Annotated in this window: 50 protein-coding genes, 4 tRNA genes and 1 riboswitch (1 of these 55 only partly in view); of the genes, 29 read left to right on the forward strand and 25 right to left on the reverse strand. The window is 61.3% G+C overall.

Features of this window, described 5'->3' with window-relative positions; all coding sequences use genetic code 11:
• Positions 1-517: 517 nt before the first annotated feature.
• On the forward strand, positions 518-1009 hold the full coding sequence (locus OKB87_RS19915) for an RNA recognition motif domain-containing protein (protein ID WP_270828346.1): 492 nt from the start codon (positions 518-520) through the stop codon (positions 1007-1009).
• A gap of 18 nt (positions 1010-1027) precedes the next feature.
• Here the strand turns inward: OKB87_RS19915 and murI are convergent, their stop codons facing one another.
• The 3 genes from murI to OKB87_RS19930 all read right to left on the reverse strand — a co-directional run bounded on the left by murI (position 1028) and on the right by OKB87_RS19930 (position 4942).
• Positions 1028-1822: a glutamate racemase gene (gene murI / locus OKB87_RS19920; RefSeq protein WP_060390985.1), complete on the reverse strand. Its 795-nt coding sequence runs from the start codon at positions 1820-1822 to the stop codon at positions 1028-1030.
• Positions 1823-1939: 117 nt separating this feature from the next.
• Positions 1940-3775, reverse strand: coding sequence for a TonB-dependent receptor domain-containing protein (locus tag OKB87_RS19925; RefSeq protein WP_270828347.1), 1836 nt, complete (start codon positions 3773-3775; stop codon positions 1940-1942).
• Between the two features lie 52 nt (positions 3776-3827).
• Positions 3828-4004, reverse strand: a riboswitch (cobalamin riboswitch).
• Positions 4005-4039: 35 nt separating this feature from the next.
• Entirely contained in the window at positions 4040-4942 is a 903-nt protein-coding gene (locus OKB87_RS19930) for a LysR family transcriptional regulator (RefSeq protein ID WP_043168413.1), read from the reverse strand.
• A 111-nt stretch (positions 4943-5053) separates the two neighbouring features.
• Between OKB87_RS19930 and OKB87_RS19935 the strand changes: the two genes are divergently transcribed.
• From OKB87_RS19935 to OKB87_RS19950, 4 genes are all read left to right on the forward strand, one after another.
• Positions 5054-5980, forward strand: a complete 927-nt coding sequence (locus OKB87_RS19935) for a sodium-dependent bicarbonate transport family permease (RefSeq protein WP_270828348.1) — start codon at positions 5054-5056, stop codon at positions 5978-5980.
• Between the two features lie 4 nt (positions 5981-5984).
• Positions 5985-6287 carry a P-II family nitrogen regulator gene (locus tag OKB87_RS19940; RefSeq protein WP_005306985.1) on the forward strand — a complete coding sequence of 101 codons (303 nt, stop codon included), beginning with the start codon at positions 5985-5987 and terminating at the stop codon, positions 6285-6287.
• A 62-nt stretch (positions 6288-6349) separates the two neighbouring features.
• A complete protein-coding gene (purE, locus tag OKB87_RS19945) occupies positions 6350-6859 on the forward strand; it encodes a 5-(carboxyamino)imidazole ribonucleotide mutase (RefSeq protein ID WP_011704108.1) in 510 nt (169 codons plus the stop codon).
• A complete protein-coding gene (locus OKB87_RS19950; protein ID WP_270828349.1) occupies positions 6856-7980 on the forward strand; it encodes a 5-(carboxyamino)imidazole ribonucleotide synthase in 1125 nt (374 codons plus the stop codon). The genes purE and OKB87_RS19950 overlap by 4 nt, the downstream gene beginning before the upstream one ends.
• Before the next feature lie 67 nt (positions 7981-8047).
• Here OKB87_RS19950 and OKB87_RS19955 read toward each other — a convergent pair whose 3' ends face one another.
• From OKB87_RS19955 to OKB87_RS19965, 3 genes are all read right to left on the reverse strand, one after another.
• Entirely contained in the window at positions 8048-9238 is a 1191-nt protein-coding gene (locus OKB87_RS19955; protein WP_016348936.1) for an L-lactate MFS transporter, read from the reverse strand.
• 109 nt (positions 9239-9347) lie between these two features.
• The gene (locus OKB87_RS19960) at positions 9348-10079 is read right to left on the reverse strand and encodes a LytR/AlgR family response regulator transcription factor (protein WP_042064388.1); all 732 of its coding nucleotides are present in this window, start codon (positions 10077-10079) and stop codon (positions 9348-9350) included.
• 129 nt (positions 10080-10208) lie between these two features.
• Positions 10209-11882, reverse strand: a complete 1674-nt coding sequence (locus OKB87_RS19965; protein WP_049046457.1) for a sensor histidine kinase — start codon at positions 11880-11882, stop codon at positions 10209-10211.
• 172 nt (positions 11883-12054) lie between these two features.
• On the opposite strand from OKB87_RS19965, the gene OKB87_RS19970 reads away from it, so the two are divergent.
• Positions 12055-12495 (forward strand): hypothetical protein, encoded by a 441-nt coding sequence (locus tag OKB87_RS19970; RefSeq protein ID WP_270828350.1) that lies wholly within the window; start codon positions 12055-12057, stop codon positions 12493-12495.
• 35 nt (positions 12496-12530) lie between these two features.
• On the opposite strand, the gene OKB87_RS19975 is transcribed toward OKB87_RS19970, so the two are convergent.
• Positions 12531-16118, reverse strand: a complete 3588-nt coding sequence (locus OKB87_RS19975; protein ID WP_270828351.1) for an ATP-binding protein — start codon at positions 16116-16118, stop codon at positions 12531-12533.
• Between the two features lie 2 nt (positions 16119-16120).
• Positions 16121-16744, reverse strand: coding sequence for a response regulator transcription factor (locus OKB87_RS19980; RefSeq protein WP_041216171.1), 624 nt, complete (start codon positions 16742-16744; stop codon positions 16121-16123).
• Positions 16745-17343: 599 nt separating this feature from the next.
• Here OKB87_RS19980 and ecpA point away from each other — a divergent pair.
• The 5 genes from ecpA to OKB87_RS20005 all read left to right on the forward strand — a co-directional run bounded on the left by ecpA (position 17344) and on the right by OKB87_RS20005 (position 23481).
• Entirely contained in the window at positions 17344-17919 is a 576-nt protein-coding gene (ecpA, locus tag OKB87_RS19985; RefSeq protein WP_011704100.1) for a common pilus major fimbrillin subunit EcpA, read from the forward strand.
• Between the two features lie 59 nt (positions 17920-17978).
• Entirely contained in the window at positions 17979-18644 is a 666-nt protein-coding gene (locus tag OKB87_RS19990) for a hypothetical protein (RefSeq protein WP_270828352.1), read from the forward strand.
• A gap of 81 nt (positions 18645-18725) precedes the next feature.
• The gene (locus OKB87_RS19995; protein ID WP_270828353.1) at positions 18726-21173 is read left to right on the forward strand and encodes a fimbrial biogenesis outer membrane usher protein; all 2448 of its coding nucleotides are present in this window, start codon (positions 18726-18728) and stop codon (positions 21171-21173) included.
• 2 nt (positions 21174-21175) lie between these two features.
• Positions 21176-22792 carry a hypothetical protein gene (locus OKB87_RS20000; protein ID WP_270828376.1) on the forward strand — a complete coding sequence of 539 codons (1617 nt, stop codon included), beginning with the start codon at positions 21176-21178 and terminating at the stop codon, positions 22790-22792.
• Positions 22793-22794: 2 nt separating this feature from the next.
• Entirely contained in the window at positions 22795-23481 is a 687-nt protein-coding gene (locus tag OKB87_RS20005; protein WP_270828354.1) for a fimbria/pilus periplasmic chaperone, read from the forward strand.
• A 43-nt stretch (positions 23482-23524) separates the two neighbouring features.
• Here the strand turns inward: OKB87_RS20005 and leuE are convergent, their stop codons facing one another.
• On the reverse strand, positions 23525-24163 hold the full coding sequence (leuE, locus tag OKB87_RS20010; protein ID WP_270828355.1) for a leucine efflux protein LeuE: 639 nt from the start codon (positions 24161-24163) through the stop codon (positions 23525-23527).
• A gap of 199 nt (positions 24164-24362) precedes the next feature.
• On the opposite strand from leuE, the gene OKB87_RS20015 reads away from it, so the two are divergent.
• Positions 24363-25583: an MFS transporter gene (locus tag OKB87_RS20015; protein ID WP_202012358.1), complete on the forward strand. Its 1221-nt coding sequence runs from the start codon at positions 24363-24365 to the stop codon at positions 25581-25583.
• Positions 25584-25770: 187 nt separating this feature from the next.
• Here OKB87_RS20015 and OKB87_RS20020 read toward each other — a convergent pair whose 3' ends face one another.
• Together OKB87_RS20020 and ftnA are read right to left on the reverse strand one after the other, a co-directional pair.
• Entirely contained in the window at positions 25771-26955 is a 1185-nt protein-coding gene (locus OKB87_RS20020) for an NAD(P)/FAD-dependent oxidoreductase (protein WP_162498773.1), read from the reverse strand.
• A 160-nt stretch (positions 26956-27115) separates the two neighbouring features.
• Positions 27116-27640 carry a non-heme ferritin gene (gene ftnA, locus OKB87_RS20025; protein WP_016348910.1) on the reverse strand — a complete coding sequence of 175 codons (525 nt, stop codon included), beginning with the start codon at positions 27638-27640 and terminating at the stop codon, positions 27116-27118.
• Between the two features lie 209 nt (positions 27641-27849).
• On the opposite strand from ftnA, the gene OKB87_RS20030 reads away from it, so the two are divergent.
• Positions 27850-29640, forward strand: a complete 1791-nt coding sequence (locus OKB87_RS20030) for a GGDEF domain-containing protein (protein ID WP_257689826.1) — start codon at positions 27850-27852, stop codon at positions 29638-29640.
• Between the two features lie 15 nt (positions 29641-29655).
• On the opposite strand, the gene fabV is transcribed toward OKB87_RS20030, so the two are convergent.
• Positions 29656-30843 (reverse strand): enoyl-ACP reductase FabV, encoded by a 1188-nt coding sequence (fabV, locus tag OKB87_RS20035; protein ID WP_270828356.1) that lies wholly within the window; start codon positions 30841-30843, stop codon positions 29656-29658.
• Positions 30844-31309: 466 nt separating this feature from the next.
• Between fabV and OKB87_RS20040 the strand changes: the two genes are divergently transcribed.
• Together OKB87_RS20040 and trpS are read left to right on the forward strand one after the other, a co-directional pair.
• On the forward strand, positions 31310-31744 hold the full coding sequence (locus OKB87_RS20040) for a universal stress protein (RefSeq protein WP_010635648.1): 435 nt from the start codon (positions 31310-31312) through the stop codon (positions 31742-31744).
• A gap of 191 nt (positions 31745-31935) precedes the next feature.
• On the forward strand, positions 31936-32949 hold the full coding sequence (gene trpS / locus OKB87_RS20045; protein WP_252376139.1) for a tryptophan--tRNA ligase: 1014 nt from the start codon (positions 31936-31938) through the stop codon (positions 32947-32949).
• On the opposite strand, the gene OKB87_RS20050 is transcribed toward trpS, so the two are convergent.
• Entirely contained in the window at positions 32928-33902 is a 975-nt protein-coding gene (locus OKB87_RS20050; RefSeq protein ID WP_252376140.1) for a LysR family transcriptional regulator, read from the reverse strand. The genes trpS and OKB87_RS20050 overlap by 22 nt on opposite strands.
• Before the next feature lie 91 nt (positions 33903-33993).
• On the opposite strand from OKB87_RS20050, the gene OKB87_RS20055 reads away from it, so the two are divergent.
• Both OKB87_RS20055 and OKB87_RS20060 read left to right on the forward strand, forming a co-directional pair.
• Positions 33994-34893, forward strand: coding sequence for a DMT family transporter (locus OKB87_RS20055; RefSeq protein WP_016348905.1), 900 nt, complete (start codon positions 33994-33996; stop codon positions 34891-34893).
• Entirely contained in the window at positions 34878-35039 is a 162-nt protein-coding gene (locus tag OKB87_RS20060) for a hypothetical protein (protein ID WP_016348904.1), read from the forward strand. The genes OKB87_RS20055 and OKB87_RS20060 overlap by 16 nt, the downstream gene beginning before the upstream one ends.
• A gap of 138 nt (positions 35040-35177) precedes the next feature.
• Here the strand turns inward: OKB87_RS20060 and OKB87_RS20065 are convergent, their stop codons facing one another.
• Positions 35178-35636, reverse strand: coding sequence for a DUF6314 family protein (locus OKB87_RS20065; RefSeq protein WP_029302526.1), 459 nt, complete (start codon positions 35634-35636; stop codon positions 35178-35180).
• A 43-nt stretch (positions 35637-35679) separates the two neighbouring features.
• Here OKB87_RS20065 and OKB87_RS20070 point away from each other — a divergent pair, with 43 nt between their 5' ends.
• On the forward strand, positions 35680-36534 hold the full coding sequence (locus OKB87_RS20070; protein ID WP_270828357.1) for a carboxylate/amino acid/amine transporter: 855 nt from the start codon (positions 35680-35682) through the stop codon (positions 36532-36534).
• 7 nt (positions 36535-36541) lie between these two features.
• On the opposite strand, the gene OKB87_RS20075 is transcribed toward OKB87_RS20070, so the two are convergent.
• Positions 36542-37405 (reverse strand): GGDEF domain-containing protein, encoded by an 864-nt coding sequence (locus OKB87_RS20075; protein WP_270828358.1) that lies wholly within the window; start codon positions 37403-37405, stop codon positions 36542-36544.
• Positions 37406-37475: 70 nt separating this feature from the next.
• Positions 37476-38189: a 3-deoxy-D-manno-octulosonic acid kinase gene (locus OKB87_RS20080; RefSeq protein WP_113995630.1), complete on the reverse strand. Its 714-nt coding sequence runs from the start codon at positions 38187-38189 to the stop codon at positions 37476-37478.
• A gap of 164 nt (positions 38190-38353) precedes the next feature.
• On the opposite strand from OKB87_RS20080, the gene OKB87_RS20085 reads away from it, so the two are divergent.
• The 8 genes from OKB87_RS20085 to OKB87_RS20120 all read left to right on the forward strand — a co-directional run bounded on the left by OKB87_RS20085 (position 38354) and on the right by OKB87_RS20120 (position 46508).
• Positions 38354-39436: a glycosyltransferase family 9 protein gene (locus OKB87_RS20085; protein WP_270828359.1), complete on the forward strand. Its 1083-nt coding sequence runs from the start codon at positions 38354-38356 to the stop codon at positions 39434-39436.
• Between the two features lie 271 nt (positions 39437-39707).
• Positions 39708-40334 carry a guanylate kinase gene (gmk, locus tag OKB87_RS20090; RefSeq protein ID WP_162498770.1) on the forward strand — a complete coding sequence of 209 codons (627 nt, stop codon included), beginning with the start codon at positions 39708-39710 and terminating at the stop codon, positions 40332-40334.
• Between the two features lie 79 nt (positions 40335-40413).
• Positions 40414-40689 carry a DNA-directed RNA polymerase subunit omega gene (gene rpoZ / locus OKB87_RS20095; RefSeq protein WP_005307060.1) on the forward strand — a complete coding sequence of 92 codons (276 nt, stop codon included), beginning with the start codon at positions 40414-40416 and terminating at the stop codon, positions 40687-40689.
• 137 nt (positions 40690-40826) lie between these two features.
• Entirely contained in the window at positions 40827-42944 is a 2118-nt protein-coding gene (gene spoT, locus OKB87_RS20100) for a bifunctional GTP diphosphokinase/guanosine-3',5'-bis pyrophosphate 3'-pyrophosphohydrolase (protein WP_011704079.1), read from the forward strand.
• 224 nt (positions 42945-43168) lie between these two features.
• A complete protein-coding gene (trmH, locus tag OKB87_RS20105; RefSeq protein ID WP_270828360.1) occupies positions 43169-43888 on the forward strand; it encodes a tRNA (guanosine(18)-2'-O)-methyltransferase TrmH in 720 nt (239 codons plus the stop codon).
• Between the two features lie 11 nt (positions 43889-43899).
• Positions 43900-44562 (forward strand): CatB-related O-acetyltransferase, encoded by a 663-nt coding sequence (locus tag OKB87_RS20110; protein ID WP_270828361.1) that lies wholly within the window; start codon positions 43900-43902, stop codon positions 44560-44562.
• Positions 44562-45602: an alpha/beta fold hydrolase gene (locus OKB87_RS20115; RefSeq protein ID WP_270828362.1), complete on the forward strand. Its 1041-nt coding sequence runs from the start codon at positions 44562-44564 to the stop codon at positions 45600-45602. Before OKB87_RS20110 ends, OKB87_RS20115 begins: the two co-directional genes overlap by 1 nt.
• A gap of 93 nt (positions 45603-45695) precedes the next feature.
• A complete protein-coding gene (locus OKB87_RS20120) occupies positions 45696-46508 on the forward strand; it encodes a Cof-type HAD-IIB family hydrolase (RefSeq protein ID WP_029305093.1) in 813 nt (270 codons plus the stop codon).
• A 47-nt stretch (positions 46509-46555) separates the two neighbouring features.
• Here OKB87_RS20120 and OKB87_RS20125 read toward each other — a convergent pair whose 3' ends face one another.
• From OKB87_RS20125 to OKB87_RS20140, 4 genes are read right to left on the reverse strand one after another with little or no spacing between them, the layout of a single operon-like run.
• A complete protein-coding gene (locus tag OKB87_RS20125) occupies positions 46556-46870 on the reverse strand; it encodes a hypothetical protein (RefSeq protein WP_270828363.1) in 315 nt (104 codons plus the stop codon).
• A gap of 51 nt (positions 46871-46921) precedes the next feature.
• Positions 46922-48199, reverse strand: a complete 1278-nt coding sequence (locus OKB87_RS20130) for a sigma-54-dependent transcriptional regulator (RefSeq protein WP_270828364.1) — start codon at positions 48197-48199, stop codon at positions 46922-46924.
• The gene (locus tag OKB87_RS20135; RefSeq protein ID WP_270828365.1) at positions 48183-50615 is read right to left on the reverse strand and encodes an ATP-binding protein; all 2433 of its coding nucleotides are present in this window, start codon (positions 50613-50615) and stop codon (positions 48183-48185) included. Before OKB87_RS20135 ends, OKB87_RS20130 begins: the two co-directional genes overlap by 17 nt.
• On the reverse strand, positions 50612-51871 hold the full coding sequence (locus OKB87_RS20140; RefSeq protein WP_270828366.1) for an ABC transporter substrate-binding protein: 1260 nt from the start codon (positions 51869-51871) through the stop codon (positions 50612-50614). Before OKB87_RS20140 ends, OKB87_RS20135 begins: the two co-directional genes overlap by 4 nt.
• A 313-nt stretch (positions 51872-52184) precedes the next feature.
• Here OKB87_RS20140 and OKB87_RS20145 point away from each other — a divergent pair, with 313 nt between their 5' ends.
• Both OKB87_RS20145 and pyk read left to right on the forward strand, forming a co-directional pair.
• A complete protein-coding gene (locus tag OKB87_RS20145; protein ID WP_024945907.1) occupies positions 52185-53522 on the forward strand; it encodes an MFS transporter in 1338 nt (445 codons plus the stop codon).
• A 67-nt stretch (positions 53523-53589) separates the two neighbouring features.
• Positions 53590-54669 (forward strand): pyruvate kinase, encoded by a 1080-nt coding sequence (gene pyk, locus OKB87_RS20150; RefSeq protein ID WP_270828367.1) that lies wholly within the window; start codon positions 53590-53592, stop codon positions 54667-54669.
• 4 nt (positions 54670-54673) lie between these two features.
• Here the strand turns inward: pyk and OKB87_RS20155 are convergent, their stop codons facing one another.
• The 5 genes from OKB87_RS20155 to OKB87_RS20175 all read right to left on the reverse strand — a co-directional run bounded on the left by OKB87_RS20155 (position 54674) and on the right by OKB87_RS20175 (position 55827).
• A complete protein-coding gene (locus tag OKB87_RS20155; protein WP_270828368.1) occupies positions 54674-55183 on the reverse strand; it encodes an RICIN domain-containing protein in 510 nt (169 codons plus the stop codon).
• Between the two features lie 185 nt (positions 55184-55368).
• Positions 55369-55445, reverse strand: a tRNA-Pro gene (locus OKB87_RS20160).
• Between the two features lie 73 nt (positions 55446-55518).
• Positions 55519-55604: transfer RNA gene (locus tag OKB87_RS20165), tRNA-Leu, on the reverse strand.
• Between the two features lie 20 nt (positions 55605-55624).
• Positions 55625-55700, reverse strand: a tRNA-His gene (locus OKB87_RS20170).
• Between the two features lie 50 nt (positions 55701-55750).
• Positions 55751-55827: transfer RNA gene (locus OKB87_RS20175), tRNA-Arg, on the reverse strand.
• 260 nt (positions 55828-56087) lie between these two features.
• Between OKB87_RS20175 and OKB87_RS20180 the strand changes: the two genes are divergently transcribed.
• Positions 56088-56550, forward strand: partial view of a TetR/AcrR family transcriptional regulator gene (locus tag OKB87_RS20180; RefSeq protein WP_016348886.1) — the 5' portion only. It continues 101 nt past the right edge of the window; 463 of the gene's 564 nt are visible here — the first part of the coding sequence; the start codon lies at positions 56088-56090; its stop codon lies beyond the right edge, outside the window.

The following is a 56550-nucleotide window of genomic DNA, read 5'->3' on the forward strand; positions in this document are numbered from 1 at the left end:
TGATATCAAAAATTGTTTTTGATGCTCGATGCTGTGAGTGCCCACACAGATTGCTTGATTCAAATTGTTAAAGAGCGTCACGCTTGTCGCGTTGAGGAGGCGCATATTACGCTTCTCACTTCGAAAGTCAAGCGATTGTTTTCGCTTTTCTTTCGGCGCCCACTTCGCAAGGAAGCTGGCTCATCAGGTTGGCGTGTTCCGCCGTGCTGGTAGGGGCGCATTATAGGGAGCCGCGCCGCGATGACAAGGCTTTTTTTGAAGAAAGTCACGGAAACTTCAAATTATCCAATTAGAAACAGCTTACTCAGTGTATATATACAATGTTATCCACAAACCGATGATTTCAGACCGGTTTTATCATCATTTAGGTGGATCTTCCCCTCTCAAGGGATGCCATACTGGAACGGATAATATGTCCCAAGTGGTCCATGGTAGCGCCCGGCTGGAAAGCTGGTTACCATGGAGGTGAATAGAGTGTTGCACCTTTTTTGCTTTCATTTACAAAAGGTCTTTAAAGATGAATTTATCCAAGTTTCCCGTTTATGTGCAGGCGGCCATCCTTGCTCTGGTGTTGGCGCTGGTTGGTTATCTGGTTGCCCAGGCCCTGCAATTTTCTTTGAAAGCCGAAGTGATTTTTGCTGTGGGCTTGGCCATCGGCGGTTTCGTGGTACCGCTGTTCCTGAACCGTGCACCGGCTGGCGTGACTGAACTGGCTTCCAGTCAGGAGACCTGCACCTTATATGTAGGCAATCTGCCATACCGTGCCAATGAGATAGCCGTGCGCGAATTGTTTGCCGAGCAGGGCCAGGTGATCTCGGTTCGCCTGATGAAGGACAAGGCCACCGGCAAGCGCAGAGGATTCGGTTTCGTGGAGATGCCCGCTGCCGATGCCGCCAAGGCGATCGCCGCACTCAACGACAAGGAGTATCAACAGCGTACCCTTAAAGTACGTGAAGCCAATGACAAGCGGGACAAAGATGAGCGAGAAGGCAGTGAAGTGGATGCCTGACCGCTGGCCGGTAATCCGTTAGAACCTGACCTCTTCGAGTGATGACAGCCCCCAAGCTTGCAAGGGGGCTGTCAGTTTCTGGGTCTGGGCATCCAGCCGGGTGCAATAGGCCTTACCCCCAACATCTTCCAGCCGTGTCGGTGTTGTAACCAAACCGGCCAGCAGGTGAGCCACCCGCTTGGCAACCGCACTGCCGGAATCCACCAGCTGGCACGCAGGCATCAGCTGCCGTATCTCTTCATCCAGCAAGGGGAAATGGGTACAGCCCAGCACCAGGGTATCCGGATGCTCTTCCCCTTCCAACCAATCCGCCAGCACCTCCCGCAACAGCGCCATATTGACCGGCAGACCCGCCAGCTTGTGCTCGGCCTCGACGACCAGCTCGGTCGCCCCCTTGAGCAGCACCCGCTTGCCCGGCGCAAACTGGGCGATGAGCTCGTGGGTATATTCACGGCTGACGGTACCCGGGGTTGCCAGCAAGCCGATGCAACCATTGCGGGTAAGTGCGGCTGCGGGCTTGATGGCGGGTACCACGCCGACGACTGGTACTGTCATGGCCGCACGCAGGGACGGCAGCGCTATGGTGCTGGCCGTGTTGCAGGCAATCACCACCAGATCGATAGCATGCTCGACCACCATGTGGCTGACCAACCTGGTGCAGACTTCGGTGAGGGCGGCCTCGCTCAGCTCACCATAGGGGAAGTTGGCGTTGTCGAAGCAATAGATATAGTTGTGTGCCGGCAATGCGCGGCGGATCTCGCGGTAGATGGTCAGGCCACCCATACCGGAGTCGAACACGAGAATATTGGCCACTTGAGCTCCCCTTTGGTGCAAGTCGGCGATCATACTCCCGCCGACCGCCAATAGAAAAGGCCCCACCAATGGCGGGGCCTCGCTTTTTATCTTCTCTTATATAGGCAGCGTTGCCGCTCAGAGACGGTAGTCCGCCGTCAACTTGAACTCGGTACCTGCCGACGCATAGCCATAGGCCGGGGCGTAATCACGATCAAACAGGTTGTCGATGCGGCCACCCAGCGTGAACTGAGGCGTCACCCCATAGCTCGCTCCCAGGTTGATCAGGGTGTAGGAACCCAGCTCAACCCGCTCTGCCGGGAAGCTGCTGAAGTTCTTGTCATCCCGCTTGCCGACGTAGAGCAGTTCTGTGGAGAGATCGACAGGGCCCAGTTGTACCTGAGTCAGCCAGCTGGCCTTCTGCTTGGCACGACGCAGCAGTTGCTGATCCCCGTCGTTCTTGTCTTCGGCCCGGGTGTAGTCAAAGCTCAGATCGTGCCGCAGTTGTCCGGTTTCCAGACCGAGCGCCGCTTCCACACCGCGGATCTCGGCATCTGTGTTGTCCGGCCGGCAGGTTGAGGACGCGCTTTGGCAGGCAATCAGATTCTGGATCTGGTTGCGGTAGAGGTTCAGCGACCAATCCCAACCGGTGTAGCGACCGTTGAAGCCCAGCTCCAGGTTCTTGCTCTCTTCCGGTTTCAGCGCGGGGTTCTCATAACCCGGATAGTAGAGATCGAGGAAGGTCGGTGCCTTGAAGGCAGTGCCATAGCTCAGACGCACATTATGGTTGTCATCGAGATCCAGCCCGCTGGCAGCGGACCAGGTGTTGTGACGGCCATATTGCTTGTTGTCATCGGTACGACCAGAGAACTCCCACAGCAGGGCCTGCCAGCGGTAGCTGCCCACCACGAACAGACCTGTGTTGTCGCGATCCGGGGCATTGAATGCCTGACCATAGCTGCGTGTATCGGATTTCAGCTGCTCCTGCTGCCAGTCGGCACCACCGGTCAGGTTGAGCCCCTCGACACCACTCCAGCTGTTGATCCAGGAGAAGCGGGTCAGCCCGGTGTGGATGGGCTCCGCACTGGACTCCCCTTTGCTCTCCAGCCAGCTCTTCAGCTTGTTCTCGCCGTAGCTGGCCTCCAGCCGGCTGCTCAGCGCGCCACTCTGATACTTGAGACCGCCATCGTACTGGAACGCCTGCACCCGGCTCTGATCGGCCGACTGATACGCATCATCCATTTCGGTCTGGTTGTCATAGCCCTGGGCGTTGAAGTCGGCACTCCATGCGTCGTTGAAAGCATGATTCAGTCCGAACTGGCCGTTCAGGCTGTCAAAGCCATCCCGATCCGGCTGCTGGGCATTGGCCACCACGTCGAACCCATCGGTGCGCTCATAACCGATCATCATATTCATGTCGGTCTGCTGGCCCAGAGCCTGCACGGTACGCAGCTGGCCCTGGCTGTAGCCATTGCTGCCCACACCGCCCTTCAGGTGGGTCTCGCTGCCATTCTTGGCGGACGTCTTGGTGATGAGGTTGATGACGCCGCCGATGGCGTCCGAGCCATACACGGCCGCCCGTGGGCCACGGATGTACTCGATGCGTTCGATATTGCCGAGCGGGATCTGGCTGAGATCCGGCGTGCCGGCCACCATGGCCGCGATGGGACGCCCATTCATCAGCACCAGTGAATGGTTGGAGTTGGTACCACGGATGAACAGGCTGCTCATGTGGCCTCGACCACCCAGAGTGGTGATCTGCACGCCGGGCAGCGTCTTCAGCAACGCTGGCAGGCTCTGCACCTGGCGGGACTCGATCTCGGCGCGATCGATCACCACAACGGGAGCCAGTACCGAGCTGATGGGTTGCTCCACCCGATTGGCGGTGATCACCAAGGTAGGATTGACGGGGATGGTGGTCTGGGCAAAGGCCGCCGTTGGCAACAGGGCAGCCGCCAATAATTTCTTGGACATGAGAGATCCTTAAGTTCGCGTAAGCATCTACTTCGTGGCCGGTTTCTCTCGGCCCGAAATACGAACTTTGGCAGGTCTTCGGGCTGGGGGGCTGATGGCCTACGGCGACGGCTTCCCACCTGTGGCAGTGCCCTGATGTCGCTTCGTTCCCCCTTACCGCTGCGCGCCAGCTCCGGATTTTCACCGGATTCCCTATTAAGCATGATGCGCCAAAGCGCAGGGATTATAGGCAGAGCAGAGGTGGATGTATAGCCATCCAGATTTCTATTTCTTGCCGCCAAGTGCGGCCAACCGCTGCTTCGCACCCTCCATCACCGCCTGTACCCCGGGATGGGAGAGGTGACGACCGGCCGACACCAGATAATAGGAGAGCGTTACCTCGGCCAGGGTTGCAATCCGTTCGACACCGTAGAGTCGCGCGATCTCGTCAGCCATGGCCAGCGGCGCCGGAAAGATCCCCATTCCCGCCTTGCCGAACGACTTCATCAGGGTGGAGTCATCGAACTGGCCGACCAGATGGGGATGGATGCCCTGCTGCCGATACCAGGCCAGCAGGCTGTCATGGGTCGCCGACTTCTCCCCCGGGATCAGCAGCGGCAACCCTTCGAGGGAAGCAGGAAAACCCTGCCGCGCCCTGGCGGCCAGCTCGGGGCTGGCAAACAGCGCCAAGGGGCTGCGTCCCAGCTCGTGGTTGTAGCCGCGCACCCCGCTGTCGGGGGGAAGCGGGCGATCGATCAGCACCATGTCCAGCTTGTGGCTGGCCAGCTCGCTGAACAGCTGTTCCGCCCGCTCTTCATGGCACACCAGCCGCAGCGGGGTGGCCAGCGCCATGGCGGGTGCCAGCAGCTCGAACGCCAGAGTACGGGGCACGGAGTCGGCGATCCCCACCTGCATGGTCAGCTCCTGACTGGCATGGCGCAGGGTATGCTCGAGATCGGCGCCGAGCGAGAAGATGGCGCCAGCCTGTTCGAGCGCCTGGCGACCGGCGGCGGTCAGGGCAAGCCGCCGCCCCACCCGGTTGAACAGCGCCACCCCGAGGGAGAGCTCCAGCTCGGCCACCTGACCGCTGACGGTCTGCGGCGTGAGGTGCAACTGCTCGGCGGCCCGCGTCACGCTCCCGCTGCGCGCCACGTGCCAGAAGTAATAGAGCTGTTTGTAGTTGAGCATTGGGCCCCTTATCAGTTTCTACCGAACAATCATCAATCAAAATCTGATTTTATCGAAACATCTTGCACTCTAGCATGCAACCACCCTGTGAATTGCCTCCTGCGAACTCCCATGCTGGATGTTGTTGTACTCTTTTTCCTGTTTGGCCTGCTGGCCGGTCTGGTGCGCTCCGAGCTCAAGCTGCCGCCCGCACTCTACGATACTCTCTCCCTCTTTCTGTTGCTGGCCATCGGTCTCAAGGGCGGCGTCGGCCTGGCGCAGCAATCACTGCAACCGTTATTACCGCAACTGGCACTGGTGATCCTGCTCGGCATGCTGCAGACCCTGGCCGGGTTTGCCGTGCTGCACCTCAAGATGAACCGGGTCGATGCCGCCGCCACCGCCGCCCACTACGGCTCGGTCAGCGTGGCGACCTTTGCGGTCGGGGTGAACTGGCTCACTGAGCGCGGCATCAGCTTCGAATCCCAGCTCTCCATCTTCCTGGCGGTGATGGAGATCCCCGCCATCCTGGTCGGCATCGTGCTGGCCCAGGGAGTGAGCCGGCAGACCCGCTGGCGCCGGCTGGCCCATGAAACCTTCCTCGGCAAGGGGGTCACCCTGCTGCTCGGCGGCATGGCCATCGGCTATCTGGCCGGGCCCGACGGGATCGCTCCGCTCAAACCCCTGTTCGTCGACCTGTTCAAGGGGGCGCTGGCGCTGTTCCTGCTGGAGATGGGCCTCATCGTCGCCCGCCAGTGCCAGGACCTGCGCCGCCACGGCCTGTTCCTGCTCGGCTTCGCCCTGCTGATGCCGCTCGCCTCGGCCGGCCTGGGCCTGATGATCGGCCAGCTGATGGGGCTCTCCCTCGGTGGCCTGACCCTGCTGGCCACCCTGGCAGCCAGCGCCTCCTATATCGCCGTGCCGGCCACCATGCGCATCGCCGTCCCTCAGGCCAATCCGGGCCTGTCGCTCAGCGCCGTACTGGGGGTCACCTTCCCGTTCAACATCATGCTGGGGATCCCGCTCTACCACAGCTGGGCCCGCCACTTCACGGAGTAGCCACATGCAGACCGAGATCCGCACCCTGCTCACCGTCATCACGGAAGCAAACCTGGAACCCACCCTGCTGCGCACCCTCACCCGCGAGGGGCTGCGCGGCTACACCATCACCGATGCCAGAGGCCGCGGTGACCACGGTGAGCGCAACGCCAGCTGGAGCGAGAGCGGCAACATCCGGCTGGAGGCGATCTGCAGCCGCGAACAGGCGGAACGCCTGCTCGCCCACCTGCAGAGTCGCTACTACCCCGACTATGCCATGGTCGCCTTTTTGCAACCGGTCGAAATCGTGCGACCCGAAAAATTCTGAGCCGGCTTGCCGGCTCTTTTTGCCAACCAGAGACAAACGTTTGACTGCAAGGAGTCATAGCCATGAATACCCCTCCCCTGATCGGCCTGGTAATGGGATCCGACTCCGACTGGCCCGTGATGCAGGCCGCCGCCCGCATCCTCAAGGAGCATGGCGTTCCCTACGAGGCGCGCGTGGTCTCGGCCCACCGCACCCCGGATCTGCTGTTCGAATATGCCGCCAGCGCCCGTGAGCGTGGCCTGCGCGCCATCATCGCCGGGGCTGGCGGCGCAGCCCATCTGCCAGGCATGGTGGCCGCCAAGACCACCATTCCGGTGCTGGGTGTGCCCATCCCGACCCGCCAGCTCAAGGGGATGGACTCCCTGCTCTCCATCGTGCAGATGCCCAAGGGGGTGCCGGTCGCCACCTTCGCCATCGGTGAGGCGGGCGCCGCCAACGCCGGCCTGTTTGCGGTCTCCCTGCTCTCCGTTGCGCAAGACGGCGATGCCCCCCGCTACCAGCAGCAGCTCGACGGCTTTCGTGCCAATGAGCGCGACCGGGTGCTGGCCCTCACGCTGGAGGACCCGGCATGATACTGCCACCCGCCACCCTCGGCATGCTGGGGGGCGGCCAGCTCGGCCGCTACTTCGTGATGGCCGCCCACCGCCTCGGCTACAAGGTGGTGGTGCTGGATCCCGACCCCGCCAGCATCGCCGGCGCCGCAGCCGATCACCATATTGTTGCCACCTATGACGACCCGACCGCCCTGCACGATCTGGCCAGCCGCTGCGCAGCCGTCACCTGCGAGTTCGAGAACGTGCCGGCCACCGCCCTGGCCCTGCTGGAGCAGTACCAGCCGGTACGCCCGGCCGCCGGTGCCGTGCGCATCTGTCAGGATCGCCGCGAAGAGAAGGCCTTCTTGAGCAGAGCCGGCATCCCGGTCGCCCCCAACCAGACCCTGCAGCCGGGCGAGCCGCTGCCGGCGCTGCCCGCCGCCCTCTTCCCCGCCATCCTCAAGACCGCCCGCGAGGGGTACGACGGCAAAGGCCAGTGGACCATTCAGGCCGCCGACCAGCTGCCAGCAGCGCTGGCCACCAGCGGCGTACCCTGCGTGCTGGAACAGCGGCTGACGCTGGAGGGCGAGTTTTCCCTGACCCTGGCCCGCAGCCCGAGCGGTGCCATCGGTGCCCTGCCGCTGGTGCAGAACTGGCATAGCGGCGGCATCCTCGATCAGACCCGCTCCCCGGCCAACATGCCGGCCCTGGAGGCCGACGCCAGACGTATCGCCGAACAGCTGATCGCCGCCCTCGACTACGTCGGCGTGCTGACGGTGGAGTTCTTTCTGGTGGCAGGCCAACTGCTGGTCAACGAGCTGGCGCCACGCCCCCACAACTCGGGCCACCCCAGCCTCGACAACGCCGAGTGCAGCCAGTTCGAGCTGCAGGTGCGCGCCCTGTGCGATCTGCCGCTGCCAGCCCGGATCGCCGTGCGCCCCGCCATGCTGCTCAACCTGCTGGGGGATCTCTGGCAGGCCGGCACGCCAGACTGGGCCGCCCTGCTGGCACTGCCCGGCGTGCATCTGCACCTCTACGGCAAGGGGGAGCCCCGCCCCGGCCGCAAGATGGGTCATGTCACCATCACCGCCGCCGACTGGCCGACGGTGGAAGAGACCTGCCAGCGGGTGCGCCGGCTGTTGGGGCTGCCGCCACGCTGAGCCGCGCACAAAAAAAGACCCGGGCCAGGCCCGGGTCTTTTCATTGCTTGCTGCGACAGGCGGGTGATCAGGCCCGCTCCACCGATACCGGCGCCGGCAGGCGGATGGTGAGAGAGAGCACCAGCGCCACCACCAACAACACCAGGATCAGGTTGAAGGTCGCCATGAAACCGCCGAACAGGGAGGCCACGATGGAGCCGATGATGCTGCCCAGACCAAAGCCCAGATAGATGACGCCGTAGTTCTTGGTCAGGTTGTTGAGACCGAAGAAGTCGCTCACCAGCGAGGGGTAGACGGTGATGGTGCCGCCGAAGCTGAACGCCACGCAGGCCACCGCCACGAAGAACAGGTTAGCGTTGAGCGGCACGAACAGCAGCAGCGCCATGCCGGCCAGGGTAATCAGCTGGGCGATGGTGATGACCCGGATGCGGGACATCTTGTCGGAGAGGATGCCCAGCACCAGCCGGCCGCCCAGGTTGGCCATGGCGATGATGGCGACGGCGTTGGCGGCGACCACGGCCGGCAGGCCCACCATGTTCTCGCCGATGTCCTTGGCCACGCCGATGACGTAGAGACCGCTCATGCAGGCAGTGAGGAACATCAGCGCCAGCATCCAGTACTGCGGCTTGCGCATCGCCTCGGCCAGGGTGAAGTCGCGGCTCTCGCTCTGCTGCACGGCGGCCGCCTGCTTGGGCGCATCCTTCATCAGCATGCCGCCCACCAGCACCATGGACATGGCGATCAGCCCCCACAGCTGGAAGGTGGTCTCAAGGCCGTTGCTGGAGAGCAACAGCAGGTTGATGTACTTGAAGCCCAGGCTGCCGAGGCCGTAGGCACCGATGGAACAGGCGGAGATCAGCCCCTTGCGCTCCGGGAACCACTTCACGCAGTTGGAGAGGGTCATCAGGTAGCCGGTACCGTCGGCAAAACCGACCAGGATGCCGGCGCAGAGGTAGAGCATCGCCAGGTTGCTGGCGTGGGCGGTGAGGAAGAAGCCGATGCCGAGCAGCACGCCGGCACCCAGGGTGACGTTGCGCACCCCGAACCGCTCCTGCAGCTTGCCCGCCAGGGAGGAGGCCACCGCCAGGGAGAGGCTGAGCAGGCCGAAGGCGAAGGCGACCTGGCTGACCGGCTCGTCCAGCTTGTCGGAGAGCTGGGCGTTGAACAGGCTCCAGGTGTAAACGGATCCCAGCGCGAACTGGGTGATGATGGTCCCCAACAGGGTGAGGTAGCGGGTGCGATTCATCTCTTTGGTCATGATGCGTCTCGGTCAATGGCCTTAAGGAAACTGGGGCCACTATAGGCAAGACGCCACTCCCACCGACCGATTAAGGCATGAAATGCAGATCGGCGGGAATGAATGACAATCAGAGCCGCATCAGCTGACGGAACGCCTTGATGTTGCTGCGGCTGACCGGCACCTCGAACGGCAGGTCATGGAGCCGGATGAGATAGGTGCTGTTGAACCAGGGCACTATCTCGCGGATCTTGTTGATGTTGACGCAGTAGGAGCGGTGACAGCGGAAGAACCCCTCGGCGGGCAGCCGGCTGACGAACTCGCTGAGGGTCATGGTCATCACGTAGCGATCATCGCGGGTGTAGACATAGGTGAGCTTTTCGTCGGCTTCCGCGTAGTAGATCTGCTCGCAGGGGGTGACGATGATGCGCTCCCCCTTCACCAGATTGACGGTGCGATTGTGCGGCGTGCCCGGCTCGCTCCCCTGCCCCGCCTGCGACTTGCCCGCCAGCTCCAGCTTTTGCAGCAGGCTGATGAGACGCGGTTCGTTGTAGGGTTTGAGGATATAGTCGAACGCCTCCAGCTCGAACGCCTCCACCGCAAACTCCTTGTAGGCGGTAACGAAGACGATGTGGGGCGGATGGCTCGACTTGTGCAGGTTCTTGGCCAGCAGCAGACCGTCGATGGAGGGGATCTGGATGTCGAGGAACACCACGTCCACCTCGTGATCCTGCAGGTATTTGAACGCCTCCAGCCCATCCTCGAAGCTCGCCACTATCTCGATGGTGCTGTGCTGCCCCACCAGGTAGGCCAGCTCCTCGCGAGCCAGATATTCGTCTTCCACTATGATGGCCTTCAGCATGGCATTGCCCCCTGAGGGAATGCAGGATAGGCCAGCACCTCCCGCATCAAATACTCATCCTCGACTATGATGGCTTTCAGCATGACAACGCCTCTCGCAGCACACACTTATCTTCAATCATGATGGCACTCAGCATGGCATCGACTCCTGATCCGGCAGATAGAAACTCACTTCGGTACCCGGCTCCAGCCGCTTGAGGTGCAGGCCATCGCCATAGAGCAGCTTGACCCGCTGATGCACGTTCATCAGACCGATGCTGCGGCTCTCCACCCGACCGGCGGCGACCCCGTCGATCACCTCCTGGCTGATGCCGTAACCGGTATCGCGCACCGCCACCCGGATGCCGCCCGCCAGCTGCTTCACCTCGATGGTGACCCGACCCGGCGCGCTGCGGGGCTGGATGCCGTGCAGGATGGCGTTTTCCACCAGCGGCTGCAACAACAGGCTCGGCACCTGGATGTGCACGTCGTCCACCTCGAATACCACCTCCAGCTTGTCGCCGAAGCGGGCCTGCTCGATGGCCACGTAGTCGCGCACCTGCTGCAGCTCCTCCTGGATGTCGATGAGGGTGTCCCCCTTGTTGAGGTTGTAGCGCAGGTAGTCCGCCAGATTGGCGATCAGCTGGCGCGCCTGCTGGGGCCGGATGCGGATCAGCGACGAGATGGCATTGAGAGCATTGAACAGGAAGTGCGGGTTGATCTTGCTCTGCAGCGCGGTGAACTCTGCCTTGCGGGTCATCTCCTTGAGCTGCTCGATGCGCGATACCTCCATCTGGGTGGAGATGAGCTGGGAGAGGCCCACCGCCATTTCCCGCAGCGAACTGGTGATGCTGTGGGTGCGGCGGTAGTAGATCTTGAGGGTGCCGCTCACCGAGCCGTTTTCCCGCAGCGGAATAATGATGACCGAGTGGAAATCGGAGAGGTGATACTGGCGCAGATCGTTGTTGATGATGATCTGGTCCAGCAGCACCGCCCGCTGGGTCATGTCGCTGATGGCGTGGTGCTCGTCCAGCTCGTAGTAATCCTTGCCCACCCCCACATAGGCCAGCACATCGCGGGTATCGGTGATGGCCACCGCATCGGCGCTGATTTCGCTGCGAATGATGGCGCAGACCTGGCTCAGGGAGTGGCGATCGATGTTCTGGAAGAAGGGCAGCGTCTTGTTGGCGATGTCGAGCGCCAGCTTGGCCTGCTTGGCGGCAATCAGTTCCTTCTCGTCGTCCAGATCCTGCACCAGCTTGATGATGAGGCCGATGCAGAGCGCCCCGGCGATCATCGGGTAGGCGATGTGGCTGACGATCTCGACGCCCACCGCATGGGGCTCGGTCAGCAACCAGATGAGCAGCATGGTGAGCCCCTCACACAACATCCCCGCCAGAATGCCGTACAGCCAGAGCCGCGACTTGCGACAGCGCAGGTGCAGCCAGGTGGCGAGCAGGCCGGCGATGATGCTGGCGATGAGGCACGGGATCGAGGTGTGGCCATCCATGTCGATGAGATAGCGGTGCAGACCGGAGATGACCCCGGCCGGAATGCCGACCCAGGGACCGAACAGGATGCCGCCCGAGATGATGGCGATGATCCGCACGTTGATGAGGGCCCCCTCCACCGGAATGCCGGTATAGGTGCTGAACACCGCAAACAGGCAGAAGATGGCCGCCACCAGCACCAGTTCGGCCGGGGTGTGGTCCCGCTTCTGGAACAGCCGCTGGAACGGCCGGGTACGGGTCAGGAAGAACAGGGTCATCAACATCAGCGCCGCCCGTTCGAACACCGCCAACAACATCATCTGATTTTCGAGCAAAGCAGGGATTCCATATCTATGACTAAAGGGAGGACAAGGCGCGGGATCATACCCCGTATCCCGTGTCAGCTCATTCCGAATAGTGGGGTACAGATTAAGCTTCGCCGCGGGCGGGTCGATAGATGAGTGACCCCCGGCAGCGGGGTAACCTCGATATCCAGGAGATAATCATATGTCTCAGAAAGGAGTTCTGGTGGCACTACTGGCTGGTTGCTGCACGATGGCGGCTCAGGCCGACACACAAACCAATCAGCTCACCTGGCCTGCCACCGCCAGCAAGAGTACCGGGATGGAAATTTCGCTCATCCACCCGGGTCAGCAACCGGTCAATTCCGTTTCCACATCCAGCCCGGTCGAGACCGAGGCCATCAACCTCAGCAATCCGGATTTCAACACTACCTACCAATTGCAGGCTCGCACCCTGTATGCCAGTTTGCCCGAACAGGCCGGCACCGACTTCAAGCTGGCTCTCAACGGCCAGCCACTGCCGCAACACCATGCCCTGCCCCTGACCCAGGCCACCCGCTACTTCCTCAGCTATCTGGCTCCGGCTGCCAGACCGGACCAGACCGGCGAAGCGGCCTATGAACTGCTGGTCTACTGGCACGGTTGACCATCCATGAAGGCATGCCCGGCATGCCTTCATTTTCATTCCGGCTCGGCCTGCATTTGCACCATGGCCTGTCTGACTATCCCGTAGGAATGCTGCAACTGCAGCAATGCCATCGGCAATCCCTGCGGCGCGATCCCGCCTGATTCTATCTCACCACACACCGTAACCAGCGTCATCGCCCCCATGATCCTGGCCCCGCCCTTCAGACGGTGCACATAGTCAAGAAAGCGGGCCAGTTCGCCACCCTCGGCCGCTTGTTGCAGGCCCAGCAGGTCATCGTCACTGGCCCGCACAAACTCATGCAACAAGGGCAGCATCAGTGCAGGCTGATTGCCGGTCAATGGTCCGAGACACTGCTTGATCTCCTGCACGCAGCGCTCGATTTCCCGCTGTTCCTCATGCTGCATGTGGCGACACAGGCAGCGCTCCAGCTCTTCCAGCCCCACCGGCTTGAACAGGCAGTCGTCCATGCCGGCGGTCAGCCCCTCGCTCACCTGCTCCTGGCGGGCATCCGCCGTCAACCCCAGGATGAGGCAACGATGCGTACCCCGGCTCAGCTCCAGAGCACGATACTGGCGGGTCAGTTCAAAGCCGCTCATGCCAGGCATGTTGAAGTCGGTGATCATCACGTCAAAGGGTGTGTTGGCAGACAGTGCCAGCGCCTCGCGCCCCGACTCGGCCGCCGTGGCATCATGCCCGAGGTATGCCAGTTGCTGGCTGACCAGCAGCCGGTTGGTGGGGTGATCGTCCACTATCATGACCCGCAGTCGCCGGTGATGCCCTGTCATCGTGCCCAATGCCACGAGTGTGACTGATTCGACGGCGCTCGCCAGCGGCAATTTCATCTCGATGCTGATGCACGTGCCGTGGCCGGGCTCGCTCTCCAGCAGCAGCGAGCCTCCCATCGACTCGCACAGCGAGCGAGAGATCATCAGTCCGAGACCGGTCCCGGAGCGCTGGATGTGCTCGGGCTGCCTGGCCTGACCAAAAGGCTGAAACAGCCTGGCTTGCTCCGCAGGCGCAATCCCTATGCCCGTATCCCGGATCACCAGTTGCAAGGTGCACCAGCCGTCGCTGGTTTTTGATTGCAGCTCGACCCGCACCGATCCCTGATCGGTATACTTGATGGCATTGCTGATGAGATTGGAGAGGATCTGCTTGTAGCAGATGCCATCAATCTGTACCCAGCGGGGCTCGCCGGCGGCGAGGTCCAGTTGCAGGTTCTTTTGTCTGGCCAGCGCAGTGAATACGGTGACCACCGAGGCCGTCAGCGCCGTGATTTCATGGGGTTCCGGCCTCAGTTCAAGCCGGCCGGACTCGATCTTGGATATATCCAGAATATCGCCAATCAGGCTCAGCAGATCCCTGGCCGAACCATGGGCGATGGAGAGTGAAGTCTTGTCCTCCTCATGCAGTCGATCGCGGCGCAGGGTCAGTTCCAGCAAACCAATGATGGCATTCATGGGCGTGCGGATCTCGTGGCTCATGGTGGCCAGAAAGGTCGACTTGGCACGATTGGCCTCCTGGGCATCCTGGCTGGCCAGGGCCAGCTCTTCGAGCAGCCGCAGCCGCTCGCTCACGTCGATCCAGCCACCGATTCCGCCCTGAACATTTCCCTCCAGGTCATAGTAGGGCTGTACCCAGTGATAAACGGCCACGGACCCCGTCGCCATGGAGAGGCGATGATCCCCCTGCCTGGCACAGCGTACCGTACGCGCGGTGCTCAAATCCTCGAACAGGGGAGCCAGAAAAGGCCAGCGCTGCACATCGTCCGCCATGGTCGAGCCCAGCAGGCGGCTCTTCTCCTCGCCAAAGAAGCTGGCATAAGTGCTGTTGCAGAGCACCAGCCGATCCTCCCGATCTCTGGCGTAGATGGGATGGGGTGTGCCGTCCACCAGATCTTCGATGAACTTAAGCTGGGCACTCAAAGCCATCTCGGCTGCCCGGCGCTGGCGCACCTGTTTGTGCAAAGAGAGGCCCCATAGGCCGATCCAGATGGTCAGCAGCATGATCAAGGCAATGATGCCGCCAAATTCCCGTACCAGCTCCTGCCAGGTGATGGCCTCCTGCTGGGTACTGACGCGCCAGCGATTGGAGAGTCCTTCCAGCTCATCCGGCGGAATGATGGCAATCACCCGATCCAGAATGTCGCGCAACATATGCTGCTTGGGCGAAACGGCAAACGCCGCCCCGATCGGGATGGAGTCGAACAACTCGCCCGTGATGAGCAGACTGTCCGGAAACTTGCTGTTGATGTAGTACTTGGCGACCCGCAACGGCAACACGGTCACGTCGCAGGTCTCGCTCGCCACGCAGCGCAGCGCATCTTCGATCCGTTCGAACTTTCTGGTGGTCAGCTTGCCATACTCGTCCTCTATCGCCTGCTCGGAGATGAAGTCCTTGATAATGGCGACCGTGCCGGTCTTGAGCAGCGTCTCCGGTGCCGTCGCCTCATGGCGGACCCCCACCACATAGGCCAGCGGGTCGAGCACAAAGGCACGGCTGAACAGGTAACGACTGCGGCGCTCTTCCGATGGGCTCAACACGGCGATATCCACCTGCCCACCATCCAGCAACTGCAACATCTGTCCTGGCGTCTTGACCGGCACCACCTCTATTTCCACCCCCAGCTTCGCTCGCAACACCTGCAGCAAATCGGCCACCACCCCGTGCAAGGTGTCATTGATGTCGAGAAAACTCAGCGGCGGCACCCCGCTGTTGACGGCCATCCGGATTTTTTTCTGCTGACCCAGCCAGGCCCACTGCTCGCTGGTCAGCTCGACCTTGCTGGCCCCGATAGAGAGGCCGCCGCCATTCCAGCGTTTGGCAATTTCCTCCCGCTTGCCTTCCAGAATTTCATCCAGCGCAATATTGATGATTTTTTTCAGCCGCTGATTTTTCCTTTCCAGCGAAAAAGAAAAACCATGAGTATCTATATAAAGAGGTTTCAGTAATTGAATGCTGTCTTGATAAAATTTATTGACGATGAAGTTCCCGGAAATCATGTCCAGCATGACGGCATCGACCTGGCCATATGCAACCGCAGAAAGTGCGCTATAACGAGAGGAATACATTTTTATCTGAACCTTGGGCAGGTAGCGCATCACATCCAGCGCCGGCAGATAATACTCCGGGACAGCCACCGTTCTTATATCACGCTCCTTTACGTGTATATTCTTATATATGGCCGGATCATCCGGCATATATTTGTCGGTCAACAATAATTGCTGCTCTTCTTCATAGGCATTGGAGGTGCTCAGCAGATCGACCTCTCCCCGCTTGAGCGCAGCAATGGCCGCGGCGCGAGACGGCAGATTCTTTACGACGATCTCGACACGCAACAGATGACTCAGCATGCCGACAATGTCGGCGGTGACGCCTTCGTAAGCATTGGCACGCAGGGTGATGTCCATCGGCGGATTGTCGGGCATGGGTACCCCGAGCACCAACCGGCCACGATTTCTCAACCACAGCCAATCTTCCGCATGCAGCGGCAGGGTCTGCTTCTCGAGGTACTCGCTGTCATTGCGCGCATAGACATGCAGATAGGGCGCCGCCAGCTCATGAGCCGAAACCCATGAAGCGCAGCAACAGACCAGCAGAGCTGCAAACCAATGCCTCATGGTCACAGCAACTCTTGGCGCTTGGCCAGGCTGATCAGATCAACCATGGTGGTGACATTGAGCTTTTGCATCAGCCGACTCTTGTAGGTGCTGACCGTCTTCTCGCTGAGCAGCATGCTCTCTGCAATCTGCTTGTTGGTTTGCCCCTGGCATATCTGCAACAAGACGCTCATCTCTCTATCCGAGAGTGCCGACAAGAGATCTTTCCGATCGACTTCATGGGCATTCTTGGCGCCAGCAATCACATCGCGAGGGAAATAAAGCTGACCTTTCCCTATCTTTACCAGCACTGTTTTCAGCAAGGAAAGGTCATCCAGCTTGGATATGAAACCGTTGGCACCGGCTTGCAGGCAACGCACCATAATATGATGGGTGGCTTGTGCCGACAATATGACCACCTTGATATCAGCATCCATCTCTTTCAGTCTTTTGATCACCTCAATGCCGTCCAGCCTGGGAATCCCGATATCCAGAACGACCATATCAGGCTGATATTTCCGCGCCATCGAAACTGCATCAACACCATTATCAACTTCGGCAACAATATGATGATCATCCTGCTGCAGCAGGATATTTACAGCCATTCTGATGGCGGGGTGATCATCTACTACCAATATTTTTGCCATATACTTTCCTGTCATTACTCCATTTGATTCAACGTATATTAACTACAAAGTCAGCACGTGTACCATATGGCGCTTGAATATTAATGATATGTTACGTAGTTCAAGTAACGACTCCTCTCTTAGTACCTCATTCATTTTTATCTGATATTTTTATTTATGCTCATCAAATACTTACAGAGCTATATATTCTTTTGAATCTCTATTTTTCCTTGTGCTCATTCCAACACGGCAACCCCTCCCATCCTCCCCCGTCAGAGGGACACGCCATCTAGATAAGAAAAGCACCAAAACTCTTAAAAATCAAAATCATAAGAAAAACAAAAAACCCCGATAAGAGAATGGACAAGGCTTATTTTAAGTTGCAGACAACAACCATCTTTTAGGACTTTTCCTACACAGCATTCAATCGATCCGAGCAGGTCCGTCCAGTATCTTTGCCGGCGAAAAGATGAGCTGATTGACGAAACATTACCCTTCGGCGATCGGCAAGATTGCCTGGACAAACCCGTCCGGCAAGGTGGAAAGGGAATGCACCCTGGGTGCGTGAAATCAAACGGGTGGCAAATGCCCCCATCAGGAAATGTGTAGGAAATATCAAGATGAAAAAGACTCTGATTGCGCTGACTGTTGCAGGACTGGGCTTCGCTGCCGCCGCTCAGGCTGCCGTGGAAGCCACCCCGGCCATTGCCACCTGGAAGGCTACCGCCAAAAAGGACACCGAATCGGCGCTGGTTGTCACGCCGCTCGACAGCCTCTCTTTCCAATACGCGGAAGGGATCAAGGGTTTCAACACCGTGAACGGCCTGTTCGACGTTGCCATCAAGGGTGATGCCAGCGCCACCGACTTCACGCTGAAGGCCAAGAAGCTGAGCGGCACCCTGAACCACCTGAGCGGCGGCTCCACCGTCGACGTCGGCGTGCTGTGGCAAGGTGCTCCCGTCAGCACCACCGCCTATACCACGCTGATCGATACCGCTGCCGGCATCACGGGCGGCAACCTCTCTCCGCTGGCCAGCAGCTTCAAGGATGACACCCAGCGCAGCACCGCCCAGGGCTCGTTCACCTTCAACATCGAGAGCGCGACCGTCAACGGCACTGAAGCGGCTTTCGAGACCCTGCCGGATGGCCTGTGGAGTGGGGAAGTCAACGTCGAGTTCGTTGCCAACTGGTCCTAATTGCCGCGACGCATAGTATTCGGGGCCCTGCGGGGCCCTTTGCAATCACAGGAGTTCCCATGAACCTGAAAATGCTGATGGCATGGATGCTGTTTATTCCCGGGGTCAGCCAGGCCATCAACGTTGGTTCCGTCACCACCTTCATCGATGCGGGCAGCCAGGATGTAGCCAAGGAGATCGAGAATGGCAGTGCTCAAGCCAGGCTGGTCACCATCTCCGTCAGCCGCATCTCTTCACCTGAAGAGGGTGGCCAGGAGATCCCGATGGAAGTGGCCGGCGAGCTGATGCTCTCGCCCAGCCGACTGATGCTGCCCGCCCATGCCAAGAACAACGTTCGTTTCTTTTACAAGGGACCGCAGGACGGCAAGGAGCGCTACTACCGCATCCGCTGGCTGGACACCGCCCTGTCGATGGACGACCAGAGCAGCAATCGCCGCCAGGCGGTTGCCACCACCTCTGCCCAGATAGGCACCATTCTGGTGGTCACGCCACGCCAGCAGCACTTCGCCTACAACCTGCAAAACGGAATGTTGAGCAATCAGGGGAATGCCTCTTACCGCACCGTGGCCTACGGCCCTTGTCTTGACCGCAAGGCACAGGCGCAGTGCAAAGAGACCTACTACGACCTGCCCGGCAAGCAGCGCTGCTTCAAGAAAGTCGATATGCAGGATCCGCAAAGTCATCTTGGCCTCTGGCTGGGTCAGGAATTCGTCGTCGTCAAATAACCCGTTTGTGCTGGTACTGCCTTCACCACCCGGTCGAGTGGCGGTGTTGTTTTGCCGAAATCTGAAACCATGGTGCGTGATATGTTGAAGAAAACCTGCTTGTTGCCGCTCTCATTGCTGATGGTGGTCTCCGCCTCGGCCAACAGCGCGGCGCCACTCAAGATCGCCAACGTCATCATTCCGGCCAGTTTTGCCCAGGCTCTGGCAGAAGGGCTGGCTGTTCCCGTACGTCTGCAGTACACGGATGGAAAAAACCAGCTCGACACCCTGACCGATAACCCGATCGGCAATGCCACCCTGCTGCTGCAGGACGGCAAGCTGCATCTGCTGCACATCGATTTTGGTGCTGGCCAGCAGCAAGGTCTGCTCAACGACCAGCTGACCGCCATGCTCGCCAGCGAAGAGAAGCGCACGTTTTCTGCCGAGGGCAGCTTGCAGATAGATGCCAACGCCAGCATGCAGCTTGACCTGGTGGCCATGTTGCTGACGATTCGGGTTTCACGCGATGCATTCGGCCAGGCGAGGCAGCCGGACAACCGGGTGACCTTGACCCCGACCGTCGACACTCTGACCGGGGTGCATCGCTACAATCTGGGCTACTCCTTCAACAGCAATCGGCAAAACGGTCACAGCGACTCCAACTTTCTGCAACTGGACAGTACCGTCGGGCTGGGCGCCCATCACATGGCGCTGGACGCCTCCCTCTACAACCTTGGGGAGCCAGAACAGAGCGGTGACATCTATCGTGCCATGTACGAGCGGGATCTTGACGATCGCCGCATCGCGGCCGGCATGGTCTCAACCTGGGATCTGCAGACGCTGGGGGTGGTGACCGGCCTGAGTACTGGCCGCATTTATGGGGCATCGTATGGCAACCAGGCACAGTCACGTAAACAGAAGGCCGACGCGTCCACCACCCCGGTACAAGTCTTCATGCCTGCCAATGGCGAGGTCAGGGTGTACCGTGAGGATCGCCTGATCACCCTGCAGAACCTGGCCATCGGCAACCAGAATATCGACACCTCGGCTTTCCCCAGTGGCGTCTACAACGTCACGGTCGAAGTCTATGTCGATGGGCGGCTGACCAGCACCACGACCCAGCGCGTCACCAAGCTGGGCGGTAGTCTGGGCTTTACTCAGGAGTGGGGATGGCAATGGTGGGGAGGCATGATGGAAGGCGCCCAGAACAACGGTGATTCACCGCTGCTGGGAGTATCGCTGGCACGTTCGCTGGATACTCTGGAACTGGCCACCACAACCTATGCCTTCAAGGATGCTGCGGTAGGCGAAGCGCGTGCAAACTGGCAGGCAACCGATCGTGTCAGTGCCCAGTTGCAAACCATGCTGGCCTCCGATCAATCGTGGCGATTCGCATCCAGCCTCGCCCTGCAGGCCCATGACAATGCCTCCCTGTGGCTCAGCCAGGAGAAACTCGAGACCGGCAGCGCCCTGACGGTGAGCAACGCCGAACTCTACTCCGCCGGCATCACGCTCAATCTGGGTGGCTGGGTCAGCGGTCTCGGCCAGCTCACCTTCAACACTCTGCACGACCGCCAGATGAACAGCGATCGCAGCTATGCCGATTACTACCAGCACCTTTATGCCGGCAAATACGGCAACCTGTCGCTGCGCGCCAGCCTGCAAAGCGACAGCGGCACGCTCAACGGATTCAACAACAAGAGCATCACGCTGGATTACTCGATCCCGTTCGACAACCTGTTCAGCTTTGGCATGAGCAGCAACGAGCAGGGCCAGACCACGGCCAACCTCAACTACCAGAAACGCATGGACAGCGTCATCAATCTGGCCTCGTTCAATGCCTCGCGCATGATGCACGGCAGTGATGAACACAATATGGCGCTCTCCGGCACACTCGGGTTCGAGAACAGGGTCATCGGCGGCACCATGACGCTGGGCCGCGGCCATGGTGGCGACATGAATGGCAACCTGATTGCGCGCGGTGCCCTGGTCACGACGGAGGACTCACTGGTCGCCTCTAGCCACAACTCCTCGGGGGCCGGCTTGATCATCAATACCGGGATCGAACGCCAAGGACAGATGCTCGCCAAGGTCAACGGACAGGATTACCCCCTGCATGGCGAGCAGACCTTCCTCGCCCTCCCCCCTTACGGGGAGTACGAGATAGAGCTGCTCAACAGCAAGCGGGGCAAGGACAGCTACGACATCAATACCGGCAAGCAGCGCTACACCCTGTTTCCCGGCAACGTGGCCACCCTGGATGCGAGCAGCACCATCAAGGAGATGGTGACTGTCTTCGGCATACTCAGGGCGGAAGACGGCTCCTTGCTGGCCAATGCCCGCATCGACAACCATATCGGCACCACGGTGACCAACGAGGAGGGTGAATTCTCGCTGGATGTGGATAAAGCCAATCCCATGCTGACTTTCCGCCAGGGGAATGACTTCTGTGAAGCCGAGCTCGATCTTGAACAACACAGCGGCGCCGCCTGGGTAGGCATCATTACCTGCCAGGGGCTGCCCACCTATGCCATGGTGAGAGAGTACTGATGATGAATCCCGCATATAAATGGCTGTTGGCGATGGTAATTGCCACCAGCTGGGCCTCGCAGGCCAGTGCCGCAGTAATAAAATATAATTTGGTCGATGCTGATCTGCGCCATTTTCTGTTTATTGAAAACCAGGAAGACCACAATCTATTTATTACACCAACCGATTATCTGGACCCTCGCCTGACGGGTGGCAACGCATGGACAACTGACTCCAGGCAGGTCAGTCTGGCATATGCAGACAATGGTCATAACTACACAGTCACCAACTACAATATCGATATGTGGGAAAACGGCCCGGTCAAATATCCGTATATCAATCAGCGTTGTATAAAAAGCTGGGCGGGGTGTGATCCACAGACAGCAGAAGCGATGAATAAACCTGCCTCAGTAAATGAAACCGGATTTTTCGGATTGATGAAAGCCGCCACCGGATATGCACATGCAAAATTGAGCTCCGCTTTCTTTGACTATCTTCGCACCATGCCTGCCGGGGGCATTTTGAACAGAGAAATGAATCTTTGCATGACCACCAGAATCTATGATGCCGCGGCCGGGGAACGCTGTATCAATCAGGATAGTGGAACCTGGTACGTCAAGCGGACCCAGCATAAAAAAGCGGGACACCTACGTTTCATACAGACCAATGCGATCAGTGAAGTGATCGTCGACAGCAATGGGGCTCCCTATGTGCTGCCCGGTTCACAAGGTTGTGAGAATTATCGGCTGGGTACACGAGATGGGGTGCTGTGCCGCTTTCTGGACTACGACTTCAATCAGGATGGCAGCCAGTCATTTTCAGACCCGTATATTTATACCAACATCAAAAATGCGGCACTCAACAGCGCCATTGTTGGCGGTGATGTACAAATGAGTGCCAATCTGACCAACTGGGCTCTTAAAGGTGCGGATTACAATGTCAGCTATCTTAGAGGGCAATCGTCCATTTATCTTTTTCTATCAAGCAACTTTTTCAAACAAGTGGTCAGGTTGGGATTACAAGAACAGCTCACCAGAAATTTGATTAACTTTAATATGCGAAATATCAAAGCGCCGGAAAGTGGATTCTATGAATTCAGCGGCACCACCGAGATCATCATAAAACCACGGGACTTCAGTGTTTCCATTCTATCCTCGGAGGGGGTGAGCAATCCCTACCGAGAAGGCAATGTGGGCAAGGATATATTGAGTTTCTCTTACAATATCTCGGATAGTGGGCCCATCAGTGCAGACATGCTTGAGATTACCGTTTCACAAGATATCGGGGCTCCGTATCAAGGTCTCTGCACTTTTTACCCCGCAGGGCAGGCTGTTCCCGAACAGGCAGTACCTATACCGACTAGATTGGTATTTGATTCGACCAACCATGGGACAGCCTCCCGACATGCGGTCCGCTGTGATCAGACGCCGCTGGATATTCGCAGCTTGGGGATTCAGGACAGCCAGCCTCCACAGGAATGGAATGACCCCGTCAGCGGCAAAGGCATTACCCGATTCTACAAGCTGGCGCTGGAATTCGATCTGACCGATCCCATGGTGCAACGCACCATTGGCAACGACCTGTGGGAAGGGGAAGTACAGCAAAGCGGTACCATTACCATCAAAGGGACCTGGCGCTGATCATGAAGAACGACACGCATCGCATTCTCTGGCTCTTGCTGGCCGGCACGCTGAGCTCACAGACCATGTCCATCGACATCGGCGCCATGACGATTGCCATGGCACCGAACGAAGAATTCATTGCCCGGACCGTCACCAACAACAGCGGCTCGCCCAAGGTCTACGAAGTGCAGATGGAAAAAATCAGCAATCCCACGGCCACGGGGACAAGCGTTCCGACGGTGCCTGGCGAGCTGCTGTTCGCCCCCAAGCGCTTCACCCTGCACGCCAAGCGCATGCAGAACGTCAAGCTCTACTACAAGGGGCCGGCGGATGGTCAGGAGCGTTACTATCGCATCACTTTCACCGAGTCACCGGCGGCCCAGCTTGATGAAAGTGGCCAGGCCAGGCGCCGTGGTGCGTTGGAGATGAAACTCGCGCTGCAATCGACCCTGGTGGTGCGCCCGCGCCAGGTGCATTTTCAATACCAGCTGGATCCGGCAAGGAGCAGCATCACCAATACCGGCAACACCTACTTCGAATTCATGGTGAAACGGGGGTGTCTGCAGGCGGACAGCGAGGCCGACAGCAAATACCTGCTGCCCGGCGAAACCTACCAGAACCCAAGGATCGGCCAGGCAGGCAACCAGATGCTGATCGTCTACCAATCCCGGTTCATCCGGGTTGGCAAGGATTGCTGGCCTGACTAGCCGCTCGCAAGCGGGCGACCGGGATTGGGCAGAGCCCTGGCCATCAGGATGACAACGTGGCCAGCCGGGCGGCGAAACCCATGAAGAAGAGGCCGATGAGGCCATTGCCGAGTTTGGCGAGGCGTACCTTGCGCGCAAAGAAGCGCGCCATCAGGGTGCCACCGAAGATCAGCAGGGTCAGATAAACGAAGCTCATGGCCTCCAGCATGCTCGCCAGCACCAGGTAGGAGACCCAGGTGTGGGCATAGTTGAAGTCGACAAACTGCACGAAGAAGGAGACGTAGAACAGGATCGCCTTGGGGTTGGTAAGGCTTAAGGTGAGCGCCTTGGAGAAGTAGCGCTCGCCGTGCTCGACCACGGGCGCCTGCCCTTCCCGCCTGGCGATGAAGTTGGCGTGCAGGATCTTCACCCCGAGATAGAGCAGATAGAGAGCCCCCAGGTAGCGCACCAGGGTAAACAGCAGCGGGGTGGCGCGAATGAGGGAGGCGATGCCCAGATAGGCGCAGAAGATCAGGATGGCGTCGCCAACGAAGACCCCGAGGGCCGCCTGGTAGCCCGGGCCGACGCCGCGGCTCGCCCCGGTGCGCAGCACATAAATCGAGTTGGGCCCCGGCGCTATGATGATGAAGAAGAGCCCTACCAGATAAGTCCAGACATTGATAACCCCCAGACTCTCAAACATGATCCCTCCATGGCGGGTAGCGACCCACATAATGCGACGACGAGGTTTCTATACTAATCCTCCGCCCGCCGAGCACAAGCACCGAGCAATGATCCGTTCGTCTCTGGGCAACCCATCCCCGCACTCACCACTTTGTGGTGTCCAGACGCGTCGGGATCAGGCATGTTAAGCCATACCCAGACTCACAGAACCCGCCCTCATGGAAAAGAGCATCAGTACCGATCAGCCACTCGCCGCCGCTACCGCGCACGACGCCTTGAATCGCACCACCTATCCGGTGATCGCCGCCATCAGCTTCTCGCACCTGTTGAACGACATGATGCAGTCGGTGCTGCTGGCCATCTATCCGCTGCTCAAGCTCGGCCTCAACCTGTCGTTCGCCCAGATCGGTCTCATCACCCTCACCTACCAGTTCACGGGTTCCTTGTTGCAGCCGCTGATCGGCCTCTACACCGACCGCCGACCCATGCCCTATTCATTGCCGTTCGGCATGGGCTTTACGATGATCGGCTTGCTGTCGTTGTCGCAGGCGGCCAGCTTTGGCGCCGTGCTGCTGTCGGCCATGCTGATCGGCATCGGCTCGTCGGTGTTCCACCCGGAATCTTCCCGGGTCGCCCGCATGGCGGCCGGCAGTCAGCCAGGGCTGGCCCAATCGCTGTTCCAGATCGGCGGCAACCTGGGGTCGGCCATAGGCCCGCTGCTCGCCGCGCTGATCATAGTGCCGCAGGGCCAGGGCAGCGCGGCCTGGTTCTCGCTGTTCGCCCTGGTCGGCGTCATCGTACTCAGCCTGGTCGGACGCTGGTCCAGCCATCACGCCGCCAACTTCCATAAACGGATGAAGGCGCACCTCGGTCACGGTCTGAACCGCCGCCAGATCGGCTGGTCGCTGGCCATCCTCGGCCTGCTGATGTTCTCCAAATTCTTCTACATGGCCAGCCTGAGCAGCTATTACACCTTCTACCTGATGGACAAGTTCAGTCTGTCGCTGGACAGCGCCCAGCTCTATCTGTTCGCCTTCCTGTTTGCCGTCGCGGCGGGTACCGTGCTCGGCGGGCCAATTGGCGATCGCATCGGCCGCAAGCGGGTGATCTGGATCTCCATCCTCGGCGTCGCCCCCTTCACCCTGCTGCTGCCCCATGTCGACCTGTTCTGGACCTCGGTTCTCTCGGTCATCATCGGCCTGATCCTGGCCTCGGCCTTCTCCGCCATCCTGGTCTACGCCCAGGAGCTGGTCCCCGGCAAGGTCGGCACCATCTCAGGCCTGTTCTTCGGTTTCGCCTTCGGCATGGGGGGCATAGGGGCGGCCCTGCTGGGCCAGCTGGCCGATGCCACCAGCATAGAGACCGTATACCGGGTCTGCGCCTACCTGCCGCTCATCGGCTTGCTGACCGCGTTCTTGCCAACCCTTAGAAAGGGATAACGGGCCACCCCGCGAGGGATGCCACCCATAAAAAAACGCGGCCGAAGCGGCCGCGTCTGGAGTTGATGAGGGCAAGGGTAGGTCAGCAGTACTGACCAGCCACCCAGCCGCCAGGGCTACAGCCCCACTGGAAGTTGCCCCTCAAAGGCCGCTATAGCGCTCATCGACGATATAGAAGCAGCCTCCATCAGCAGTACTGGCCGGCTACCCAACCGGAGGACCAGGCCCACTGGAAGTTGTAGCCACCGAGCCAGCCGGTCACGTCCACCACCTCACCGATGAAGTAGAGACCGGCCACCTTGCGTGCCTCCATGGTCTTGGAGGAGAGCTCGTTGGTATCCACCCCCCCCAGGGTCACTTCGGCGGTGCGATAACCCTCGGTGCCGTTGGGCAGGATCTGCCAATCCCCCAGTAGGGTGGCCACGGCCTCCAGCTCCCGCTCGTTGTATTGACGCATCGGCTTGCTGACCAGCTGGCCCAGCTCCACCAGCTTGTCGACGAAGCGCTTGGGCAACTCGCGCCCCAGCACGGTTTTCAGCTCCTGCGCCGGATGGGCCTGGGCCCACTCCCTGAGGGTGGCGGCGATGTCGAGCTCCGGCAGCAGGTTGATGTGGATCTTCTCCCCCGCCAGCCAGAAGGAGGAGATCTGCAGGATGGCGGGGCCCGAGAGACCACGATGGGTGAACAGCATGGCCTCCTTGAAACAGGTGCCATCCTCGGCGGTCACCGCCACCGGCAGGCTGACCCCGGCCAGATCGGCGAAGGCCTCTTTCTCGGCCTGATGCAGGGTAAAGGGCACCAGCCCGGCGCGGGTCGGCAACACCTTGAGGCCGAACTGCTCCGCCAGCTTGAAGCCGTAGGGGGTGGCACCGAGTTTCGGCATGGAGAGGCCGCCGGTGGCCACCACCAGCGAATGGCAGCTGATCTCCCCCTGACTGGTGGTCAGCACGAAACCGTCATCGGTCTTGCTGACGGTGAGGATCTCGGTCTGGAACTGCAGAGCCACGCCGGCCCAGTCACACTCGGTCAGCAGGATGTCGACGATCTCCTTGGCGCTCTCGTCACAGAACAGCTGGCCCAGGGTCTTCTCGTGATAGCTCAGGCCATGCCGGTCCACCAAATCGATGAAATCCTGCTGGGTGTAGCGCGCCAGCGCCGACTTGCAGAAGTGGGGGTTGGCCGAGAGGAAGGCATGAGGACCGGCCTGATGGTTGGTGAAGTTGCAGCGGCCGCCGCCGCTGATGAGGATCTTGCGGCCCGGCTTCTTGGCGTTGTCGAGCACCAGCACGGAGCGGCCCCGATAACCGGCCTGGGCCGCACACATCAATCCGGCCGCCCCGGCACCGATCACCACCACATCAAACTGCTTCATCATCACTCACTCATCCAAAGAAAAACGACCCCTTTATACGAAGACCGTCTTTGTATCCGGCAGCAACCAGCACCGCGGTTTCATGGCTGCCGCAATAGCAAACGGCCCCTGTTAAGAGGGGCCGTCATTGTACTGGCTGAACACTAAGTGTCCACGACTATCAGGCGTTGCCATCCATGATGCTGGCAGGGGCGCCCTTGGCCAGCTCGGCCAGCTCCTTGTCGATGAAGTAGAGGCCCTTGCCGTCTTCACCCACCAGCGACAGGCGGTCGACGATGCTCTTGAACAGCTTCTCCTCTTCGTGCTGCTCGGCCACGTACCACTGCAGGAAGTTGAAGGTGGAGTAGTCCTGGGTGGTGAACGCCACGTGGGCCAGGCCGTTGATGCACTTGGTGATGTGGTATTCGTGCTCGAGGGTGGTGCGGAAGATGTCACCCAGCGACTTGAACTCGTGGGGAGGGGCATCGATGGCACCCAGCAGCGGCATGGCACCGGTCTCGCTCACGTAGGTGAACAGGCGCTCCATGTGCTGACGCTCCTCGACGGCGTGCTGGCGCAGGAAGTTGGCCGCCCCCTCGAAGCCCTTGTCCTCGCACCAGGCGCTCATCTGCAGGTAGAGGTTGGAGGAATAGAATTCAAGATTAATCTGCTCGTTCAACTTCTCGATCATGGCTTTGGCCAACATGATGATTCTCCACTGTGATTTGGTCACGATTGTCGCCACAGTTTCGTTATGAAGCAACCAGATACCGCAGCCCGAGCTCTCAGTTGTGACAGCTTTTCGCCTCATCCTATCCCCCATACGGTTATAGAGAAGCAAAGAAACATGGTGTAAGTGGATTCAGCCATTATGATGGCGCCAGTGGTCGGGGAAAGGATTCAATGAGATTCATAATGGCACTGGCGCTGCTCTGGATGACCCAGCTGCAGGCCACTCCCTCCTTGCTGAAAGAGGCTGAACTGCAGGCGGCGCGCGATCCCGTCGGCTATCTGCAACGCCTCGATGCCAACCCGCAGCAGGACATGGAGCAGTTTTACGCCAGAGCCCTGGCCCAGGCCGCGCTGGGGCGCTATCCGCAAGCCCTGCTCGACAACGCCCGTGCCCGCGGGCTGGCCAGTGCCCAGCAGGAGACCCTGCGCCTGCTCGACTTCCGCTTGCAGCAGATCGCCCTCACCCTGGATACCGAAGCGCCGGATCAGGCGCTCACCCTGCTGGAGCAGCTCAAACCCGCCGTGGCTGGCCATCCGCAGCAGACCTCCGAGTGGCACGCCCTGAACGGGCTCGCGCTCTATCGCACCCAGCAGCTCAGTGCGGCGATCGCCGAGCTCAAGACCGCCTTCCGCCTCAAGCAGACAATACCGGATTCCACCATCGCCAGCCTGCAGTGCGCCCGCCTGCTGATGACCCTCGGCAACCTCTACGCCGACCTCAATCTGGCGCGGGAGGCCGAAAGCTATTACCTGGAGGCGCTGCAGCGCATGGTGCAGCTGGACGAACCCAACAGCCAGATCATCATCCGAGCCAACATGGCGCGGCTCTATATCGATACCGATCGCCCCGCCCAGGCCAGACGGCTGCTGGACAATCTGCTGGCCAACCCGGCGCTGGCGCCGGACTACCGTGCCATCATCCTCGGCTATCAGGCCATGGCGCTCAATGCCGAGCGCGACTGGGCCGGTGCCCTGCGCGCTCTGGACGAGGCGCAGGCGCTCTATCAGCAACTGGGCTACCCGGAAGCCGGGGTGCGCCTGCTGGAGACCCGGGCCAGGGCGCTGCAGGGCAGCGGCGAGAAGCAGCTGGCGCTGCAACTGCTGACCAGCCAGGGGCCTGCCGGTGCCGGCAGCAAGGCCTTGCAGGCCAGCCTGCTGGCGGATCAGGGGCGCTACCCCGAGGCCTATCAGGCGCTCAGTGAATACGTGAACGACTACAAGCAGCACTTCAACCAGACCCTGAGCCAGCATGCCGCCGCCTTCCAGGCCGAGATGGATCTGGCCCGCAGCGAGGCCAGCAACCGGGTGCTGCAACAGGAGAACGAGAACAAGCGCCAGCAGCTGCTGCATCAGCAGAGTGCCCGCCACTACCAGCTGGCGCTGGTCGGTCTGCTGGCCAGTGCCCTGCTGCTGCTGGGCGTCACCACCCACCGGCTGCACCGCAGCTCGCGCCACCTCTACAAGCTGGCCACCTTCGATCAGCTGACCGAGCTGCCCAATCGCCGCGCCCTGCTGGAACGGCTGGCCACCCAGTGGCAGCAAGAGGGCCCGCTCACCCTGCTGATCATCGACATCGATCACTTCAAGCAGATCAACGACCGTCACGGCCATCAGGCGGGAGACAGGGCCATTCAGCGGCTGGCGCGGGAGCTGAGATCCTGGGCGCCCGACCTGCAACTGGTCGGGCGCTGGGGCGGCGAGGAGTTTCTGGTAGCGGTGCCGCTGCCGGCGGCGGATTGCTGGTATCTGGCAGAGCAGCTACGCCAGCGCATCGGCCAGATCGACAAACCCCGCATGACCATCAGCATCGGGGTAGCCGGCCGCTCGGCCGCCGATGACGGGTTGGGCCAGCTCATCCATCGGGCCGACATGGCCATGTATCAGGCCAAGCGCCAGGGCCGCAACCAGACCATTCTGGCCGCAGAGCCGAGCAACCCGGAACAGCCGGAGGCGCTGGCCAGCAGCGTGGCCTGACTTCAGCCCCCTGGCTCAGGGCAGCAGCTCGGTCAGCGAGGCCAGATCCACCGGCGCGCCGTAGTCGACGCCCGGCAGCTCGAAGCCGTTGAGCTGCATGAAGTCCTGGCGCAACCCGGCAAAGTCCCCCAGCGCGTGGAAGTTGTCCGGCGTCACCTTGGACCAGAGCGCCGAGACGGCGGCCTGAATGGCCGGGTCCAGTTCGTGGTCATCCATCCGGATCAGCCGGTTGCCGTCGGCCACCACCCCTTGCGGGCCGTACATCTTGGTGGCAAACAGCCGCAGCATCTGCTCGATGCAGCCCTCGTGCACGCCGCGCTCCTTCATCACCCCCATCAGCAGGCCCAGATAGACCGGCAGCACCGGAATATAGGCGCTCGCCTTGGTCACCAGTGCCTTGCAGACCGACACCCAGGCATGGCCGCCAAGCTCCGCCAGCTGCAGGTTGATGGTCTCGGCGGTGGCGTGCAGATGCTCCTTGGCATAACCGATGGTGCCGTCCCGATAGAGGGGGTAGGTCGATTCGGGGCCGATATAGGAGTAGGCCACGGTCTGGGCGCCGGGCGCGAGGCAATCCGCCTGCTGCAACGCCTGCAGCCAGAGCTGCCAATCCTCGCCGCCCATCACGCTGACGGTGTCGCGGATCTCCTCCGGGGTGGCCGGATCCAGCGACTGCTGCACTAGGGTGTCCTGTTCCAGATCCAGTCCCCAGCCGCTGAATGGCTGGCCGGTGGTCTTGAGCACGGAGCGCACCTGCGTGCCGTCAGGCAACACCCGGATGCCGCTCGCCAGCGAGTAGATCACCAGATCCACCTGCCCCAGCTGCTGGCGGATGGTGTCGATAGCCTGCTGGCGCATCCCGGTGGAGAAGGCATCCCCGATCAGATTGATGGCGATGCGGCCGGCCTGCTCCGCCTCCTTGCGAAACCAGATGTTGTTGTACCAACCGGCGCTGCCCGGCCCCTTGTCAGAAGGGCCCCGCTCGAATGACACGCCGACGGTGTCGGCCCCGGCTCCGAAGGTCAGGGCAATGCGCGACGCCAGCCCGAAGCCGGACGAAGCGCCCAGCACCAGCACCCGTTTCGGCCCGTTGAAGGAGCCCGCCGCCCTGACGCTGGCAATCTGTTGCAACACGGCGGCGCGGCAGCCGATGGGGTGACAGTTGCGGGCGACGCAGCCCTGGATCTGTGGGTGAATGATCATCAAGGAGTCTCCAAGGAATCAATACGATACGCGAAATGACGGTCGCAGACCGGCCCGTATCCAACCGGGAAACGGTGTTCAATGGCCAGCGACGGTCTGCCAATGGAACTGGCTACAGCATAACCAAGCGAGACGGGATTACCTTGATGTCGGGCGGAATATCGGCGAGAAGGCGGCAGAAAAACAAAAGGGAGCGCGAGGCTCCCCAAAGCGGTATTCAGATGCTTTTTGTTGTTTTGTGTTCATTGCGAAGCACGGGCACATCCTATGCCTGTCACCGGCCGCGGGCAAGCCGGCGGGTGTGACCTGCTTCAAACTCCTGTTCGATTTATAGCCAATTTATTGCCTGTCATCGGTGAAAAGCTCCATAAGAAACTCGTTTAAATCCCAAAACTGTGCCGGGGACACCATTTTAGTTTCAGCAGACATTGGTATAGTGGACTCAGGATCAGTGAGGAGAACTCCCATGAATGGAACCTATTACAAACACATACTGGCCGCGATCGACCTGTCGGAAGACAACCGCAAGGTGATCGAGAAGGCGGTCGACCGGGCCCGCTCCAACGGCGCCAAGCTGTCGGTGATCCATGTCGATGTGGACCTCAAGGATCTCTACACCGAGATGATCGATATCGACATCGACAACGTGCAGGATCAGGTGATCGCCGAAGCGAAAGAGAAGCTGGAAGCCTTCCTGGCCTCGGTGGACTACCCCATCGAGAAGAAGCTGGTGATCTGCGGTGATTTGAGCGAGCGGGTCAACCAGGCGGTCAGGGATTACCAGATCGATCTGCTGGTGTGCGGCCACCGTCAGAGCTTCTGGAGCCTGCTCACTTCGAGCGCGCGCCAGCTGATGAATACCGTGCCCTGCGATCTGCTGGTTGTTCCCTTGCAGAAGTGATCAAACAGGCGTAGTTTGATTTGCCATGAATATGACCTCATTCAATCACAACTACTGGTGGTGCTGCTCTTAAACAGGCGGCACTGCTTTTCTATGTAAAATTTCCCAAAGAAAACACCGTGACCGCCGAGAGGCGGTCATTGTTTTCATCCCTTTGTCGCCTCCCGGCTCACCCAACTGGAGAGAGTGACATGCACAACCCCGTTATCCTGACCGGCGACCGTCCCACCGGCAAACTGCACATCGGCCACTACGTCGGCTCCTTGCGCCAGCGCGTCGACGCCCAGCACCATTACCGCCAGTTCGTGATGATCGCCGATCTGCAGGCGCTGACCGACAACGGCCACAACCCGGCCAAGGTGACCGACCACGTGCTGGAGGTGATGGCCGACTACCTGGCCGCCGGCCTCGACCCGGCCAAGACCACCTTCTGCCTGCAGAGCGCCCTGCCCGCCCTCGCCGAGCTGACGACCTATTACCTCAACCTGGTCAGCGTCGCCCGGCTGGAGCGCAACCCCACCGTCAAGGCGGAGATCCAGCAGAAAGGGTTCGAGCGCAGCCTGCCGGCCGGTTTCCTGATCTATCCGGTCAGCCAGGCCGCCGACATCACCGCCTTTCGTGCCACCCATGTGCCGGTGGGCGAGGATCAGCTGCCGATGCTGGAGCAGACCAACGAGATCGTTCGCCGCTTCAACTCTCTGGTGGGCAAAGAGGTGCTGACCGAGTGCCAGCCCATTCTGAGCGACACCGGCCGCCTGCCCGGCATCGACGGCAAGGCCAAGATGTCCAAGTCCCTCGGCAACACCATAGAGCTCGGCATGTCGGCGGAGGAGATCAAGCAGGCGGTGTTCGCCATGTACACCGACCCCAACCACCTCAAGGTGAGCGATCCGGGTCAGGTGGAGGGCAATACGGTGTTCGCCTATCTGGATGCCTTCCACCCCGACAAGGCACTGGTGGCCGAGATGAAGGCCCACTACCAGCGCGGCGGACTGGGGGACATGCGTTGCAAGCAGGTGCTGAACGACTGCCTGCAGACCCTGCTCGCCCCGATGCGGGAACGGCGCGAGGCGGCCATCGCCGACAAGCGCCAGCTGCTGCGCCTGTTGCAACAGGGCACCGAGCAGGCGCGCGCCCTGACCGACGAGGTGCTGGCCGAGGTGAAGGGGGCGATGGGGCTCGACTACTTCGCCGGATTGAACTGATCCGCCCCGCGCTGCGCCGGGCTGCCGAGCGCATCCGCGCCGTAGCGCTCGAACGCCAGCCGGTGCAACAGCCCCTTGAACCAGCCGATCGCCTCGTCATGGGCGGTGAGCGGGTGGCCCGCCATCAGATAGACGATGGGGATGTCGGGGTCCAGCTGGTGCAGCCGCAGCGGATAGTAGCGACAGAAGTGGCGCCCGATCATCTCGGGCACCACCACCAGATAGCGACCGGTGGCCATCAGCGGCGGCACCGCCATAAAGCTCGGCAGGCGTACCCCCAGCTCCCGCTCCACCCCGAAGCGAGCCAGCCAGAGATCCACCATGGCCTGACTGTGGCCCCAGCTGGAGGTGTGGATGTGGAGCCGGCTGACCAGATCGTCCGGCCCCAGCACGTCCGGCAGCTCGCTGCCAAGGGGCGACAGACAGACCAGCGGGTTGTTGAACCAGGGTTCGCGCCACAGCCGGGGCGAGAGGTGATTGGCATCGGCGAAGCCGATCACCAGATCCAGCTCCCCCTTCTCCAGCTCCCGCTCGTAATCGCTGTCCGCCAGTTCGCACACCTCCAACCGGCAGTGCGGGGCATGCCGGTGCAGCCGCTCCACCAGCGCCGGCACCAGGCCGTGTTCTACCGAGCCCGGAGTGGCGATGCGAAAGATCCGCCGCGCACTGGCGGGGTCGAACCCCTTGGCCTGCCGCAACCCCTGCTCCAGCATGGCCAGCGCCTGGCGCACCGGGCCGGCCAGCGCCTTGGCGCGCTCGGTCGGCATCATCTCGCGCCGGCTCATCACGAACAGAGGGTCGTCCAGCGCCGTTCGCAACCGCCCCAGCGCATGACTGACGGTGGACTGGGAGAGGTGCAGCCGCTCGGCAGCACGGGTGACGTTGCGCTCCTGCATCAGCATGTCGAACACGGTGAGCAGGTTGAGGTCGAGGCGGGAAAGGGGCAGTTCCATCGATATTGGCCATGGTTGGATGACGACAATTCATTTTTGGCATAGTAGCAGATTGCATAGAATGCGCAGGCGAATTACATCGGAGATTAAAATGCGTAGCTATCTGTTGTTGCTGGCGATTGGCCTGTTGTGGGGCTCCCAGTTCATTTTCATGCATCAGGCCGTGACCGAATTGCCCCCCATCATGGTGGCAGCGGGTCGCGCCTTGTGTGGCAGCCTGACCCTGGGTCTGCTCTGCCTGTTCATGCGTCTCAAGAGCGAACACACCCCGTGGCGTACCTATATGCTGATCGCTCTGCTCGATGCCACCCTGCCCTTCATCATGGTGGCCTGGGGCCAACAGTATGTGGATAGCGCCATCGCGGCCGTGGTAATGGGTTGTATCCCGTTTGTCACCATCCTGATGGCACCCTTGTTGGTTTCCGGTGAAAAAATCACCAAGGGCGGTCTCGTCTCCGTGGTCATCGGCTTCGTCGGCGTGCTGGTGCTGTTCTGGCCGAAACTGGCCAGCGGCATGAATGCCGGCCTGCTCGGCGCCATGGCCATCCTGTTCGGTGCCAGCTGCTTCGCCATCGGCCTGCTGATGATCAAGCGCTTCGCCAAGGACCACCCGGTGGTCGTGGCACGCAACATCCTGATCTCTTCGGCCATCCAGCTGCTGCTGGCCGCGCCGTTCGTCACCGATCTGAGCGCGCTCACCATGCCGAGCCAGCATGCCATCGGCGCCGTCGCGGTGCTCGGGGTGTTCTGTACCGGTCTGGTCTACTTCCTCTACATGGCGCTGATCCAGAAGGCGGGTCCGACCTTCGCCTCCTTCAGCAACTACCTGGTGCCGCTGTTCGGCGTCATGCTGGGTGCCCTGTTCCTCGGCGAGCAGATCCAGTCCACTACCGGCGTGGCACTGGCCCTGATCCTGGGCTCGGTCGCCCTCAACCAGTGGGCCCAGCAGCGCCGCGTCCAGCGGGAGGCTGCCCTATGTCAGGCATCCTGACCACGCTCTGCGGCGGCCTGGTGGTGATCGCCGGCTGGCAGTATCGCCAGCGGCTGATGGGTCTGCTCGGACTGCTGATGGTATTGCTGCCCTGGTTCTTCGACAGCAAGCTGCAAGCCATGCTGAGCTATGCGCTGAGTGCCTGACATCAATTTCTGAATGTGTGACGAGAGTGTATCTCTCCTGTTTTTGGGACCGTTTTTCAAAAAAACCTCCGATTTGTCCCTTCTACCGGCGCTCTGCGCCGGTTTTTTTATGCCTGCCTTGCCCCGTCCTGCCGCCCGTCACACCCGATAGCGATAACTCAGTCGCTCATTTTTGCGCGGGCCGGTGATCTGCCAGCCGAGCAGAAAGCCGTCCCCGGTCGGCGTCAGCTCGGCGCTGTAGTGATCCTGACCGCACAGGTGGGGCTCGGCGGTGAGCCAGCGACCATCCCCCTGAGGCAACAATTCGAACAGCACCACCGGCTGCTCGTAGCGCAGATGGGAGAGCCGGATCCCCCGCTCGCCGCGCTGCCACCAGAAGCGGTTGTGCATGGTCAGCACCCGGCCATGGGGCGTGGTGTAGCGGCCGTGCTCGGCAAACAGCCAGCCCCCCTGATGATCGGTCACCGTCACTTCCCCCTCGCCACTGCCGCACCAGTCGGTGGCGGAGCCTTCCCCGTTGCTCGCGGTAAAGGCAAATGCTCCGATCTGTGGCAACTGGCGCCATAAACGCTGGATCAAGGCTTCCATCTCGGCCATCATAGCCCCCTTCAAAATTGACAACTGACGACAAATCAACCACATGAACTACTTGATAGGGGTTACCCTGCTCTGGTCATTCTCCTTCAGCCTGATCGGGGTCTACCTCGCCGGTCAGGTGGATGCCTACTTCTCGGTACTGACCCGCATCGTGCTCGCCAGCCTGGTGTTTCTGCCTTTTCTCAGACGGCGCTGGTTGCGGCCCGACCTGGTGGCCAAGCTGATGGCCCTCGGCGCCACCCAGCTCGGCATCATGTACCTGTTCTATTACCACTCCTTCCTGCTGCTGACGGTGCCGGAAGTGCTGGTGTTCACCATCTTCACCCCCATCTACGTCACCCTGATCCATGACCTGCTGGAGCGGCGCTTCAAGCCCGTCTATCTGTGGGGAGCCTTGCTGGCAGTGCTGGGGGCGGCCGTCATCCGCTTCGACGGGCTGACCGAAAGCTACGTGCTGGGCTTCCTGGTGGTACAGGGTGCCAACATCTGCTTCGCCATCGGCCAGGTCGGCTACAAGGTATTGCTGGCACGGGAGAAGGAACAGCCCCCCCAGCTCGCCGTGTTCGGCTGCTTCTATCTGGGCGCCCTGGTTGTGGCCCTGCCCGCCTGGTGGCTGCTGGGCACGCCGCAATACCCCACCAGTACCCTGCAGTGGGGCATTCTGCTGTGGCTGGGGATTGGCGCTTCCGGGCTTGGTTACTTCCTGTGGAACAAGGGGGCGACCCAGGTCAGCAGCGGTGTGCTGGCCATCATGAACAACGCCCTGATCCCGGCGGGTCTGCTGGTCAATCTGCTGCTGTGGGGCAAGGATACCGACCTGCTCAGGCTCACCCTGGGCGGCCTGCTGATGCTGGCCTCCCTCTGGGTATGCCAGCGTCATGGGGTAAGTGAGCGCTGACTAAAAATCAGCCAACGACGGTGTTGTGCTCCCGTCTGGCCTGACCGTGGCAGGTAGCCAGCCGGGCCAGCAGGTGATCGATCTGCTCGCCGGCCTGGCTCTGCACCAGGCCGATGCTGACGGTCACCGGTCGCTGCGGCAGCAGGCTGGCATCGGCGATCTCGAGGCGCAGCCGCTCAGCAATCTCGAGCCCGCTCAGCCGATCGGTCTGGGAGAGCATCAGGATGAAGCCGTCTTCGTCCCAGCGGGCGAAGGGATCTTCCCGCCGCAGCTCGTGACGCACGATGCGGGCCAGCTTGGCCAGCATGGCATCGCAGGCCACCTCGCCGAACAGCTGCTGGATCTTGGCCCTGTGGTCGACGCTGAATTGCAGCAGGCTGAAGCTACCGCTCTCACTGGCCAACCGCTCATCGAGCAACAACTCGAAGTGACTGCGGCTCTCCAGCCCGGTGAGGGGATCGGTGCCGTGCCGCTCTTCCACCACCAGTGTCTGTGAGTCGAGCAGACGCACCACCCCCAGCACCTGGCCGTGAACATCGCGCCGGGCCCGCTCTTCCAGCCGGACATAGTGGCCGTCGTGATGCAGGATGCGGTATTCGAGCCGGATCTGGGCCACTCGCCCGCTCTGGCAGGCGGCCAGCGCCTCCTGCAGGTTCCCCACGTCGTCGGGGTGCACCCGCTCCAGCCAGCCGAGATCGTCCAGACCGGCTTCGTTCAATCCCAGCAGCCGCAGACAGGAGAGATCCCGCTGCACGCCCTGCTGCGGGCTCCAGCTCCAGAGCCCTGCCTCCAGCAAGGCGATGGCATCCGCCATCAGCGCCAGATCAAACCGGGTAATTGCCTCCCTGAGGGGAGCCTTGAGCATGTCCATCGAGCGCCTCGACACCGAATCTGAAGACCTTCTCAATAAGTAACATTGGCTCTCGCGCCGAGCAACAGGGTCAGCTCGCTTTTCCTTGATAGCCGTTCATCAGGGCCTGCCAGTTCTCCGGTACGAAGTGAAAACTGGTATGCAACTGGGACTCCTTGTTGAAGGAGCGCAGCAGCCGTTCCAGGTTGGCCTGCTGCCAGTTGCCGGGAGAGCGGATGGCGCCCTTGTCGAAGTCGATCACCCACACCTTGCCCTCCTTGTCGAGCAACAGGTTGTGGCTGTTGAGATCGGCGTGATAGACCCCGGCGTCGTGCAACCGGCGCACCGTCTGGCCCACCTTGTGCCACACTTCGCCGGCGATCGACCCCTGCTTGAGCAGGGCCACCAGATCCTTGGCGCCGCGGATGCGCTCGATCAGGATGTCGGCCCGATAGAAGGGGCCCTGCTTGGCCATCCGGGCAGCAAACGGGCGTGGCACCGGCAACCCCTGGGCGCTCAACTTGGCCAGCAGCGTGTATTCGGCCATGGCCCGGCTCGATTCGACCCCTTCGAACCAGAAGCGATCCCGCACCACCTTGCCCACCATGCCACCGCGATAGTAGTGACGCAGCACCAGATGGCGGGATTCATCCTTGACGAACCAGGTCACTCCGCGGCCGATGGAAGACCCTACCACCTGGCGATGTGTCTGCCACCAGGCCGGATCAAACAGCTCGGGAGAAGGGTCGCGAAACGCCCCTTCGGCGTACCAGCAGATCTGGTTGTGTTCGGTCTGAATTTGCATTTTTGGCGATTCCGGTCGGTCAGTCATGGCTACACAAGGCAAGGGCAGGCAACGGCAACACGGGCCTTGTCAGGGACACCGGCTGCCGGTCGTGCGCAATTTTACAATCCACGGGGGAGTTTGCATAATGCCATCCATCCATTTTGCCACCATTGCGCCACATCATGCCGCTGTTCCAAACGCCGCCCTCTTCCATCTGCATCCTGCGGCTCTCCGCCATCGGCGACTGCTGCCACGCGCTGGCGCTGGTGCGCGTCATCCAGCGGGCCTGGCCGACGACCCGCATCACCTGGATCACCGGCAAGATTGAAGCGACGCTTTTTGCCGATCTGCCCGGGGTCGAAGTCATCGCCTTCGACAAGAGCAAGGGCTGGCGCGGCTATCGCGAGCTCTGGCAGACCCTCAGGGGACGCCAATTCGATGCCCTGCTGCACCTGCAGGCGGCCATGCGGGCCAGCATCGCCACCCTCGGCATCCGGGCCAAGGTCAAGCTCGGGTTTGATCGGGAACGGGCCAGCGACGGCCAGTGGCTGTTCACCAACCACAAGGTGCCATCCCCCGCCTCGCCCCACGTGCTGGACGGCTTTCTCGCCTTCGCCAAAGAGCTCGGCATCCAGGATCTGACCCCGGACTGGCAACTGCCCATCAGCGCCGAGCACCAGGCCTGGGCGAAAGAGAAGATTGACGGCAGGCCGACCCTGCTCATTTGCGCCGCCGCCAGCAAGGCATTCAAGAACTGGACTGCCGCCGGCTATGCCGCGCTGGCGGATCACGCCGCAGACAAGGGCTTTCAGGTCTATCTCTGCGGCGGGCCGGCCAAACTGGAGCGGGATCTGGCCGCCGACATTCAACGGCTGAGCCACAGCAAGCCGGTGGATCTGGTGGGGCAGACCAACCTCAAGCAGTTGCTGGCGCTGATCAAGGAGGCCAGCCTGGTGCTGGCCCCCGATACCGGCCCCACCCACATGGCAACCCTGGTGGGTACGCCGGTGCTCGGCCTCTATGCCCACCACAACCCGGATCGGACCGGCCCCTATCTGTGCCGAGACTACGCGGTCAGCGTCTATCAGGAGCTGGTCGAGCAGGAGACCGGCAAACCGCTGGCCGAGCTCGGCTGGCGCACCCGCCTCAAAGATCCGGACGCCATGAGCAAGATAACCCGCGAGCGGGTCATCGCCGCCTTCGACCGGCTCTGCGCCGATCGCCAGCTGCCCGCCGGACAGCAACTCGGAATTTCCGAGCAGTGAAGCAGGGATAATCTGCTGGCCCACCCACACGGTGACAGGCAGAATGGCGGCTGATGTGGGTGACGCTCCCGCAGCAAGCTACGAATACTTTGATCGGCTGGAATATGATTCCGGCCGTTTTTTTATCCGCCACTTTCTGTTAAAATTCGCCGCCTTTACATCCCTCTTAATTCAAGAATTTTCCGCGTTTCGGATTTGGCTGTCTCCCTTTCGGGCACAAGACGGCGGCCTCTGCTACAACCAAAACACGGTCTCGCTTAAAGGTACAGACATGGCGCAACAAGGCACTCTCTATATCATCTCCTCCCCGAGCGGAGCGGGTAAATCCAGCCTGCTCAATGCCTTGCTGACCCAGCACAACAGCGCAGGCAAGATGCAGCTGTCGGTTTCCCACACTACCCGCGCCACCCGTCCCGGTGAAGAGCACGGGGTGCACTACCACTTCGTCAAGGTGGAAGAGTTCAAGGCGCTGATCGAGCGCGGCGATTTTCTGGAGTGGGCCGAGGTGTTCGGCAACTACTACGGCACCTCCCGCGCGGCCATCGAAGCCTGCCTGGCGCAGGGGATCGACGTGTTCCTCGATATCGACTGGCAGGGCGCCCGCCAGATCCGCGCACAGATGCCGACCAAGTCCATCTTCATCCTGCCACCCAGCCGCGAAGAGCTGGAGCGCCGCCTGATCGGCCGCGGCCAGGACAGTGCCGAGGTGATCAAGGGCCGGATGGAGAAAGCCATTGCCGAAATGGTGCACTATGACGAGTATGACTATGTCATCATCAACGAAGACTTTGAGCAGGCACTGTTCCAGCTGAGGGCTGTCATCGAGTGCCAACGGCTGGAATTGCGCCAGCAGCAGCAGGCCCAACAAAACTTGCTGCAACAGCTACTGGCAGAATAGGCCAAAAACAAGTAAACTTTTGCGTCATTTTTAAACACCGCTTTTTTAAACCGAGAAAGCCCAAACACTGGAGTCCTGCATGGCACGCGTTACTGTAGAAGATGCTGTAAAACAGGTAGGTAACCGTTTTGACCTGGTGCTGGTCGCCGCCCGCCGCGCCCGCCAAATCGCGGTTCAAGGCAAAGATCCCCTGGTTGACGAAGAGAACGACAAGCCGACCGTGATCGCCCTGCGCGAGATCGAACTGGGTCTGGTGAACAACCAGGTGATGGACACCCAGGACCGTTACGAGCAGCAAGAGCAAGAAGCCGCCGAGCTGGCTGCCGTTGCTGCCATCGCCGAAGGCCGCGGTTAAGTCAGTTATTTCTTATAGTCGGCGCCCGCCCGGGTGCCGACTGTTCTCCCCCATTTACAACCGCTCGAAAACCTCGCAAACTCAGGACTATACCCTCTATATCCACGGATTGCCGTTTCACCGCTGCGGGGACTGTCTTGTATTTATTTGAAAATCTTAAAGAAATAGCCAGTTCCTACCTGCCACCCGAGCAGGTGGAGAAGCTCAGGCAAGCCTATGTGGTGGCCCGTGATGCTCACCAGGGACAGATGCGTTCCAGCGGCGAGCCCTATATCACCCACCCGGTTGCCGTTGCCCGCATTCTCGGCGACATGCGCCTCGATCATGAAACCCTGATGGCCGCCGTGCTGCACGACGTCATCGAAGATACCCCTGTCACCAAGGCCGATCTGGCCGAACTGTTTGGCGATGCCGTCGCCGAGCTGGTAGCGGGCGTCTCCAAGCTCGACAAGCTGAAGTTTCGCGATCGCAAGGAGGCCCAGGCCGAGAACTTCCGCAAGATGGTGATGGCCATGACCCAGGATATCCGGGTCATCCTGATCAAGCTGGCCGACCGCACCCACAACATGCGCACCCTGGGCTCCCTGCGACCGGACAAGCGCCGCCGCATCGCCCGGGAAACCCTCGAAATCTTCGCCCCCATCGCCAACCGCCTCGGTATTCACACCATGAAGAACGAGCTGGAAGAGCTGGGCTTCGAGGCGCTCTACCCCATGCGCTCGCGCGTGTTGCGCGAATCGGTGCGCCGCGCCCGCGGCAATCGCCGCGAAATCATCGACTCCATCCAGAGCGAGATTGAAGGCCGGCTGCGCGAGGCTGGCATCGAATCCCAGGTCAGCGGCCGCGAGAAGAACCTGTTCTCCATCTACAACAAGATGGAGAAAAAAGAGCTGCAATTTCATGAGGTAATGGATATCTACGCCTTTCGTGTGAGGGTGAAGGACATAGATACCTGTTACCGGGTGCTGGGCCAGATGCACAGTCTCTACAAGCCCCGCCCCGGCCGCTTCAAGGATTACATCGCCATCCCCAAGACCAACGGCTACCAGTCGCTGCACACCTCCCTGGTGGGGCCGCACGGAGTGCCGGTGGAGGTGCAGATCCGCACCGAATTCATGGATCAGATGGCCGACAAGGGCGTTGCCGCCCACTGGGCCTACAAGCAGGATGGCGACAGTTCGGGTACCACCGCCCAGATCCGCGCCCAACGCTGGATGCAGAGCCTGCTCGAGCTGCAGCAGAGCGCCGGCAGCTCCTTTGAATTTATCGAGGGGGTCAAGACCGACCTCTTCCCCGACGAGATCTACGTGTTCACGCCGGAAGGGCGCATCATGGAGCTTCCCGCCGGGGCCACCCCGGTGGACTTCGCCTACACGGTGCACACCGACATCGGCCACGCCTGCGTCGGTTCGCGGGTCGACCGCCACCCCTATCCGTTGAGCAGCCCGCTGCACTCGGGCCAGACGGTGGAGATCATCACGGCACCGGGTGCTCGCCCCAATGCGGCCTGGCTCAACTTCGTGGTAACCACCAAGGCACGCTCCAAGATCCGCCAGTTCCTCAAGAACCTGCGTACCGAAGAGTCGGTGGTGCTGGGTCGCCGCCTGCTCAACCATGCGCTCGGCGCCAAGAACATCGAAGACATCCCGGAACCGCGCATCAAGCAGGTGCTGGCCGACACCAAGCACGAAAACCTGCAGGGCCTGCTGGCCGACGTGGGCCTTGGCAACGCCATGAGCGTGATGGTGGCGCGCCGCATGCTGGGGGATGAGCTGCCGCCGGAAGAGCAGCCCAAGTCCAGCAGCAAGAAGATGCCGATCAAGGGGGCCGACGGCATGCTGGTCACCTTCGCCAACTGCTGCCGCCCGATCCCGGGGGACGCCATCATCGCCCACATCAGCCCAGGCAAGGGCCTGGTGATCCACCAGGAAGCCTGCCGCAACATCAAGGGCTACAGCAAGGAGCCGGACAAGTACCTGCCGGTGCAGTGGGAAGTGGACAAGGAGCAGGAACAGGAGTTCCGCACCGGTATCAGCATCGAGATCGTCAACCACCAGGGCGCCCTGGCGGAACTGGCCAACGTGATTGCCGCCACCGGCGCCAACATTCACGCCATCAGCACCGAAGAAAAAGATGGCCGGGTCTATCTGGTCACCCTGCTCATCACCACCAAGAGCCGGATCCACCTTGCCAACATCATGCGCAAGATCCGGGTGATGCCGAACGTGCTCAAGGTGAGCCGACAGAAAAACTGACCACAGGCGGCGCAAGCCGCCTGCTGCTTTTCAAGAGACAAGCTTGACCCACCGTCGCAGGCACACCCGTTCAACCTGGCGAGTGGACAAACCCGGCTTCGGTAGAGCTGGCATGACCGCGAAACGCGTCAAACGAATTTACGACAGGCTGGCCCGGTGCCAGCCCGATTTGATCCTGTGCATGCAAGCGATGCGTGCACACACCTCACGACATAGAAACCGATATGACTCCTGAACGCTTCAAGCGCATCACCGACATGCTGGCCCAGCGCCAGCTCGATCTGACCGTCTGCATGGAAGAGGTCCACAAGCCGCACAACCTGGCCGCCATCGTGCGCACCGCCGATGCCATCGGCATCCATCGGGTGCACGCGGTCTGGCCCAAAACCTGGATCCACAAGCGCAAGGGTACCGCTCGCGGCAGCCAGAACTGGGTGGACGTGAAGCTGCACCCGGACATAGGCAGTGCAGTGGCTGAGCTCAAGGCCTCCGGCATGCAGATCCTGGCGACCCACCTGTCGGAGAGCTCGGTGGATTTTCGCGCCATCGACTACACCAAGCCCACCGCCATCCTGGTGGGTCAGGAGAAGCACGGCATCGGCGAAGAGGCGCTGGCCCTGGCCGATCACCATATCGTCATCCCCATGGTGGGCATGGTGCAGTCTCTCAACGTCTCGGTGGCTGCCGCCGCCATCCTCTATGAGGCCCAACGCCAGCGCGAACTGGCCGGCTGCTACCAGCGCGGCTGCCCGCTCGACCTGGAGGAGCAGAACAGCATACTGTTCGAGGGGGGCTACCCCATCTATGCCCAGCTCTGCAAAGAGAAAGAGATGCCCTACCCCCAGCTCGGCCCGGCCGGCGAAATCTTGGCGGACGAGCAGTGGTGGCAGCAGATGCAGCTGACGCGCAAAGGATGGGCCGCGCAACAGGAAGAAGATGAATGACAGGATCAGTGATGGAAAATCCGTTCGGTAGCTGGCTGGAATCCCAGGTCATACGGGATCATCTGACCAACCCCAATATCGAGGCCGGGGAGTACAGCTATTACTCCGGCTACTACCACGGCAAGCCGTTCGAGGATCATTGCGTACGCTACCTGCTCGGCGATGGTTCGACGCGGGAGTCCTGGGACAGTGGCCAGTGGGGTAAGGAAGTTGACCGCCTGATCATCGGCAAGTTCTGCTCCATCGCCTCCGGCGCCACCTTCATGCTGGCGGGCAACCAGGGTCACCGGATGGACTGGGTTTCCACCTTCCCCTTCGATGCTGCCCGCTTCGGTGACGGCGTGCAGGACGGTTTTCTGCGCAAGGGAGACACCCGGATCGGCAACGACGTCTGGATCGGCTCGGAAGCGATGATCATGCCCGGCATCACCATCGGCGATGGCGCCGTCATCGCCACTCGTGCCGTGGTGACCAAGGATGTGGCCCCTTACACCATAGTCGGCGGCAACCCGGCCCAACCGATCCGCCGCCGCTTCAGCGAGGAGCAGATTGCCATGCTGCAAGAGATGCAGTGGTGGGACTGGCCTCTATCACGTTTGCAGGCCAGCATAACGCTGCTCTGTTCGGGGGATATCGCCGCCCTTTATGCTCAGTGGCAAAGGGAGTGTGCCTGATGAAATCTTTCTCTCTTTCCCTGCTGGCCCTGACCCTGTTTTCTGCCGGAGCCCTCGCCGTGAACAATCCCTATCAGCTGACGCCGGAAGCCGACGTCGCCACCCTCCATCAGCAGACGCTGCCCGACTTCTGGCGCCAGCACGCCGTCGAGAGCGCCTTCAAGGGCAAGGACGGGGTCACCATCCGCTATGCCGCCCTGCGCCAGGCCAAGGTCGATCGCGCCATCCTCATCGTCAACGGCCGGGTCGAAAGCTACCTCAAGTATCAGGAGCTGGCCTGGGATCTGTGGCGTCAGGGCTACAGCCTCTACCTCATCGACCACCGCGGCCAGGGCTTGTCCGATCGGCTGCTGACCGACCAGGAGAAGGGATATGTCGGCCAGTTCGACGATTATGTACTAGATCTTAAGCAGTTTCATGACGAGGTGATCGCCCAGGACCAGCCCGCCAAGCTATTCCTGCTGGCTCACTCCATGGGCGGCGCCATCTCGGCCCGCTATCTGGAGCGCTGGCCCGATGATATCGAGGCGGCCGTGCTCTCCTCCCCCATGATGGGCATCAATCTCGGCGGCCTGCCCAAGTGGCTGGCTAAGGGGCTGGCGGCCACCATCGGCACGGTCGGCGGCTGGCTGGGCGAGCCTCCCTACGGCCCGGGTCAGGGCCCGTACGAGAGCCACGACTTTGCCGACAACGGTCTGAGCCATAGCGAAGCCCGCTATCAGGCCTTCCGCAAACTCTATGAGCAGCGCCCGCAGATCAAGCTGGGAGGCGCTACCGCCCACTGGATCTATCAGGGACTGACAGGGGCGGACGCCGCCGTGGCCGAGGCTGGCGCCATCAAGACGCCGCTGCTGGTGCTGCAGGCCGGTGACGACGGCGTGGTGGACAACGCCGCGCAGGATGCCTTCTGTGCGCTCGCTCGCTGCGAGGGAGGCAAGCCGCTGCGCATAGAAGGGGCCTGGCACGAGCTGTTCATGGAGGCCGATCCCCAGCGCCAGGCCGCGCTCAACGCGACTCTGGCCTTCTTCGCACGCTACTAGCGGCTGGTTATTTTTTGTATCCCTAAATAAATGGGGTAGCGGGAGCGGTTGCTGTACACTGCTCCCGCTTTCATTCGTAACCCCGAGGTGATGATGTATAAGGTCGTTGTATCCGATCTCGATGGCACCCTGCTCAACGGGCAGCACCAGATCTCCCCCCGCACCCGCGATACCCTGCACCGTCTGGTGGATCAGGGGATCAAGTTCGTGGTGGCCACCGGCCGTCACCATGTGGATGTGCGCAGCATCCGCGACACCCTCGGGCTCGACATCTATCTCATCACCTCCAATGGCGCCGTGGTGCACGACAAGCAGGATCAGCTGATCTTCAACCAGGCCCTGCCGGACAGCGTGGCGGCCGAGCTGATCGCGCTGGAGCGCGACCCTTCCATCCACATCAACCTCTACTATGGCGACGAGTGGCTGGTGGAAGAAGAGATGCCCTGGCTGCTGCAGTTCCATCATGAATCCGGCTTCAGCTATCGCCTGACCGATCTCGCCAGCCATCCGCTGGACAAGGTCAACAAGGTGTTTTACATCGGCGAGCATGAGAAGCTGCTGCAGATCGAGGCAGAGCTGAACCAGCGTTATGGTGATCGGCTCAACGTCACCTTCTCCCTGCCGGACTGCCTCGAGGTGATGCACGCCGGGGTGCACAAGGGCAATGCCGTGCGCGCCGTGCTGGAGCAGCACGGGCTGGAGATGTCCCAGGCGGTGGCCTTTGGCGACGGCATGAACGACTTCGAGATGCTGAGCATGGTCGGCCGCGGCGTGGTGATGGGCAATGCCCACGACCGGCTCAAGCTGGCGCTGGCCAACCACGAGCAGACCCTGAGCTCCGACGAGGATGGCGTCGCCGTCTATCTGGAGCAGTTGTTCGCCCTGCAGGGCGTCAACGTCGCCTGAGACAAGGCGCCATGAGCAGCTCTGCGGCTCATGGCGCACAACCCCATTCAGCGGCTGAAGCGATGGCCGCAGACCCCGCAGCAATACTGGCGGGACAGGCGTCGATCCAGGGTGCGCCCCAGCCACCAGCCCAGCCCTCCCCCCATCAATCCTCCCAGCACGGCACCACCCAACGCTCCCGCCAGGGCACCGACAACAGTGCCGACACCGCCCAGCGCCGAGCCCGTTGCGGCCCCCATCCTAGCGAGCGTGGCGGCGCAGGCATAGCCGCCCGCGGCCCCCAAGCCCAAGGCGCAGGCTCGCTTCACCCGTTCATCCTCGATCCGTGCTACCCCTTCACTCATGCAGTGCGGGCATCTCATGGTGTGCTCCTGTGCGGATAACCGTCTGAACGACTCGACCGGCAGCCGGGCTCAGGTGGCCGGCTTGAACCGATCCTTGTCGAGCTGGTGTTTCTTCATGCGCAGATAGAGCTTCTTGCGCGGAATGCCGAGGTACTGGGCGGCATCGGTCACCCGGCCGGAAAAGAGGAACAGGGTATCCTCGATCACCCGCCGCTCGAACTCCTCCACCAGGTCGTCCAGCGGCTCCTTGCCGCTGGCCAGGGGGATGACCTGCTCCGCGCCGGCCAGCTTGACGATGCCTACCGCATAGAGCTCGGCCACGTTGCGCAGTTCACGCAGGTTGCCGGGCCACTGATGCCGCTTGAGCGTCTCCAGATAGGCGCGATCCACCGCCGGCACCGGCCGGCCGATGCGCTTGCAGCCCTGTCGCAGAAAGGCCCGGAACAGGGGGATGATGTCACAGCTGCGCTCCACCAGCCGGGGCAGCTTGAGCCGCACCTGGGAGAGGAAATAGTAGAGCTCCGGCATCAGTTGCTGACGCTCCACCAGCGCCTCCGGCGACTCGTCAAACAACCCTATGGTACGCAGCGACTTGCTCCCCTTGCGCTCCTGATCCAGCAGGTGGTTGCCGAGCCAGCGCTGGCAGTCGGCACTCAGGCGGGCCGGGGATTGCAGCACCAGGGTACCCTGCCCCGCCAGTGCCAGGCTGGCCTGCACTTCCGCCAGGCTGGGGGCCGAGACGCAGTCGTGCAGCTGGAAGACTTGCTCCCGACGGGCGCTGATCCGGTGCAGCAACCGGGCCAGGGTGTGACGACCAGAGCCGGCCGGCCCCTCCAGCAGCAGGTCTTTGTCGGTCTGTGCCAGCTGGTTGAGCTGGCTGCGAAGCGTCACAATCTGCGGACTGGTGCCGATCAGCTCGTCATCCACCGTCGCCTGGATCTCGCTGCGGCGCGCCAGCACGGCGCTGCGCTGTCGGCAGGCCCGCTCCAGCAGGCCCAACAGATCTTGCGGATTGAGCGGTTTCTCCAGAAAGTCGAACGCCCCCTGCTTGACCGCCCGCACCGCCAGCGGAATGTCCCCGTGACCGGTGATCATGATGACCGGGATCTCGGCGTCCAGCGCCTGCACGCTGGCCAGCAGGTCCATGCCGTTCATGGCCGGCATGTAGATGTCAGAGACCAGCACCCCTGGCCACTGATCAGCCAGCAGCGCCAGCGCCTCGTGGGGCGAAGTCGTCGCCCTGGGGTGGTAGCCGGAGAGGCGCAGCAGGTGGCAATAGGATTCCAGCACATCCTCGTCATCGTCCACCAGCAGCACGTTGGCAGGACGGTTAGCGGGCAACAACATCGATGGCGTTCTCCTCGTTCTGATGGGCGACCGACCCTGCAGGGTCGGCCAACGCAAATTCCATGATCACCATGGCGCCGCCGGTCAGCGCCGATCCCAGCATAATTTCGCCGCCACAGCGGGCCAGCAGGGAGCGACAGATGGTCAGCCCCAGCCCCAGTCCAACCTCCTTGGAGGTGGTGAAGGGGGTGAACAACCTGGGCAGGATGGCCTCGCTGAAGCCGGCACCGCTGTCGACCACCGCCAACCGCAACCGGACCTCGTTTTGTTCCAGCAACTGCAGCCTGATCTCGCGCCGCGCCAGCCCGGCCACCGCATCCAGTCCGTTCACCAGCAAGTTCACCAGTACCTGTTCCAGCAACACGGGGTCGGTATCGAGCCAGAGCCCGTCTGGCAGTTCGTTGCAGAGGATGCAGCCATCGCGCTTCGCACGCGTCTCCAGCAGCAGCATGGCCTGCTCAGCCAGCACCCCCAGTTCGAGCCGGACCCTTACCTCCTCGGCCGGCGATTTGCGGGCAAAGTGGCGCAGGGCGTTGATGATCCGGCTCATACGCCGCCCCAGCTTGTCGAGCTTGCCCAGATCCTGGTCCAGTGCCTGCAGCTGACCGGCGGCGAGCGCCGTCCGGCTGGTGTAGAGGTAGGTCATCATCGCCGACAGCGGCTGGTTCAGCTCGTGGGCCAGGCTGGTCATCGCCTGCCCCACCACCGCCATCTTGGCCGCCTGGATCAGCTCATCCTGGGTCTGCAGCAGGGTGCGCTCCGCCTGCTGGCGCTGCACCACCTCCTCCGCCAGCAACCGGTTGTTCTCGGTCAGCTCACGGGTACGCTCCGCCACCCGCAGGCTGAGCTCCCTGGCCGTCAGCTCCTGGCGGGTAACATCCGTGATGGTGATGATGAACCTGTACCCGCGCCCCTGCTCGAAGCGACGCAGGTTGAGGTGCAAAAAGCGGGGCGCCTCACCCAGCCCACAAGCCAGGGTGCACTCGCAGTGGCCGAACCGGTGCAGCGGCTGGCCGGCCCTGAACTGATCGGCCAGCACCGCCCCCGCCTCTGGTGGAAAGGCCTGCCACAACGGCTGACCCGGTTCGACACCGGTCTGCTGGAACAGGGTGAGCGCGCTCGGGTTGACCGACTCGATGGTGCCATCCGGATGGCAGGTGATGAGGCAGGCCTGGGTGTTGTTGATGAGGTTGAGGGCATTGGTCCGCTCCATCTGCTGCAACTGCAGGCTGAAGTGGCGCAGGCTGTCGCCCAGCCGGCCGATCTCGTCCCGACCGCAGGTGCTGACCGGCACGTCCAGCCTGCCTGACGCCACCCTGTCCAGCTCCTGTCCCAGCAAGTCGAGCCGTTTGATCAGCCGGCGGCCGATCAACACCACCAGCACGAAAATACTGAGCAACAGGGTGAGCGCCAGCACCACCAGGATCACCAGCTTGCCGGTCGCCACCAGCTGGCTGCTGTCTTCCCCCAGTGCACTGAGGGAGCGGTTGGCGTCACTCACCATCAGGCTGACCCGCTGGTGATAACGCGAAACTGCGTCGTCCAGTCGCGGCCGCAGGGCCGTCAGCTGCTGGTGGGTCAGCACATCCGCCAGCAGCAGCCGGTGCAGCGGGCCGTCCGGCTTCACCAGGGTGATGATGTCCTGCAGGATCTGGCGATAACTCACGGTCGAGGGGTACTCCGCCAACCGCGAGGTCAGCGCGTCTATCTCGTCAATCTTGTAGCCGATGAACAGGAAGGCGCTCTCCAGATCCTGCTGATAGCGCTGGGCGATCACCTCGCCGACCAGCGACTGCAGCTCGTTCTCCTTGAAGGTGAGATCCTGCAAGGCGGAGAACTCCTTGATGACGTTGCCAAATTCGCTCATGTCATCCGGGCTGGCCACCATGCTGGTCAGGTGCCACTCCACCTCCTGCAGCAGAGGGGCGGCATCGTCCACCAGATCCTGGTGCAGCCAGTTGCTGCGCTTCTGCAGCTGCTGCAGGGTTTCGGCGTGCTCGATCTGCTGCTTGAGGTAACGCCCATGATCCGCCACCAGCGCGCTCAACTCCTCGAACGCCTGGCGCTGCGAGGGGGTCTGATCCCCCGGGGTACCCAGCAGGTAGGCGCGCTGGATATCCCGCAAGGTGGTGGACACCGCGTTGGAGAGGCGCTGGTACTGCACCGGGTCACGGGTATCGCGCAGTTGGGCCAGCAACAACAGCAGACGGGAGCTGGCCCGCTCCAGCTGGTAGGCGCTGTCGATGGCGGGCAGGCTCTCTTCCACGATGAGGTGGATCTGCCGGCCCAGCCGATCCCACATCACATAGGCGGCCATGCCCATGGCACCGGTCAGGGCCGTGATGGTCACGAAGGCGAGGATGAGCCGCCGTCCCAGGCTGCGCGGCATGGCCAGCATGCGCCCCAGCCGGCTCATGGTCTGGCTGCCTGTTCGACCAGGCGCTGCGCCTCATGCAAGCGAGCCTCGGTCGCCTGGCGCCACTGATGCATCACCCGCTCCGCCTGTGGATTGCCCTGCTCCCGGTCATAGAGGCCGTCAAACAGCGCCAACAACGCCGGATCCTGCGCCTCCTGCTCGCTCAGCGGCGGTGTGCTCGCCTTGGCGACGGCCTGCTCCAGCAGCGCGACCCGCCAGGGCTCGCCATGGGTATTCAGACCGTTGATCCCCTGCCAGGTCATCTTCAGCCTGGGTAGCTGCTGGGTGATGGTCTGCTCGAACAGGGCCTTGAGCAGACCGGCCCGCCGATAGAGCAGCGCCTTGTCGGTGACGTAGCGGGTCTGCCGGGCCAGCCGGGGTTGGCTCAAGGTGGCCTTGGCCATACCGGGGGTAGCAATGATCGCTTGGCCGCGATCGGAGAGCAGGAACTGGATGAACAGAGCAGCGCTGGCCGGCTGGGTGCTGTGGCGCGCCACCCCCAGATAGGTCGGCAGGATTACCGAGTCGGGCATGATGTTGAAGCCGACGTGATCGAAGCGGGCCTGACTGTTGAGGGCGTAGCTGTCGATCACCAGGCCAGCCCCCGCCAGACCCCGGCTGATGCCGTCGCTCACCCCGAAGCTGCGCGCCGTGATGGCCGACAGGTTGCCGCCCAGCCGCATCAGCAGGGCCCAACCCTGCTGCCAGCCATATTGCTGCAGCACGCTCTCCACCATCATATGGGTCGTGCCGGACTGGGAGGGCGAGCTCATCATCACGTGCCCCATGAAGAGCGGGGATGCCAGCTGCTGCCAGGTGGTGGGCAGCGGCAGCTGATATTTGGCCAGATAATGGCGGTTATACATGATGCCGCTGCTGGAATAACCGACCACGGCCACTTTATTTCCCAGCCCGAGCGTATGAGGAGCGAGCCATTTGGGCGGCATAGTTTCATTTGGCAAAGCTGCCAGTAAACCGGCTTTGTCCAGCGTGTTAAAAAAAGTCGGCGATGACGACATGATAATATCGACTTTCGGTGCACCGGCTTCCGTTAATAAGCGCAGAGAGGGAATGGTGCGCCGATAAATAACCTCGACCCGGATCCCGGGATATTGTTCGGCAAAGCCCTCGATCACTGCCTTGACCGGCGCTTCAGAGAAGGAGGTTAGCACCGTCAGCGAGGTGGCCTGAAGGGTGCTGAATGGCAACAAAACGCAGCCCGTGAGCAGGGCCAGCCGGCGGAAAAAGAGGTGCATGACTATCGGTCGACTCGCGCTTTAATTCAGGATTATGTGCAGTACATCTAATATTTGGCACATGCCGTTATTTTTATTTCCACGAGGATGAGCCAGTTCTGACTCATTATGCCTCGGCATGCCGCTATTGTTATTCATCGAATATCAATAGGACAGTTCAAATATGTCATTTTTGACTCATGGTTTTCCCATGATTGAGTCAGAGTTGACCCATATCCGGCTTTTTGCCGGCTGAATTTCTCCCTTCATATGATGGCAGCCGCTATCAGAGCTCCCTCTGAAACCAAGCTGCCAAATATAAACGGAGAACCCCATGTTCAACTTTTTCAAGACGCGAGCCGACCTGCCGGTCATGGAAGCCTCGCCCGATAAAATCCGCTCCATTTACCGCAAGTACCAGTGGCAGGTCTTCCTGGGTCTGGTACTCGGTTACGCCATGTTCTATGTCGTACGCATGAGCCTCAACGTGGTCAAGAAGCCCATGCTGGACTCCGGCGTGGTGACCCTGGAAGAGCTGGGGGTCATCGGCTCCGCCTTCCTGTTTACCTACGCCGTCGGCAAGTTCTCCAACGGTTTCCTCTCCGACTACGCCAACATAGGCCGCTTCATGTCGGTCTCGCTGGGGCTCTCGTCCATCTGCACCATCCTGATGGGCATGAACACCGCCACCTTCTTTCTGGTGCTGATGTGGGGCCTGAACGGCTGGTTCCAGTCTGTCGGGTCCGCCCCCTCCTGCGTCTCCATCTTCCAGTGGTTCTCTCCCAAACAGCGGGGCTCGGTCTACTCCATCTGGGGCGGCTCGCGCAACATAGGGGAAGGCATCTCCTGGATCCTGACCGCCACCATCGTCAGCTACTTCGGCTGGAAGGCCGGTTTCATCGGCGCCGGCATCGCCTCCCTGATCGCCGCCCTGTGCATGTATCTGGTGCTGAAAGATCGCCCGCAGACCTACGCCCTGCCGGAGCCGGCCGTCGCCTTTGGTGAGGCACCCGAGATTGCCAAGAAGGTGGACCCGGCCGAAATCCGCCGCGCCCAACTGTTCGTGCTCAAGCAACCCGCCGTCTGGCTCATCGCCGCCGCCTGCGCCTGCATGTACATGTCCCGCTACGCCATGAGCTCCTGGGCCGTGCTCTACCTGCAGGAGCAGAAGGGCTACAGCCTGATCGACGCCGGCTTCGCCATGTCGGCCTATCCCATCGCCGGCTTCCTCGGCGCCATTCTGGCCGGGATCATCTCCGACAAGCTGTTCAACGCCAACCGCCACATCCCGACCCTGCTCTACGGTTTGGCCAACGTGGCCGGCATGTGCCTGATGTTCTGGGGCCCGCAGAGCCGCATGATGGATGCCGTCGCCCTCGCCCTGATCGGTTATGCCATCGGCGGGCTGGTGGTCTTCCTGGCCGGTCTGACCGCCTGCGACCTGATGCCCAAGACCGCAGTGGGCGCCGTGAAGGGCTTCATCGGCCTCTGCTCCTACATCGCCGCCTCCATCCAGGAGCTGGTCTCCGCCGCCCTGATCAAGACCAGCGAGATCGACGGCGTCACCCACTACGACTTCAGCAGCGCCCAGTACTTCTGGCTCGGAGCCTCCGTGGTCTCCATGCTGCTCGCCATGACGGTGTGGAACGCCAAGAAAGTCGTCAACCACTGATCCCCGTTCAGCACAAGGGTGGCCCGTCGGCCACCCTTGTGCATTTTCCTCGCAACAGGAGCATCCCATGCGCAAGACCAAAATCATCGCCACCCTGGGCCCGGCCAGTTCATCCGCCGCCATGGTGGAGCAGCTGATCCAGGCGGGAGCCAATGTATTCAGGCTGAACTTCTCCCACGGCAGTCCGGAGCAACACCTGGCCTTAGCGGCCAAGATCCGGGCCTGCGCCGCCCGCCTCGACCGCGAGATAGGCATCCTCGCCGACCTGCAGGGCCCCAAGATCCGTATCGCCAGCTTTGCCGACGGCAGCATCCAGCTGCAACCGGGCGACCCCTTTACCATTGATGCCGGCCTGGACAGCCACCTGGGCGATCAATCCCGGGTCGGTACCGACTATCCGGCGCTGGCCGGCGAACTGCAGACGGGCAACATCGTGCTGCTGGATGACGGCCGCATCCAGCTCTGTGTGGAACAGGTGATCGACGAGCGCATCGAGACCCAGGTACTGGTCGGCGGCACCCTGTCCAGCCGCAAGGGCATCAATGTACTGGGCGGCGGTCTGAGCGCTCCGGCCCTGACCGACAAGGACAAGGCCGACATCCTGACAGCCCGCCTGCTCGAGGCCGACTATATCGCCGTCTCGTTTCCGCGCAGCGCCGCCGATCTCGAAGAGGCCAGAACCCTCATTCGTGCCAGTGGTAGCCGGGCGGCCATCGTAGCCAAGGTGGAACGGGCGGAGGTGGTGGCGTCAGTAGCCGCCATGGATGAGCTGATTCACGCCGCCGACCTCATCATGGTGGCGCGTGGAGATCTGGGGGTCGAGATTGGCGATGCCAGATTGCCCGGCGTGCAGAAGAGGTTGATCCGGCGCTGCCGGGCGCTCGGCCGCCCGGTCATCACCGCTACCCAGATGATGGAATCCATGATTGCCAGCCCCATGCCCACCCGGGCCGAAGTCATGGATGTGGCCAACGCCGTCATGGATGGCAGCGATGCAGTGATGCTGTCGGCCGAGTCGGCAACCGGCCACTATCCGGTGGAAGCTGTCGCCGCCATGGCCCGCATCGCGCTGGCCGCCGAGCAGGAGATGGAACCGGCAGGGCATGGCCTCGCGGCCAGCCACGGGGAGCTGGCCAGGTTGGCCTGACACCCTACCAGATGAGGCTTTTCAGGTGCAGCTTGTCGAGCATGCTGCCCTTGTTCTGCCATGCGAAGCTCTGGTTGGCCCCACCGAAACAGTCGGCCAGCCGCAGCGGGGTGCCCGGCTTGTGACGACGGCCGGCCACATCCAGACAGCGGTCAGCCTTGCTGTTGAACAGCCGATCTTCCTGCCACTGCCATTGCCGGCTCTCATCCTGGCACTCGGCCATGGTCAGCTCGCTCACCCCTTTGGCCACCAGGCAACGTTGGTCAAGCTGCAAGGCACCGGCATCCCAGCTGAACTGCTGGCGGGCAGTCTGGTCGCAAGGCTGGGTGATCAGCTGATTGTGGTCATTGAGGGCCACGCAGAATCCGGCATCGGTTACCAGCGCAGAGGTGGCGGTACTCTGCATGGGGGCAGCCCCCATCAGGATCTCGTCGGGTTTGGGTTTGTATGAGCAGCCGCTGAGGGCCACGACAACCAGCGCCAGTGTACTGACGCGCAAAGAATTTGGGTGCATATGACATGTTGGCCTGAATTGTGTTCAATAACGCCCACTTGCCGTGGGTCTGCATCCCAGCATACCCGAAGCGACAGCGAGAAAGTGCCAACAGAAATGTAAACAGACGTGACAGAAACCTGCGGCAGCAGGCTGGCAGACGACAGAAAGCAAAAAACCCCGCCTGAGCGGGGTTTTTCAGAATGTGGTCGGTGATAAAGGATTCGAACCTTTGACCCTCTGGTCCCAAACCAGATGCGCTACCGGGCTGCGCTAATCACCGAGGCTTTAAAAAAAGCTTTCTTTTCAAAACACAAAGACGACCATGAACGGTCATCCTCGTCATACAGCAAGTATGGTGCGAAGAGAGGGACTCGAACCCTCACACCCGGGGGGCACTAACACCTGAAGCTAGCGCGTCTACCAATTCCGCCACCTTCGCATACCTGACAAGCTGTAAAATGGGGTGGCTGATGGGGCTCGAACCCACGACAACCGGAATCACAATCCGGGACTCTACCAACTGAGCTACAGCCACCACAGCTGTTTTCGTTCTTCAACTCGCCCGCTTAACCGGCGCACTTTTGATGGTGCGCCCGACAGGATTCGAACCTGTGACCTCTGCCTCCGGAGGGCAGCGCTCTATCCAGCTGAGCTACGGGCGCTACGCTGTCGAACGGGGCGCAATATTAATGATGGGGACCCACCTTGTCTACTATTTTTTTATCCCACAGAATCAACCGCTTGTTTTTCCATCGTTTCTGGCTTTTTTTAAGCGTTTTTGTTTCATTCAGGCTGGATCCAGCCCCGCTCCGCTACTTTTGGCTCCCCCCACATAGCAATCCGATGATGGGCAAAACTTGACTTGCCTCAAAGCCCCCCTAGAATGAATGAACGTTCATTCAGCCGTTGTGATCATCCCGTCATGAACAAGAAAGAACGCATTTTCGATGCGGCTCATGAAGTACTCGGCGAACAGGGTTTCCACGGCCTCTCCATTGCCGTGGTGGCCAAGAAAGCCAGGGTGGCGGCAGGCACCATCTATCGCTATTTCAGCGACAAGGATGACCTGATCCGCCAACTCTATCGGCACACCATCCTCCAGTGTCATCCCCTGGTCATGGAAGGCGTGCAGACAGAGGAGGTATCGTTCGAACAATTTCGGCGTTTGTGGCTCAACATCCACGCCATCTTTGTCGACGAACCGAACGCGCTCAAATGCAAATTGCAGTATGAAACGTCCCCGCTGGGAGCAGAGCTGGAGCAGGACCCGGTCATCAAGGCTGCCTGGGCCCCGCTGGATCGCTTCTTCGAACGGGGCCTGGAACAGGGTCTGTTTATCGACCTGCCCGTCCGGGTACTGCAGGTGCTGAGCCTGGATTGCGTGG

It is taken from the genome of Aeromonas sp. Y318-1 (assembly GCF_027706125.1).
In the GTDB taxonomy this organism is placed as follows: Bacteria; Pseudomonadota; Gammaproteobacteria; order Enterobacterales; family Aeromonadaceae; genus Aeromonas; species Aeromonas hydrophila.

Coding starts and splice junctions, on each gene's coding strand:
- OKB87_RS19915 (WP_270828346.1), top strand. CDS start 518: ATGAATTTATCCAAGTTTCCCGTTTATGTGCAGGCGGCCATCCTTGCT.
- OKB87_RS19925 (WP_270828347.1), bottom strand. CDS start 3,775: ATGTCCAAGAAATTATTGGCGGCTGCCCTGTTGCCAACGGCGGCCTTT.
- OKB87_RS19930 (WP_043168413.1), bottom strand. CDS start 4,942: ATGCTCAACTACAAACAGCTCTATTACTTCTGGCACGTGGCGCGCAGC.
- OKB87_RS19935 (WP_270828348.1), top strand. CDS start 5,054: ATGCTGGATGTTGTTGTACTCTTTTTCCTGTTTGGCCTGCTGGCCGGT.
- OKB87_RS19940 (WP_005306985.1), top strand. CDS start 5,985: ATGCAGACCGAGATCCGCACCCTGCTCACCGTCATCACGGAAGCAAAC.
- purE (WP_011704108.1), top strand. CDS start 6,350: ATGAATACCCCTCCCCTGATCGGCCTGGTAATGGGATCCGACTCCGAC.
- OKB87_RS19950 (WP_270828349.1), top strand. CDS start 6,856: ATGATACTGCCACCCGCCACCCTCGGCATGCTGGGGGGCGGCCAGCTC.
- OKB87_RS19955 (WP_016348936.1), bottom strand. CDS start 9,238: ATGACCAAAGAGATGAATCGCACCCGCTACCTCACCCTGTTGGGGACC.
- OKB87_RS19960 (WP_042064388.1), bottom strand. CDS start 10,079: ATGCTGAAGGCCATCATAGTGGAAGACGAATATCTGGCTCGCGAGGAG.
- OKB87_RS19970 (WP_270828350.1), top strand. CDS start 12,055: ATGTCTCAGAAAGGAGTTCTGGTGGCACTACTGGCTGGTTGCTGCACG.
- OKB87_RS19975 (WP_270828351.1), bottom strand. CDS start 16,118: ATGAGGCATTGGTTTGCAGCTCTGCTGGTCTGTTGCTGCGCTTCATGG.
- OKB87_RS19980 (WP_041216171.1), bottom strand. CDS start 16,744: ATGGCAAAAATATTGGTAGTAGATGATCACCCCGCCATCAGAATGGCT.
- ecpA (WP_011704100.1), top strand. CDS start 17,344: ATGAAAAAGACTCTGATTGCGCTGACTGTTGCAGGACTGGGCTTCGCT.
- OKB87_RS19990 (WP_270828352.1), top strand. CDS start 17,979: ATGAACCTGAAAATGCTGATGGCATGGATGCTGTTTATTCCCGGGGTC.
- OKB87_RS19995 (WP_270828353.1), top strand. CDS start 18,726: ATGTTGAAGAAAACCTGCTTGTTGCCGCTCTCATTGCTGATGGTGGTC.
- OKB87_RS20000 (WP_270828376.1), top strand. CDS start 21,176: ATGAATCCCGCATATAAATGGCTGTTGGCGATGGTAATTGCCACCAGC.
- OKB87_RS20005 (WP_270828354.1), top strand. CDS start 22,795: ATGAAGAACGACACGCATCGCATTCTCTGGCTCTTGCTGGCCGGCACG.
- leuE (WP_270828355.1), bottom strand. CDS start 24,163: ATGTTTGAGAGTCTGGGGGTTATCAATGTCTGGACTTATCTGGTAGGG.
- OKB87_RS20015 (WP_202012358.1), top strand. CDS start 24,363: ATGGAAAAGAGCATCAGTACCGATCAGCCACTCGCCGCCGCTACCGCG.
- OKB87_RS20020 (WP_162498773.1), bottom strand. CDS start 26,955: ATGAAGCAGTTTGATGTGGTGGTGATCGGTGCCGGGGCGGCCGGATTG.
- ftnA (WP_016348910.1), bottom strand. CDS start 27,640: ATGTTGGCCAAAGCCATGATCGAGAAGTTGAACGAGCAGATTAATCTT.
- OKB87_RS20030 (WP_257689826.1), top strand. CDS start 27,850: ATGGCACTGGCGCTGCTCTGGATGACCCAGCTGCAGGCCACTCCCTCC.
- fabV (WP_270828356.1), bottom strand. CDS start 30,843: ATGATCATTCACCCACAGATCCAGGGCTGCGTCGCCCGCAACTGTCAC.
- OKB87_RS20040 (WP_010635648.1), top strand. CDS start 31,310: ATGAATGGAACCTATTACAAACACATACTGGCCGCGATCGACCTGTCG.
- trpS (WP_252376139.1), top strand. CDS start 31,936: ATGCACAACCCCGTTATCCTGACCGGCGACCGTCCCACCGGCAAACTG.
- OKB87_RS20050 (WP_252376140.1), bottom strand. CDS start 33,902: ATGGAACTGCCCCTTTCCCGCCTCGACCTCAACCTGCTCACCGTGTTC.
- OKB87_RS20055 (WP_016348905.1), top strand. CDS start 33,994: ATGCGTAGCTATCTGTTGTTGCTGGCGATTGGCCTGTTGTGGGGCTCC.
- OKB87_RS20060 (WP_016348904.1), top strand. CDS start 34,878: ATGTCAGGCATCCTGACCACGCTCTGCGGCGGCCTGGTGGTGATCGCC.
- OKB87_RS20065 (WP_029302526.1), bottom strand. CDS start 35,636: ATGGCCGAGATGGAAGCCTTGATCCAGCGTTTATGGCGCCAGTTGCCA.
- OKB87_RS20070 (WP_270828357.1), top strand. CDS start 35,680: ATGAACTACTTGATAGGGGTTACCCTGCTCTGGTCATTCTCCTTCAGC.
- OKB87_RS20075 (WP_270828358.1), bottom strand. CDS start 37,405: ATGGACATGCTCAAGGCTCCCCTCAGGGAGGCAATTACCCGGTTTGAT.
- OKB87_RS20080 (WP_113995630.1), bottom strand. CDS start 38,189: ATGCAAATTCAGACCGAACACAACCAGATCTGCTGGTACGCCGAAGGG.
- OKB87_RS20085 (WP_270828359.1), top strand. CDS start 38,354: ATGCCGCTGTTCCAAACGCCGCCCTCTTCCATCTGCATCCTGCGGCTC.
- gmk (WP_162498770.1), top strand. CDS start 39,708: ATGGCGCAACAAGGCACTCTCTATATCATCTCCTCCCCGAGCGGAGCG.
- rpoZ (WP_005307060.1), top strand. CDS start 40,414: ATGGCACGCGTTACTGTAGAAGATGCTGTAAAACAGGTAGGTAACCGT.
- trmH (WP_270828360.1), top strand. CDS start 43,169: ATGACTCCTGAACGCTTCAAGCGCATCACCGACATGCTGGCCCAGCGC.
- OKB87_RS20110 (WP_270828361.1), top strand. CDS start 43,900: ATGGAAAATCCGTTCGGTAGCTGGCTGGAATCCCAGGTCATACGGGAT.
- OKB87_RS20115 (WP_270828362.1), top strand. CDS start 44,562: ATGAAATCTTTCTCTCTTTCCCTGCTGGCCCTGACCCTGTTTTCTGCC.
- OKB87_RS20120 (WP_029305093.1), top strand. CDS start 45,696: ATGTATAAGGTCGTTGTATCCGATCTCGATGGCACCCTGCTCAACGGG.
- OKB87_RS20125 (WP_270828363.1), bottom strand. CDS start 46,870: ATGAGATGCCCGCACTGCATGAGTGAAGGGGTAGCACGGATCGAGGAT.
- OKB87_RS20130 (WP_270828364.1), bottom strand. CDS start 48,199: ATGTTGTTGCCCGCTAACCGTCCTGCCAACGTGCTGCTGGTGGACGAT.
- OKB87_RS20135 (WP_270828365.1), bottom strand. CDS start 50,615: ATGAGCCGGCTGGGGCGCATGCTGGCCATGCCGCGCAGCCTGGGACGG.
- OKB87_RS20140 (WP_270828366.1), bottom strand. CDS start 51,871: ATGCACCTCTTTTTCCGCCGGCTGGCCCTGCTCACGGGCTGCGTTTTG.
- OKB87_RS20145 (WP_024945907.1), top strand. CDS start 52,185: ATGTTCAACTTTTTCAAGACGCGAGCCGACCTGCCGGTCATGGAAGCC.
- pyk (WP_270828367.1), top strand. CDS start 53,590: ATGCGCAAGACCAAAATCATCGCCACCCTGGGCCCGGCCAGTTCATCC.
- OKB87_RS20155 (WP_270828368.1), bottom strand. CDS start 55,183: ATGCACCCAAATTCTTTGCGCGTCAGTACACTGGCGCTGGTTGTCGTG.